Genomic DNA, 54,836 nt, shown 5'->3' with positions numbered 1-54,836 from the left:
CGGCCATGTCAACTATGGTTTGTCGGTGCCTACGCGTGAGATCCTGACGGGACCAGGCATCATCGACAAGGCAAATGTCGACGCCACCATCGCCGGCGTGAAAGCAGGGACGCGATAATCCTCCCCGCCTGGGCCGCCCTCGCTTTTACTGCGGGGCGGCCTCTTTCCTTCTCGGCGTCGGCCGCATCGTGGCAGGTCGGCATGTTCGCGGATTACCCCAATGGCACATCCCGTGACGTCCACATCAATTCCGGCGCCGGACCGAACGCAATCCGGACTGGCCCTCGGCCGGCTGGCGCGTCGGCCGGAGTCGGGCTCGTTTCTCGGCATGGTCGCAGTTCTGCTGTTCTTCGGGCTGTTCGGCGGTAGTGGCTTTTTGTCGGCCGCCGGCACGGCCAGCTGGCTGAACATCGCTTCCGAGATCGGGATAATCGCGCTGCCGATTGGACTGCTGATGATCGCCGGGGAACTGGACATCTCGGTCGGTGCGGTGATCCCTGCTGCATCGCTCACGGCGGCCATCGTCTCCGGCCATTATGGCCTGCCCGATTGGCTCGGCATAGCGGCGGCGCTTGGCCTTGGCCTCGCGGTCGGCTTCATCAACGGCCTGTTCGTGACGAGGACAACCATCCCGTCGCTCATCATTACCATCGGCACCATGTTCGGCACGATGGGTCTGACGCTGGGGCTTACCGTCAAGATCGCCGGCAGCACCGGCGTCTCGCTTGTGCCTGACCCGCTCACCAAGCTAATCCTCGGTGATTATCTCGGCGGCATGTTCCAGGTCACGATCCTGTGGTGGGTGGTGTTCGTCGTCGGTCTGTTCTGGCTGCTGCACGTCTCACCGATCGGCAATTGGATCTATGCGCTGGGCGGCGACAAGGAGAGCGCGCGCAACGTCGGTATCCCGACCAAGCGGCTCACCATCGGCCTGTTCATGCTGTCCGGCTTCAGCGCCGCTTTCGTCGGGGTCAGCGAGGTGATGGTCTATCAGAGCGCGCAGGTTTTGGCGGGCCAGTCCTTCATTTTCAATTCCATCATGTGCGTCGTCATCGGCGGCGTTTTGCTCACGGGCGGTTTCGGCTCGATCGTCGGCATCCTGTTCGGCACGCTTACTTTCTCGATCGTGAACCAGGGCATCTATTTCACGAGCCTCGATCCCAATGTCGGCAGCGTCATCATCGGCGCGCTTCTGCTGATTGCGGTATTGACCAACGACACGTTCCGGCAATTGGCGCTCAGCTATTCGTCGAAGAAGGCGGGGCAGTCATGATGGACGTGGTCAAGTCCTTGCTGCGCCGTCCCGACGCCGGTTCCATTCTCAGTCTCGTCGGCGTGGTGCTGTTCTTCGTTCTGTTCGGCGGCGCCAATCTGGTCACGCTGGTTGGCGCGGCGAGCTGGGTCAACTTCGCGGCCAATCTCGGCATCGTCGCCATTCCGGTCGGCCTGCTGATGATCGCTGGCGAGCTCGATATTTCCATCGGCGCGTTGATCCCGGCGGGTTCGATGACCACTGCGATCCTGACCGGTTACTACGGATTCCCCATAACAGTGGGCATTGCCGGCGCGCTGGCGGTCGGCGTCGCGGTCGGCTTGGTCAACGGCCTGCTGACCATTCGGACTTCGGTGCCGTCGCTGATCATCACCCTGGCAACGCTCGTCGCCATGCAGGGCGTGGTGCTCAGTGCTTCGGTGCTCCTGACCGGCAATGCCAGCGTGGCGCTCACCGCGCCGGACTGGGCAAAATTCCTGTTCGGACAGCTGATCGGCGGCAGTCACCAGGTCATCATCGTCTGGTGGCTCGCGTTCGCCGCCATTATCGGTTTCGTGCTGCACAAGACGCGTTATGGCAATTGGCTCTTTGCAATGGGCGGCGACAAGGTCAGCGCCCGCAACGCCGGCATCCCGACGGACCGCATGACCATTGCCCTGTTCGTGCTGTCCGCGGTCAGCGCCACATTCGTCGGCATCTGCCAAGCGATCCTGTTCAACTCCGCCCAGGTCTCCGGCGGCATGAACTTCATCTTCAATGCCATTGTGTCCGTGGTCGTGGGCGGCGTGCTGCTGACCGGCGGATTCGGCTCGGTCCTGGGCATCTTCGTCGGCACCATCACCTTCGCCATCGTCAGCCAGGGCATCTACTTCACCCAGATCGACCGAAACTGGTCGAACCTGATCCTCGGCGTGATGCTCCTGCTGGCGGTGCTGATGAACCAGTCGTTCCGCGACTTGGCGCTGTACTTCCGGCCGCGGCGCAAACAAGGCCTGCCGCGGGAGCCGGCAAACCCATGAGAAGCGAGTTCAGATCAGGCCCCGCTTCGCCAAGCACCTTAGCGCAGCCGGATGCAGATGAAGAGATGACGCCATGAACGACAAACCTGCCATTCTCGAACTGAGGAACGTCAACAAATCCTTCGGGCCGATCGACGTCTTGCACGATATTTCGCTGAGGGTGCGCGCCGGCGAAGTGCTTTGCCTGCTCGGCGATAACGGCGCCGGCAAGTCGACGCTCATCAAGACGCTGGCCGGGGTCCACAAGCCCACTAGCGGTCAGATCCTGATGGATGGTCAGCCGGTGACCTTCACCGGACCGAGCGACGCGCAGGGACGCGGAATCGCCACGGTGCACCAGTTTGGCGGCACGTTCCCCCTGATGAGCATCGGGCGGTCCTTCTTCGTCGGCGTCGAGCCGACCAAGGGTTGGGGTCCGTTCAAGATCTACGACCGCAAGCGCGCCAACGAGATCGCGGTGAAAGCGGTCCGGGATTTCGGCATCACCCGTATCGATGACGGCGACCGCCTGGTCGGGGGGTTATCGGGTGGCGAGCGCCAGTCGCTCGCTATTGCCCGCGCCGTATATTTTGGAGCGCGCGTGCTGATCCTGGACGAACCGACCGCGGCGCTCGGCGTCAAGCAGGCCTCCCATGTGCTGCGCATCGTGAACGAGGCCAAGCGGCGTGGCCTGGCGGTGGTCTTCATCACCCACCAGGTCATGCACGCCATGGCCGTCGGCGACCATTTCGCGGTGCTGATCCGCGGCGCCATCGCCGCCGATTTCCGTAAAGGCGAGAAATCCCGCGAGGAGATCACGGATCTGATGGCGGGCGGCGAGACCATGTCCGATCTGGAGGTCCAGGTCGAGGGTTACATGGACACCCATGAGGGGCATCCGCCGTCGCTCCAGGTGCTGAAGGGCCCAACCGCGCACTAGGCGTCACGAGGTATTCCCAGGCCGGCGCTGTTCGGCGCGGCCGTTCCGTAATTCCAGGAAGAAGAGCAGGACAGAAATGACAATCCGCATTGCTGTGATCGGCGCCGGCCTGATGGGCGCGGATCATGCCAGGATCGTTGCCGAGGAATTGCCCGGGGCAACTCTCCAATTGGTTTGCGACATGGACGAGCAGCGCGCCCGTAGCGTTGCCGACGCGTGCGGCGCCTTCGACATTGCCACGGACCCCAAGGGCAGCATCGCGCGACAAGACGTCGACGCCGTGATCATCGCCAGCCCCGATTTCACGCATGCGCCGCTTTCGATGGCCTGCATTGCCGCCGACAAACGGGTCCTCTGCGAAAAGCCGCTGTCACAAGCTTCGGCCGACTGCATCGCCGTGATGGAGGCCGAACAGAAGGTGGGGGCGAAATTCGTCCAGCTCGGCTTCATGCGCCGTTACGACCGTTCCTACCAGGAGATGAAGCGGGCACTTGAAGAAGGCCATCTTGGCCGGGCGCTGATGATGCACAATTTCCACCGCAACGTCGAAACGCCGGCTGCCGATTTCACCGGCGCGATGGCCATCACCAATTCCGCTCCGCATGAATTCGACGTGGTGCGCTACGTGCTTGGAACCGAGTATGCGGCAATCTCTGCATTCCAGCCGAGCCGCTCCGATGCGCGCGTCGCACCCGTCGTCATGGTGCTGGAAACGGTAGACGGCCAGCTCGTCAACATCGAGATCAACAACAATGCCGCCTATGGCTACGACGTTCGCGCCGAGCTGGTCGGCGAGCGCGGCACCGTTGCGACCAACAACGTCGCCTATACCCGCACGGAGTCGGCGCTTACCCAAAGCACAAGCTACGACGCCGACTGGCGGACCCGCTACTACGATGCCTATCGCCGCCAGAACCGCGACTTCCTGCGCTTTGCCACGACCGGCGAGTTCCCGGCGATCGCCTCGGATGTCTGGGACGGATACTGCGCGGCCATCGTCGCCGAGGCCGGCGTGAGGGCACTGAGGGAAGCCCGCCGTACAGAAGTTCAGATGATTGCAAAGCCGGAGTTCTACGCGTGAAGCTGGGTTTCGTTTCAGATAGTCTCGGCGGTCTGCCGCTTGAGGCGGTGCTCGATCACGCCCAGCTCATGGGCGTGTCCGGCATCGAGGTGAACACTTGCGGCTGGTCGACGGCGCCGCATTTCCGGCTGTCGTCCATGCTAGGCAACAGGGAGGCTCAAAAGCGGTTCGCTGGAGCGTTCGAGGAACACGGGCTGGAGATCATCAGCCTGAACGCCAACGGCAATCCGTTGCATCCGACCGATCATTCCCAAGGCGAAGGATTGAGAGATACCATCCGCGTCGCCGGCGAGATGGGCATCCGCACCGTCTGCACCATGAGCGGCCTGCCGGCCGGCAGCGCCGGAGACAGCATGCCGAACTGGGTCGTGTCCTCCTGGCCGCCGGAAACACAGACCATCCTCAAATATCAATGGGAAGAAAAGCTGATCCCGTTCTGGACCGAAATCGCTGCCCTGGCGAAAGCAAACGGCGTCGAGCGCATCGCGCTCGAGCTGCACGGCAATCAGTGTGTCTATAACGTGCCCTCGCTTCTGAAACTTCGAGCAGCGGTCGGACCTGTCATTGGCGCCAATCTGGACCCTTCGCATCTGTTCTGGATGGGCGCTGATCCGCTCGCTGCCGCCGAAGCGCTGGGCGCGGCCATTTATCATGTTCATGCCAAGGACACGCTGCTCAACCGACCCGTTCAGGCCACGACCTCGCTGCTTGAGAATGGCAGCCTGATGGACATCCCGGCTCGCTCCTGGAGCTACATCACGCTCGGCTTCGGCCATGGCGAGGAGTGGTGGCGGCAGTTCTGCTATCGGCTCAAGATGGCCGGCTATGACGGCTGGCTTTCCATCGAGCACGAGGACGTGCTTCTGAATTCGGTGGAGGGGCTGGACAAGTCCGTCGCGCTGCTCCAGGGCGTGATGCCGTCGGCCCCCGCGGACTTCAAGCCACAAGATATCTGAGGAGATGCTCAATGCCCTGGGTCGACGCATGCGCCGCCGATGACATCGAAGCCGAGGAAGCCAAACGCTTCGACGATGGCGGCCGAACCTTCGCGATCTTCCGCAACGACGCCGACGAATATTACTGCACGGACGGGCTGTGCACGCACGAGAGGATCCACTTGGCCGACGGCCTGGTCATGGGGAATACGGTGGAATGTCCGAAGCACGCATCGATCTTCAACTTCACGACGGGCGAGGTGGAGACGCCGCCGGCTTGCGAGAATCTGCGGACGTATAAGACGAAGGTCGAGAACGGCCGCGTTATGGTCGAGGTTTGAGCCACTATGGCCCAGCCGTTCCAACTGGCTGCCTGCGCCGAGATGCTTTGGCGCGATCGTCCGATGGCCTGGCGCGTCGCGCGGCTGCATGAAATGGGTTTCGGCGTCGGATTGTGGAATTGGCCGGACCACGACCTCGCGGCGCTCGAGAAGACCGGCGCGAGCTTCACGATCATGAACGGCTATCTCGAAGGGCGGCTTGCCGACGATGAGGGCGCCGACATGCTCTTGAAGTCAGCTTCCGAGACCGCGAAGGTCGGAAAACGCGTCGGCGTTGCCCGGTTGAACCTGCACGGCACCGGGCTTGGAGAGGGCGGTATTCCCATCGTAAAGGCCGAGGTCGAGACCGGCCCCATGTGGCTGAAGGCGCGCGACACGTTGAACCGCATCTGCGACATGGCCGAAGCGGAAGATGTCGTCTTCACGCTCGAAAACCTGAACCTGCTGGATCACCCAGGTTGCCCCTTCGGCTCCACGGCGGCGGTGCTGGCTTTGGTGTCGTCGATCGACAGGCCGCAATTGCGGATCAACCTCGACCTCTATCACACGCAGATCGGCGAAGGCGACATCATGCGCTGGTGCCAGAAGTGCCTGCCCTTCATTGGTGAGGTGCAGGTCGCCGACAATCCGGGCCGCTGCGAGCCAGGAACAGGCGAGATGAACTGGCCCTACATCGCGAGGGCCCTGTTCGACATGGGCTACCGCGGGCCGGTCGGTCTGGAGGCCTTTGCCCGAAACGATGCGGAAGCAGCGCTGGACGCGTTCCGGCGTGCTTTCACGATCTGAGATACGAACCGCGGCGGAGGCTGACCATGGGCATGTATCACAACCGTCCTCATGTCGAGGACATTCGAAAGATGAAGCGGAATGGACAGAAGATATCCATGCTCTTCGTCAGCACGCCCGAGGAAGCCGCCGCCGCAGCGGCGGCGGGCATTCACATGCTGTCGATCGAGGGCCGATATTTCGACCAGGAAATGCGGGATGCGGCCGGCAACTGTTTCGTGCAGGTCGGTCTGCCCTATGGCGGCTGGGGCAGCTTTGCCGGTCGGCCTCTTGCCACGGCGGAAGATTATCTGCGGGCGGCCTTCCATTTCGCCGGCATTGGCGGCGACGCCTTCTACTGCGCGGCCTCCTATGACGTGCAAAGGGCACTCTGCGACAATCACCTCCCTGTCGTCGGCCATATCGGCCTGATCCCTTCCTACATCACCTGGACGGGGTGGCGAGCGGTCGGCAAGACGGCGGACGAAGCGCTCCGCCTCTGGCGACATACGAAGAGGCTCGAGGAGATCGGCGTCTTCGGGGCGGAATTGGAAGTCGTGCCTGACCGGGTGGCGAAATTCCTGACCGAGAACTCGTCATTGGTAATGCTTGGCATGGGCGCCGGCAAACATGCGGATGCGCAATATCTCTTTACCGAAGACGTCTGCGGCTATGGCAAGAACCACAAGCCACGACATGGAAAGGTCTACCGAAATCTTGGTCCTGAGTTGCAGAAGATTCAGGACGAGCGCATCGCGGCGTTCAGAGAATACAGGGCCGATGTCGAATCTGGCCGATACCCAGGCTATGAGCACACCGTTCCGATCGGAGATGCCGAGTTCGACAGCTTCATGCAAGCGGCCAAACGGTGAACCGATGCCTCCGGAGCTACCCACGTCATCACCAGCAGGCGCCAAGCAGCCGGTGGTGCGAAGCATCAAAGCGCCAACTCTCGCTGAGCTCAAAATACTGATTGCAAAGAAGGAAATGATACTTCCGGCGAAACTGGAGACAGCGGCTCGACTGATGTTCTCGAACCCGGACTACGTCGCCTTCGAGAATTCGGTCTCGATCGCACGCCGGTGCAACGTATCAACGACGACCTTATCTCGCCTCGCTCCGCGCCTCGGCTTCAGCTCCTTCAAAGAAATGCAGAACTGCTTTCGCAATGATATCCTTGATCGAAAGGGCAGCGGAAACCGAGCTAACAAAGCAACTGCATCGATCGCCAGACCCTGAACTGCGTTTTATTAGCGGCGACGTCAGGTGGGCTTTCTAACCTGGCTTCCTAGAAGCCGACGGTCCGCTTCCGGCCTCATTGCGGCCATTCTAGAAATTGGGCGGGCTCATACGGGGGGATACGGGAAGCTTCGGAGTTTTGGCCCACAAAAAAACTTGATAAAATCAACGATTTAAGCACGCCCTCCGGGCCCATCATTTCTGCCTTCGGTTGCCCGTTGCTTTTCCATTCAAATTCAGAATTCAGGCGGTGGATTTAGCAATCGTTGACGCATTGTGCCTTTCGTTCTCTGTCCGGTCTTCAAGGCTTAAACCCCAAGATTTGCGTGTTGCTCTGAAGTCTTCCGGCTCCTTGATCCATTCAAATCGGACGTCGCTCTCGGTGAAAATGTATCCCAGTCTGTTGTCCTCAGAGTTCCGAAACCAAGGCGAAAGCTTGTCCGGTAATAGCCGGCACATAGATGACGCGACGATCACATTGCCGATTAGGTCGTGTGTGCTGACTTCTTCATTCGTCACCATATCGGCAACGTCAACGAGCTCTTCAAATGCGTATCGGAGGTTCGCAGCTTTCTCTTCGGCCGCTTCCTTTTCAGTAAGGTAAAGTTCAACGACCTGAAAACTGCTAAAAGTATCTTCCGACAAACGCAAGAATTCCTTTCCGTCGTTCAACACCTGTGGTGCGCCCGGATCAGGATATTTGGGAGTCTCCACAAATGTGATCTTGAGCTTTTCTCCGTCGACAGGTTTTTGCGGCTCCCGCATGTCAAAATCAGCCTTGTAGTAAAAGGTAGCGCTGCCAAAAAAATCGGCGCGTAGCTTTGTGATTGACTGGCAGGTCTTGCGGAGTGATACAAGGAGATTTGCCATCTCGGTATTGCGGTTTGACAAATTGAGCGCGCGTTCGGCAATTTCAGATTGACGCGTTGTGAGATAGATATTGCAAATGCTTACAAAGGAAACAATTATGGCAGAAAAGGCGCTAATTATTCCCGTGTAGGGGTTTAGCCATCCTAAATGCGATCTATCGTTCTTCCGCGGCCGCCGTGCAATCTTTCCCATCAACAATCTGCGAATCCCCGTTAGTCCCAACCTGTAATATTATGCCGCATTCCCTTGCCAAATCCAACCCGACGAGCAAGTGCGATACATGCACCTCGTCCATACGTCGGTGGGGTGTGGGGCGGTGAAACTCGACAAGTCAGGCTATGCTTTGCCTACTGGGCGCCTGATAAAGCGAGCCTGCACAGCGCTCAAATGGACCGCTTTCTTCAGCCGTTGCCGCAACCCCACCGCCCGACAAAGGGAGCCAAGACGGCTGGCGATTTGAAGGAGCAAGGCTTTCCTTACGCCCCCTTGGGCCTCAGCGCCATTTTCGGAGATTGGAGATTCGTCTCAATCCTTGGTTGGTCGCCGAGGTTGGATTCGAAGTGTGTGATGGCAATTTCATGGGGAGCAGGCTCGCTGTGTCCTCTCATTGAGATCACGCGCGCATTTTTGCTCTTGAGTTCATCCAGATAATCGGCCCACCATTGCATCATTTTGACGCGCTCATCCCAGTGCTCAGCGCGCGCATAGGCACGACGAACGTCGTTATTCTCAATGTGGGCAAGTTGCCGCTCTATGGCATCCGGATGCCACTTACCGCATTCGTTTAGCAAAGTTGATGCAGTTGCTCGAAAACCGTGCGCGGTAGCCTCCTCCTTGCTGTAGCCCATGCGGCGAAGGGCGGCGTTAAGCGTGTTGTCGGAAATCGGACGCGAAACCGATCGAACACCAGGAAAAAGCAGCGATCCCCCACCAGAGATTTCTTTAAGCGACGTCAGGACGCTTATGGCCTGCTTTGAAAGGGGTACGCGGTGCGGCCGTCGCATTTTCATGCGTGCTTCAGGAATGATCCACACCGAGCTTTCGAAATCGAACTCTTCCCATTCCGCCGCTCGCAGCTCGCCGGGGCGGGGAAACAGCATTGCCATCAGCTTCAGGGCGGCTCTGGTTGTTGGCTGACCATCAAATGCATCGACCGCCCTCAGCAAGCCGCCCAAGGCCTTAGGATCGGTAATCGCTGCACGCGGCGTGACCGTCGGATTGATGAGCGCGCCCCTCAGAGCGATCGTCGGATCTGCCTCGGCGCGTGCGGTCGCAATTGCGAATCGAAACACGGTGCCGATTATTGAGCGCAGGCGGCTGGCCGACTCGTATCGACCGCGAACTTCCACGCAACGAAGAGCGGTAAGGATGGTGGCTGTATCGATCTCGCGAACTTGGCGCGCATCTGCGAGAGAAATGACAGGATAGCTGCCCAGAGATAGCAGCTTCTGCTTCCCGTCGAACCGATAGGCGAGACGCCATAGCCTTGTTCCCGATGGCTGGACCCATAGCTGCAGCCCGCCACCGTCGGACAGTTTCTGGAGCTTGGACGCGGGCCGGGTGTTGCGGCATTTCACGTCGGAGAGAGCCATTGTGGGACCTCCTGTTTTGGTGCTTCGATACCAACAGGGTCTCAGATACTAACAAAAATACCAACACCTCGCCGCGTTGGACGAAATTTGCGGAACCGCGACGAAATTTGCCGAAGCACGACCTGCGCGCCGAAAAGGTAAACAAGTTCAGGTACTTGTGGACACTGAAGCGTAGAAGATTCGTCGAACGGGAATGCGGGGAAAAGAGGTGATGGTGCCCAGAGGCGGATTCGAACCACCGACACGCGGATTTTCAGTCCGCTGCTCTACCAACTGAGCTATCTGGGCCTGTGCCGGCTAACGGGATGCGCCCGCCGGGTTTCACGAAGGCGCCAGGCGGCGCCCCTTGAAAGCGCGTGGGTTATAGCACGGGAATCTTGCCTGTCCAGCGCCTAGGTGTTGATTTCGTCAGGAAAGAAAAATCGCTGGAAAACAACCGGTCGCCGGCTGCGCTTACGGCTCGTCCTTGGGCGTCGGGCTGTCGTCTTCTTCCTCTTCGCCGTCGCGGCCGGGAATGACATAGGCGCCCTTCAGCCAGCGGTTGAGGTCGATGTCCTTGCAGCGCGCCGAGCAGAACGGATAATGCTCGCGCACCGACGGTTTGCCGCATTCGGGGCAGGGCCGTTTCGGCCTCAGCGGCGTTACCTTGTCGCCCGAGCTCATGTATGGACTATGCTCATGAGCGCGCGGCGTGCCAGTGCTGGTGCGCCTTGAAGCCTTCGCCGGAAAGCAGCGCCACGCTCTCGTAGAGCGGCAGGCCGACCACGTTGGTGTAGGAGCCGACCAGCTTGACGACGAAGGAGCCGGCCAGGCCCTGCACGGCGTAGCCGCCGGCCTTGCCCCGCCACTCGCCCGACGCGACATAGGCGTCGATCTCCTCGCGCGGCAGCCGCTTGAAGCGCACCCTTGTCTCCACCAGCCGCTGGCGCAGCTTGCCGCCGGGCGTGATCAGGCAGATGCCGGAATAGACCCGGTGCGAGCGGCCGGAAAGCAGGCCGAGGCAATTGACGGCGTCGTCGATCGTCTCGGCCTTGGGCAGGATGCGCCGTCCGACCGCCACCACCGTGTCGGCGGCGAGGATGAAGGCTGGCGCATAGTCCTCCTCGCTCTTCAGCGAGGCCAGCGCCTTCTCGGCCTTGTCCTTGCAAAGGCGCTTGGCTAGCGAGCGCGGATGCTCGGCGCGCAGCGGCGTCTCGTCGACATCGGCGGGCAGCACCCGGTCGGGCTCGATGCCGGCCTGCTGCAAGAGTTCGATGCGGCGCGGCGAACCAGAGGCAAGCACCAGCTTCTGCAGGATGCTCATCGCTCTTCGGGCCCGGACTGTTACTTGAAGCGATAGGTGATGCGGCCCTTGGTCAGGTCGTAGGGCGTCATCTCGACCAGGACCTTGTCGCCGGTCAGCACGCGAATGCGGTTCTTTCGCATGCGGCCGGCCGTGTGGGCGATGATTTCGTGTTCGTTTTCGAGCTTCACCCGGAACATCGCATTGGGCAGCAGTTCGGTGACCACACCTGGAAACTCGAGGACTTCTTCCTTCGGCATTCGATACCTTTGCTTGGATGGCGGTTCCGGCGCCTAGAGCATGATGCCGAAAAGTGTCAAGCGGTTTTCGGGCAACATCGTGCTCTAGTTCTTTGATCCGGAGTCGGATGATTTCCGGCCGAACCGACCGGAAATCATCCGACTCCGGCCGGAATTTGCGGCGGAACCTATATGATAATCGCCCGCTTGTGAACATGCTTAATCGGCCGCGTTTTTTGCCTCGGGAAGCTGAAAACGTCGGCTTATGCGCGCTTTCAGCCGCTCGCGCACATCGCGATAGGCGGCCATGATGTGCTCTCGCGTGCCGCCTGTGTCGGTGGGGTCGGGCATCGGCCAGTATTCGACCTCGACGGCCAGCGAGCGCGTCAGCTCGAGCGCCGCATGATGCGCCTCCGGCGCCAGCGTCACGATCAGGTCGAAATAATCGTCCTCCATATCCGCCAGCGTCCTGGGTTGGCGCTCGCCAAGCGACAGGCCTTCTTCGGCGAGCACCGCATCGACGAACGGGTCGCGCTCGCCGGCGCGCACACCGGCCGAAGCGACGAAGGTGGTGGCGGGAAGCATGCGGCGCGCCATTTGCTCCGCGATCGGCGAGCGCACGGCGTTCATGCCGCATAAAAACAGGATCGAATGGGGCAGGGCGGCCACTAGAGCATGATCCCAAAAAGTGGGAACCGGTTTTTGGAAAAAATCATGCTCCAACAAAGAACTGGATCAGGACGGTGTTTCAACGAAACATCATCCTGATCTAGCCCCGCCAGTGCAGCACGCAGACCAGCGTGAACAGCCGGCGCGCCGTATCGAAGTCGATCTCGATCTTGCCGGCTAGCCGGTCCATCAGCGTCTGCGAGCCTTCATTGTGCAGGCCGCGCCGGCCCATGTCGATCGCCTCGATATGGCTCGGCGTCGAGGAGCGGATGGCTTCGTAGTAGCTTTCGCAGATCAGGTAGTAGTCCTTGACGATCCGTCTCAGCGGCGTCAGCGACAGGATGTGGGTGACCACCTCGGCGCCGTTCTCGCGGCTGACGCCGAAGACCAAGCGGGACTCGGCCAGTGAAAGCTTAAGCTTGTAAGGACCCGCGCCGTCATCATTGACCGGCCGAAAACGGTTCTCCTCGATGAGGTCGAAGATCGCCACGGCCCGCTCGTGCTCGACGTCGGGCGTCGAACGTCCGATCGATTCGTCGAGCTCGACGTCGATCAGCCTGTCGCGGGTCTGGTCGCGGCCGGACATCGTTACATGTTCAACCTGATCGCGACGGAGCGGGCATGGGCATCGAGCCCTTCGGCCTTGGCGAGCGCGATCGCGGCGGGCGCCAGCGCCTTGAGCTGCTCCGGGCCGAGCTTCAGGATCGAGCTGCGCTTGACGAAATCGAGCACGGACAGACCCGACGAGAAACGCGCCGACCGCGCCGTCGGCAAGACGTGGTTGGAGCCGCCGACATAATCGCCGATGACTTCCGGCGTATGGCGGCCGATAAACACGGCGCCCGCGTTGCGCATCCTGGAAAGGAATGCCTCGGCGTCGTCGAAGGCGAGCTCGACATGCTCGGCCGCGATCCTGTCGACCAGCGGCAGAGAGGCCTCGAGCGTCGGCACCAGGATCACCGCGCCGAAATCGCGCCAGCTGGCCCCGGCCGTCTCGCCGCGCGGCAGAACTTTCAGCTGGCGTTCGACCGCCTGCTCGACCGCCTTGCCGAATTCTGCGTCGTCGGTGATCAGGATCGACTGGGCCGAAACGTCATGCTCGGCCTGCGCCAAAAGGTCGGCTGCGATCCAGTCCGGATCGTTGTCGGCGTCGGCCACCACCAGCACTTCCGACGGCCCGGCAATCATGTCGATGCCGACCGTGCCGAACACCTGCCGCTTGGCCGCCGCGACATAGGCGTTGCCCGGACCGACGATCTTGGCGACCGGCCTGATCGTCTCGGTGCCGTAGGCAAGCGCTGCAACGGCCTGCGCGCCGCCGACGCGGTAGTTCTCCGAAACGCCGGCAAGGTCGGCTGCCACCAGCACCAGCGGATTGATGACGCCGCCCGAGGCCGGCACGACGATGACGATGCGCTCGACGCCGGCGACCCTGGCCGGCACCGCGTTCATCAGCACCGAGCTTGGATAGCTCGCCGTGCCGCCCGGCACGTAAAGGCCGACGGCTTCGATCGCCGTCCAGCGCGAGCCGAGCTCGACGCCCGCGGCATCCGTATAGCGATCGTCCCTCGGCTTCTGCCGCTCGTGATGTGAGCGGATGCGGTCGCGCGCGAATTTGAGCGCCTCGACGGTCGCCGGATCGGCCGCTTCATAGGCCTTGGCGATGTCGTCCTTCGACACCGCGATGCCGAGCGTGTTGAGATCGGCTTTGTCGAACTTCAGCGTGTAATCGACAAGCGCCTTGTCGCCTTCGGCGCGCACGCGGGCGATGATGTCGCGCACCACGGCCTCGACATCGGCCGACACCTCGCGCTTGGTGGTGAGGAAGGCCGAAAAACGCTGTTCGAAATCGCCGTCCTGCTGTCGGAGCGTTATCGCCATCGCGCTTCAGCCTCTGTGCAGGGGGCGCGAGGTGGCTTCCCAGGAGCCGCCGATATCGGCAAGCCTGGCCTCGATGCATTCGACGTCGAGCATAATGGTGCCGCCGCCCGAAAAGATCAGCTCGACGATGCCGGCCGGCTTGCTGATGGCGATGAAGCTGACCGCCAGCAGCGACAGCACCTCGGCCGGCTTGTCGCGCGGGATGCCGTTGGTCTTGGCGCCGAGCACGCGATCGAAATGCAAGACGCTCTGGCGCCGTTCATTGTGCTGGCGGAACAAGCCGGATTTCGCTTCCCAGACGAAGCGGTTCATGGTCAGCACGAAGCGCTTGGCCGCCGGCAGATATTCGAGGTCGGAGACCTTCATCACGGCGTCCTGGACATGCGCCGAGACGATGCTCAGATCCTGGTCGTCGAGCGCGATGAGCTTGAGAGCTGCCATGCGGAATGCGCACCCTGAACGTTGACAATTCAACGTTCTGTTATGCGGTCTTTCCGCTCGGCGCAACCGCTGGGAAAGAATGCTGCGAAGCGTCAGCCCGAAATGCGCTCGATCACCGCGCCGCAACCGGAGAGCTTCTCTTCCAGCCTCTCGAAGCCGCGATCAAGGTGATAGACGCGGTTGACCGTGGTCTCGCCTTCGGCAGCAAGGCCGGCGATGACCAGCGACACCGAGGCGCGCAGGTCGGTCGCCATCACCGGAGCGCCCTTGAGTCTGGCGACGCCGTCGACGATCGCCGTCTGGCCGGAAAGCGTGATGTGGGCGCCGAGGCGCGCGAGCTCCTGCACATGCATGAAGCGGTTCTCGAAGATCGTCTCGGTGATGCGCGACTTGCCCTTGGCCATCGTCATTAGGCCCATGAACTGCGCCTGCAGGTCGGTCGGGAAGGCGGGGAAGGGAGCGGTGGTCACGTCGACCGGCGCAATGCCTGTGCCGTTGCGCTTGACGCGGATGCCCTCATTGGTCGGCGTGATCTCGGCTCCGGTCTCGACAAGCACGTCGAGCGCGGTCTGCAACAGGTCTGGACGGGCGCCGGCGAGCATCACGTCGCCGCCGGTCATGGCGACGGCCATGGCATAGGTGCCGGTCTCGATGCGGTCGGGGATGACGCGCACGCGCGCCCCCGACAGCGCCTCGACGCCGTGAATGGTGATGGTCGAGGTGCCGGCGCCATGGATCTTGGCGCCCATGGCGATCAGGCATTCGGCGAGATTGACGATTTCCGGCTCGCAGGCGGCGTTCTCCAGCACCGTCTCGCCCTTGGCGAGCGAGGCCGCCATCATCAGCACATGGGTGGCGCCGACCGAGACCTTCGGGAACACGTAGCGATTGCCGATGAGGCGGCCATTCCGGGTCTTGGCGATGACATAGCCATTGTCGACGTCGAGCTCGGCGCCGAGAACCTGCAGGCCCTCGAGGAACAGGTCGACCGGGCGCGTGCCGATGGCGCAGCCGCCGGGCAGCGACACCTTGGCCTCGCCCATGCGGGCAAGCAACGGCCCGATCACCCAGAAGGAAGCGCGCATCTTCGACACCAGCTCGTAAGGCGCGGTGGTGTCGACGATGTTGCGGGCGGAAAAATTGATGGTGCGCGAATAGCCTTCCTGCTGCTTTTCGCGCCGGCCGTTGACGGAATAATCGACGCCGTGATTGCCGAGGATGCGGATCAGTTGTTCGACATCGGCCAGATGCGGCACGTTTTCCAGCGTCAGCGTGTCGTCGGTGAGCAGTGAGGCGATCATCAGCGGCAATGCCGCGTTCTTGGCGCCCGAGATCGGAATGGTGCCGGCAAGCTCGTTGCCGCCGACAATTCTGATGCGATCCATGAGAAAACGTCCCCTCGGCCCGAACAGGCCGCTTCAATCGGTTTGAGTGTGCCCGGCTTAGACTATTGGCCGGCTTGGTTCAAGAAATAGGATTTTCCTAAAACCGGACCGACTGTGGCCGGCCAGTATGGCTGATTTGGTCAGTCCTTGTGCATTTTTCCTGCAGCCGGCAACTCTTCCGGCCGATCGTTGGGATCGGCAGCGCGCTGTTCGTCAGCGTCGCCGGCGCGTTGCTTGTGAACGTCGCCAGTGCGCTGCTTGTCACGGTCGCCAACCCGTCGCGAACGTGCCTGCATCTTGCGCTTCTGCAAATTGGCGCGCAGCGCCTCGGCCAGCCGGTCCTTGCGCTCGCCGCCGCCTTTTTTCGGTGGATTTGCCTTCTCGTCCATCGTCCATTCCTGACCGGCGGTCAGCCGGCCGCGATTCCGCAATGGCTAGCATTTTCGCGCGGCCATGTCATGAAAGCGGGCCGAAAGTCGGGTTCATCCTGTGGATCAGCCGCCCATGCCGCCCCAAACCGCATAATTGCCGGCGGGAATCACATGCGACGCTTTGGGTTTTTCTTGGCCTTGCGCTTACCGGTTCGATATGGCAGAAGCGCCGCCATCGCAGGCTGCGGTAGCTCAGTGGTAGAGCACTCCCTTGGTAAGGGAGAGGTCGAGAGTTCAATCCTCTCTCGCAGCACCAGCCTATCCCGTTGAATTTGCTGAAGCTCTTGAGAGCCAAAAGTCTGCGTCCGTCTTTCGCTCCGATTTCAAGACATGGCTATCGTCAAAGTCCGCGAGCACGGGGTAAGCGATGGCCTCACCCGTCGGGATGTTCATCCGCCGGACGCCGAAAGGTTTCGCTCCGCGACATGGTCGAGCGAGAAAATGCCGGCGCCGCGCGTCAGCACCAGGAGCAGCAACGAGGCCCATAACAGGTGCTCGGCCCAGTTCTCCGGATAGACGAAGATCTGGATGACGGAGACGACGCCGAGCAGCATCAGGGCCGCCAGGCGCGAGAACAGTCCAAAAAAGATCAACACCGAGCCTGTGATTTCGGCCGTTGTCGCCAATGGCGCCGCTATCGAGGGATCGATGAACGGCAGGTTGTATTCGTTTGCGAACAACTGCAGCGTCACTGGCCACGAGGCGAGCTTGCTCTGGGCCGATTGCCAGAAGACATGCGCCACCGCCACGCGCGCAGCGAGTTGGACCAGCGAAAATGGAATATGTTCGGGCAGCTTGATGGCGCGCCTGTAGAGGCCGACAAGGCCGGCCGGCATGGATGAGGAATGTTCTGATGCTGCGCTCATGACTGTCTCCATGTGTTTGAGAGGAAATTCGCGGCGACGCGCACATTGGTGACGAGACCGTCGCCGAACAGACGCATAAGGGCGGAAACCAGATCGAAGGCAGGGTCGAGGGCCAACGCACGGCCGGTGGCATGCTCAAGGCCGAGACCATGCTTCAGCGAATGCCAGAAGGCGAGGCTCGCACGGTCGAGCAGAGCAAGTCGCACGTTATCCCCCGACCGCCACAACGCCACGCGTTCGGGGCGCCTTGTCCAGGCGCTGTTCTGGTCGACGGGCCCTTCCTGCTGATGCGCGGTCCATACCGAAAGGATCGACCAGTGCGAAATGATCAGCCGCAGCGAAGGCTGCAACACGATATCTGGCGACGGGCCGAGCTCGGTGTTGTCGCATTCGGCGAGGCTGCGGGGCTGCGACGAAGGTGCATCGAGCGCCTCGGCTATGGCCCATTCGAGCCGCGCCGTTTCGGCAACGATCGGCATGTCGGACAGCGTGTCGGTTGATTTGAGGAAGCGCGGGAAGCCGGCGCCATAGCGCGCCAGCCGCGATTCCGTTGGCGGATGGCGTCGAATGAACTCGCTCGCCGCGTAGCGGAAGAAACGTTCGTCGACCAGGCGAACCGTGACCGGAAAAACCGCCATCAGCACCGCTGTCAGCGAGCTGCGGGTGTTGTTCTGGTAGATGCGCAGGCGGGCTAGCGGATCGGCCTTTCCCGCGGTCAGCAATCTCGCCGCGATCGTTGGATCCTTGGCCAGCACCGAGCGCGCCATCGTGGTCTGCAGGTGCTCAAGCGGCAGCATGGTATTCCTCCTCGAGCGGAGGCAGCGCCAGGGAGACGGATGGCCTCGCGGTTCTGGCAGCCGCGAACGCCGCAAGGACGGGCATGCTGGTTGTCGTTTCGGCTTCGATCGGCAGGCGGATCGGCATCGCTCGGGCTTCTGCCGTTTGCTCGCGCCGCACCGCCTGCTTGCGGCTGAACATGATCGATGCGGTCAGCATGTCGGCCCACATCGCTTCGCCCAGCAGCACGTCGAGAACGGGAACGTCGGTGTCCCACTCGATCAATGTCGGGCGCGGCCCAAGCCGATCCACGGCATGCTGGTAGAGCGCCCAGACGACCGGCGGCACGCGCGAGCCATGATCGTCGATGAGCACGGTGTCGGTTCCGACCTGGTTGGTCGCATGGCCGGCGAGATGGATCTCGCCGACAGCCTCTTCAGGCAGCGCGTCGATGAATGCCTTGGCGTCATATTGCAGGTTGTGCGCGGAAACCTGGACATTGTTGACGTCGAGCAGCAGGCCGCAGCCGGTCCGCGCCACGAGCGCCGCGAGGAACTCGGCCTCGTTCATCGAGGAGTCCGCGAATGCCAGGTAGGCCGACAGGTTCTCGATCAGCACGCGTCGCTTCAGCGTGTCTTGAACCGTCTCGACGTTGCGGGCAACGATCGCCAGCGCCTCTTCGTCATAGCGCAACGGCAGAAGATCGTTGAGATAGGCCCCGTCGGCGACGCTCCAGGCAAGGTGCTCGGAAACCAGATCGGGCTCAAAGCGCTCGCAGACCTTGCGCAGCCTTTCGAGATGATCGCGATCCAGGCCTCGCGCGCTGCCCAGCGATAGACCGACGCCATGCACGGACAGCGGGTAGGTCTGGCGCAGTCTTTCCAGCGCCTGGACGCCCGCGCCGTCGCCCATGTAGTTCTCGGCGTGGACCTCGAGCCAGCCCGCGGACGGGCGCCGCGTCAGCATCTCCGCGATGTGGGGCGAGCGAAGACCGATGCCCGCCGATGCGGGGATAGCGAGTGGCGAAAACATATTGGACATCGGTCTCCTCCTTCTGGTCTGATTGCTCGAGGTGGAAAGTCGGCTAGGCCTTGGGCTTGTCGCTGCCCCCGGAAATCTTCGCGCAGCTGCCGGCCGGCACGTAGAGCCAGGAGTCGGGCTGGTTGTCGGCGGTGGAAGTGCCGGCGCATGAATGCGTCGCGGTCTGGCAGTCGTTCTGGCCTGCCTTGACGACGCCGTAGCACTTCTCGAAGGCGAAGCCGGGCTTGGCGGCGGGGCCGCTATATGCCGCCGTGGCGGCGAGCGAGGTGGCGGCCGCGAGGGCCGAGCCGATAAGGGTCTTGGTGTTGATCACAGGCTTGTCTCCTGGTTGGCGTTTCGACGGAAAGACCGGCCCTGAGGCCCGTCTGCAGATCAGTTTCCACGATCGCCATGCCGAGCTGAAATGCTGTCTCGGCATGGAATTGATAAGCGGGCCACGATGTGCCGAGGGCGGCGCGAAAAGGCCCTCCGGCCGGGAACCGGAGGGCCTGGCGCCTGCATTCGGGAGTATGCGAAGCAGGCGCGGCTAGGCGGGAGGAAAGCGCCTAGATGTATTGGGTTCTGCAGTCGCTGGGCGGGCGCTCGTCGGTGCTGGAAAGATCAGCGGCAAGCCAGTCTTCGGCACATTGCCGTCCCCTGTCACGAATGTCAGTCAGCTCGCCCCAATCGATCCAGGGCCTCACAAGCAGCGGAGCTCCAGCTCGATAGTGGCTGTCGAAGATGCTGTGAACCGGGGCGCATCCGGTCACGCATTGGGTGGCGCCGGGGCTGCGATCCCGACAGCGCGCCATGAATATCGACGGCTTGCCGCTGACCATCACACGATGGCAGGCTCCGATCGATGCCGCAGGCGGCAATTGCGAGATGTCGCCGTCGCCCCAATAGAGATCGCCATCGATCTCAATGGCCGGCGAAAGGAACGGAACAGCCGCTGCCGCCACGATTGCGTTTATCGACAACTGTTCGTCCGAGAATATTTTCGCCGCATCTGTGCGGGCGTTGACGGCCACGACGCGCAGCCTCACCGGGCAGTCTTCGTCGCGGATAGGCTGAAGGTCGATCGACTGTTCCAGCATCGATCTAAGCAGGCTCGTTCTGTCGATGGCGAACATCGAGGCATGGCTGACGCGCCGCCAGAAATTGGCGAGTGCCGTCCGCGCGCCGCGCCTTCCGCCGACGGTCAGCCCATAAGCAAAGACCGCCGCCTGCATCGCTGCAAAGCCCGACGCGGTAACGCCGCTCACGCTGCAGTTCGGCTCGTCCAGCAGCCGATCGAGCACACCCCAGACGAAAGCGGCATGCGCGTCGTTTGCCAGCACGATGTCGATCGTCCGGCCCTCGACATTAGGATCCGTCACTGACGTGATAAGATCCGTCGCTGACCTGATCGATTGGACTGTGCTCACTGCGGACTGGGCAAGCATGGCCTGGTCTCCATCCCAAGGTCGCCAGCAAGGGCGATTGGAGAGAGACTGCCGCATCTTCTTGTTCAGCCGAAATGCCAAGGTGGCATGAAGTCCATAGGCAGATTGCATTGCTGGCCCCGCGCGCGACAATCTTCATCCCGATCAGGCTGGCGCCGTTGCCGGAGCCGCGCCTGGAAGGGAGATGAATGATGAGAAGACAACTTGCCTGTGTGGCTGTGCTTGCCGTTTGTCTTGGCGTGAGCCCGGCGTCCGCCGACCCGTTCAGCGACCTCGCTGCATTCCCGACCTTCTATGCAGACTCCACGATGAAGACGATGAAACCGATGGCCGGGTTCAGGAAGGCCTGGTTTGCTCTGTCAAAGCATGACCGGGTCAAGATGACGAAGGCGTGCAACGACCCGGCGATGCGCAAACCCCACGCACAATACTGCGCCAACGTGCTTGTTTTGGGCGGAGCCAATTAGCGGCGCACGCCCGGAATGCAGAACCGGCATAAACCCCATTCGCAGATGGCATTGGCGAATTGAGCGCCGGATGAAGCAAGGTCCACCTCGGCAAGCGGGAACAATAGAGTTCCAAAATGCTGCCGGTCATCAACGCAGTCGTCAAAGGGGCGATTGCACAACTCCGGAGAAGGATCCCACCATGAATATCAAAGCCATCTGCATCGGCGCATTTGCACTTTCCATGCTCGGCGGCGCTGCGTTCGCCGGCGCGCTCGACGAGCCGTCCAACATGCAGCCCTTCTTCACCGACGCCAGCATGAAGACGATGAAGCCCAAGGCTGAATTCAAGGCCGCCTGGGACGCGATGTCGAAGGACAAGCAGGGCGCGATGATGAAGGAGTGCCAGGATGCGGCGATGAGCAAGCCGCACGCCGAATTCTGCGCCAACCTCCAGGCGCTCGGCGGCGCCAACTGAGCGCTCGACAACCGTTTCGGGCAACATCGGACGGCGGCACGATGGCGAGCAGCTTGCTCGCCATCATCCTTTTGAGAAAGCGAGGGCATTCGCCGGAAGCTCATCATGACCGATTGCTATCGACTTTATACCCCCCGTGCATTGGCGTGATGGAATGCATTGCGGCAGGGTTCGAGCCTGCAGATGCAGTTGAGGGACGACCCGCATGGACATACATCACATTCGCTATTTCCTGGCCGTCTGCGAGACCCGGAATTTCACGCGCGCAGGCGAGAAGTGCAACGTTAACCAGCCGGCGCTCTCGCGCGCCATCCAGCAGCTCGAGGATGAGGTCGGCGGACTGTTGTTTCGCCGCGAGCGGAATCTGACGCACCTCACCGATTTGGGCGCTTTGCTCCGCCCCAGATTTCAGCAGATCCTCGATGAGGTGACCGGCGTTCGCCAGGAGGCGTCGAGATTCCTTTGCCTGGAGAATGCAAATCTCAAGGTTGGCGTGATGTGCACGATCGGTCCGCGGCGGTTTACCGGGCTGCTGACGGACTTCAACCGGCGCCAGCAGGGCATCCAGCTGCAGCTTGTCGAGGGGGTCCCGACATCCCTGTCGCAGTTGCTGGAAGCGGGTGAGATCGATGTCGCCATCATGGCGTCGAGCAACAGCTTTCCGGAGAGGTTCGATGTCACGCCCCTCTACCGCGAGCGGTTCGTGCTCGCGTTTCCCAACGGGCACCGGCTGGCCCGAAACGACAATGTCGCCATCTCGGAGCTCGACGGCGAGAACTATCTCAGGCGCCTGAACTGCGAGTATCGCGACTATCTTGCGGGCCTTTGCAATGAACGTGGGGTCAAGCTCAGGATCTCCTACGCCAGCGAACGCGAAGACTGGATTCAAAACATGGTCTCCGGCGGGCTGGGTATCTGCTTCATCCCGGAATTCAGCGCCGTCATCCCGGGATTGCAGATCAGGCCCGTCATAGATCCGGAGGTCTGGCGAGAGGTATCGCTTGTCGTCGTAGCCGGGCGCCGGTTCTCGCCGGCCACATCGACTTTCGTCAACAGCGTCAAGGCGCACAGCTGGCCGGAAAGCGGCATCGATCTGGTTAGGAAAACGGCTGCATAGCAAGTCGAAGAAAAGAACCGACGCCATGATCTATGTCGTGGCGCGGATTGCTGCGCCGGTATGATGATCGACGATAGTTTTCAGGTATCGATTTAAGAGCCAGTCAGCATTTCTCTTTCGAGGAGCCTCCGGTCACTCTCCTCGTCATGCCCCGCCTCCCGCGATTGGGCACCGACAAAGGAGAAATACGAGATGGCTACCAAGAAACTCAACCTTGCCTTCGCGCTGGGCATGCTGTCCGCGACCGCTGCATTTTCCGCGGCCCCGGCTTTCGCAGGCGACTGCCCTGCCGGCCAAGCCGCCACCACCGATGTCCAGGAACATCCAAGCAAGCCGGTCGGCGTGATCGACACGGTGCTTTCCGCAATCGATCTGAGCAGCAAGGGCGAAGCCTGGAAAGGCAACATGCTGCGCCTTCGCAAGCTCGTCGTTCAGCCCGGCGGCGTCGTGCCGTGGCATGAGCACAATGTCCGCCCTGCCAACATTATCGTCGTCGAAGGCTCGATCACTGAATACGCCAGCACCTGCAAGGTCGGCATCGAGCATCCGGCCGGCGACGCGACCGCCGAGTTCGGCCAGCTCGCCCACTGGTGGAAGAACAACGGCAAGGTTCCGGCCGTCCTCTATTCCGCCGACGTCCTGCCGCCGGCGATGCATGAAGACCACATGATGTAAGCCGCTCGCCGCGGTGAAGATATCCCGGCATCAGAAACCAAAAACCCGTCCTCGGGCGATTGCCTGAGGACGTGGCAACGGAGCCTGTCATGACGACCAGTGAGCATTCCGAACCGACGCGGCTTCGCATGGCGGCCGCGGATAGCTGGCGCTTCGGCCTGATCGCGCTGATTGCGTTCCTGACACTCGTCGATCTGTTCGCCACCCAAGCCATCCTGCCGTCGCTGGTGGTGAAATTCGGCGTCAGCCGCGCCACCATGGGCTTTGCCGTCAACGCCAGCACCTTCGGCATGGCGGTGGCCGGGATTGCCGTCGCTCTCTTTGGGCGCGGCATCGACCGCCGCAACGGCATCTGGATCAGCCTGGCCATCCTGGCGATCCCGACGACGCTGCTGTCGCAGACGGACAATATTGTGGTCTTCGCGCTGCTGCGCGTGGTGCAAGGCCTTTGCATGTCGACTGCGTTCACGCTCACCATGGCCTACCTGGCGGAGCATTTTTCGGCACGGCAGACGACGAGCGCGCTTGCGGCCTATGTGACGGGGAATGTTGCCAGCAACTTTTTCGGCCGGTTGATGTCGGCGGCTGTCGCCGACACGTTCGGCATCTCCACCAACTTTCTGACCTTCGCCGCGCTTAATCTGCTCGGCGCCGCCCTTGTCTGGTTCACGTTGCAAAAGACCTCGGCAATGATGCCCGCCGACGCCGAGGGTCAGCCCGCCCGCGGCGCCTGGAAAGCCCCGTTGCGGAACGCCGAGCTGCGTGCCTGCTTTGCGATCGGCTTTTTGATCCTGTTCGTCTTTATCGGCACGTTCACCTATGTGAATTTTCAGCTTGTCGCGGTGCCGCTTTCGCTGACCCCCATGGCGCTTGGCGCAGTCCATTTCGTCTTTTTGCCATCAATGCTGACCACTCCGCTCGCCGGGCGCGTGGCCTCAGGCCTTGGCCCGAGAATGGGGGTGGGCGCGACGCTTGGGCTGGCGATCATCGGTTTGCTTCTGCTGCTCGTACCCAGCCTTCCGGTCGTCCTCGCCGGGATGGCGCTGGTCGCCGTCGGCACCTTCCTGGCTCAAGCGATAGCCACAGGACATGTCAGCCGGACCGCGTCGCGCGATCGCGCCGCCGCGAGCGGCATCTATCTCGCGTCCTACTACGCGGGCGGGCTCGCCGGCAGCTTCCTCATCGGACAGATCTACGACCGTGTCGGTTGGACCGCATGCGTGATCGTGCTGGTCGCGGTTCTCGCCAGTGCGATCGCGATCGCGCGCGTGCTGCAAACGCCGAAGGCCTGAGACCTGAAATCGAAACTTAGTTGTCCAACCAAGGAGACCGACATGACCAATCATCTCAAAGCTCTGTTTGCAGGCGCAGCCATGCTGATGTTTGCTGCCCTCCCGGCTGCGGCTTCGGACGGCGTCGTCACCGTCAAGAGCGACTATTCCGTCGCTGAAACCGTCGCCCGCATCAAGAAGGACGTGCTCAAGAAAGGCATCAAGTTCTTCGGCGTCATCGACCAGGCTCAGCTTGGCAAGAATGCGGGCAACGACGTCAGGCCGTCGCGGCTCGTCATGTTCGGCAATCCGGCGCTCGGCACCACCTTCATCACCTCCAATCCCGAAGCCGGGCTCGACTGGCCTGTGAGAGTGTTGGTTTACCAGAGCGCCGACGGCTCGGTGTACGCCGCCTACAGCGATTTCGACTGGATCGCCAAGCGGCACGGCATCACCGACCGCACCGCGCAGTTCAAGATGGCGACGGAAGTCATCCAGTCGGTGACCTCAACCGTCAAGAAGAACTGAATGCGGAAAAGCATTGCCCGGCATGCAAAGCACGCTGCCTTGCCCGGCAACCCTATTCGGCGGCGGACAACGCTTTAGCCCGCTCGCCGAACCATTTCTTCTGCGTGGCCTCTCGCACCAATGCGCCGACCGCGGGCGAATGCCTGCGGCCGCGCACCGTGACGAGATTGACCTCCCGCCAGAATTCCGGCTCCGTGATCGGCAGAGGCACCACGCCAGGATGCTTGGCGGTATGCTCGGGCATGAAGCCGAAGCCGAGCCCGGCGGCGATCATCGCCAATGTCCAGTCGTCACGATCGCTCCAGTATACCGGGCTGACCGTGACGCCTTGTTCGGCAAGGATGGCATCCGCGTAGCCGGCGAACTCGCAATTGTTGCGGTGGATATAGCTTTCGTTGCTCATATCCTTCACCCGCACCGCGCGCTGATTGGCAAGGCGATGGGTCAGGTGAACAGCCATCACCATCTGCTCCTGGAAAAGCGGCAGGGCGTGCACTTCTTCGTCGGGGGCGTCTGAAGGCAACGCATAGATGGCAGCCTCGAGCTCACCCTCGATCAGCCTTCTCCTGAGGCTTACCGCGTCCGCATCGCAAAGATGCAGCTCGACGCCAGGGTGGTGCGCGCGCACGGCCGCGATGAGCTCGATGATCTCGTCCGGAGCGATGGTGCTCATGATGCCGACCTTGAGCGGCATCTTCTTCAGGCTCACATATTGCTCGGCAATCTGCTTTGCCTGGCGAGAGTTCTCGAAGACTCCCTCGAGATAGGTCTCAACCATGCGGCCGAGCTCGGTGAGGTGAGTGAAACGGCGCTCACGGTGGAAAAGCGGCCCGCCGAATTCATCTTCCAGGAGTTTGATGGCGCGCGACAGCGCCGGCTGCGTGACATTGCACTGCTCGGCCGCCCGCGTGAAATTCAGTTCCTTGGCGACGGCCAAGAAGTATCGGACCTGGCTGATCTCCACTGCACGCTCCCTCACTGGACGTGCATACGGCACGGCCCGGGTGCCATGCAATCTTACTAGCTGCCCTGACGTCAAACAACCCGAGCGGTCGATCGACCTCCACAGCCGACGATCTGACCGTCATCTATCGAATCCATGTCTCAACGGCATTTCCGCAGCTTGCGGCGGTTCACCATACTCATCGTCAGATCCAGAGCCGGCCCGCACCCCGTCGCTCATAGCGCAATCGGAAGGACAAGACGATGCTCAAAGGCAAGACAGCGCTCATCACCGGTTCGACCAGCGGCATCGGGCAAGGCATTGCCGAAGCCTTCGCGGCCGAGGGCTGCAACATCGTTCTGAACGGCTTTGGCGACGCCGCCGAGATCGAACGCCTGCGGGCCAAGCTTGCGGCCGATCATCAGGCCGCCGTTCGATACGACAATGCCGACATGAGCAAGGGCGACGCCATCACGGCGATGATGGACAAAGCCATCGCCGAGTTCGGCGCCGTCGACATACTGGTCAACAACGCCGGCATTCAGCATGTCGCGCCGATCGACGACTTCCCGATAAAGAAATGGGAAGCGGTGGTGGCGATCGATCTCATGTCTTCATTCTATACGATCCGGCGCGCCTTGCAGGCGATGAAGGCGCGCAAATGGGGCCGCATCATCAACGTGGCCTCGGCGCACGCGCTCGTCGCGTCGCCCTATAAATCCGCCTATGTCGCTGCCAAGCACGGTGTCGCCGGCCTGACCAAGGCCGTCGCGTTGGAGGTTGCCGAACAGGGCATCACGGTCAACGCCGTTTGCCCCGGCTACGTGCTCACGCCGCTGGTCGAGAAGCAGATACCGGATACGGCCAAGGCGCGCGGCATCACCGAAGAGCAGGTTATCAAGGATGTTCTGCTGGCAGCGCAGCCGACCAAGCAGTTCGTCACGGTCGAGCAGGTTGCCGCGCTTTGCCTGTTCCTGGCTTCGGACGACGCGGCTTCGATCACCGGCGCCGTGATGCCGATCGAAGGCGGCTGGACCGCTCACTAGACCCGCACGAGGAGCGAAGGCGATGAACAAGATCACGCAAAACCTGTCCGCCCCGCAAGCAGGACCGGCGATAGGCCACCAGGGCGAAGTCAAGCGTCAGACCGTTCTTGTCCTTCAAGGCGGCGGCGCGCTCGGCGCCTACCAGGCCGGCGTCTACCAGGCGCTGGTCGAGGGCGGCATCGAACCGGACTGGGTCATCGGCACGTCCATCGGCGCCATCAACGCCGCGCTGATTGCTGGAAACCAGCCCGGCGAGCGTCTCGCCAGGCTGCAGGAATTCTGGGACAGCGTCAGCCGCAGCAGTCCGTTCGACGAGTTTTTCCGGATGATGGTTCCAAGCAACATCTTTGCCAATATGGGCACGGTGATGCGCGGCATCCCGGGGTTCTTCGAGCCGAACCCAAGCGCCATGTTCGGAGTCAACCGCGAGGTCGGTGTCGAGAACGCATCCTATTACACCACGGATCCGCTCAAGAGGACGCTCAGCAATCTGATCGACTTCGACTATCTCAACGGGCGCCACACGCGGCTGACGGTCGGCGCGGTCAACGTCAACACCAGCGAGCTCAAATATTTCGACACGCGCGAGATGATCCTGTCGGCGGCACATGTCATGGCGTCGGGCGCCTTGCCGCCGGCGTTTCCAGCAGTCTGCATCGACGGCGAGCCCTATTGGGACGGCGGCATTTATTCGAACACGCCCATCGAGGTCGTGCTGGATGAGCGCCCTCGGCGCGACGCGCTGATCTTTGCCGTCAACATGTGGCAGCCCCGCGCCAACGAGCCGAAATCGATCTGGCAGGTCATGGGGCGACAGAAGGACCTTCAATATGCCAGCCGCGGCCGGAGCCACGTTGCACGGCAGGAGCAACTGCATCGGTTGCGGCATGTCGTGCGCGAACTGGGAAGGCTCGTGCCGGAGGAGCGTCGCGAGGATCCGATGTTCAAGGAGCTCGCCTCCTATGGCTGCCCGTCGGTCATGCATCTCGTTCGCCTGCTTTCGCCGCGACTGGACGGCGAGGACCACACCAAGGACATCGACTTCACCCGCTCGGGCATACGCACGCGCTGGCAGGCAGGATACGAGCATGGGCAGCGCGTCCTCGCTGACAAGCCCTGGGAATGCGAGGTCGACATGCTGCAAGGCATCGTGATCCACGAATCCCAAGAGTGACGTGCCGCGCCGAGCAAGATACGGAGACCACCGATGCAGATTGTCACCCCCGGCATGCGGTTGATCCCGGAAGCCGTGCTCGCCAACAATGCTGCGCTGTTCCGCACGATCCCGGAGACTCCCTCGCACGCGGACAAGTCATTGCACCGCGTGATCATTGTAGGCGGTGGCGCGGGCGGCCTGGAACTGGCGACGCGCCTCGGCCGCAAGTTCGGCAACCGGCGGCTTTCCGTCACGCTTGTCGACCGAAACCGCACCCATATCTGGAAGCCGCTGTTGCATGAGGTGGCATCCGGCGCCTTGAGCGCATCACACGATGCGGTCGAATACATCGCCCATGCCAGCCGCCACGGCTACCGATACCGCATTGGCGAGGTCGTCGGCATCGATCGTGCCAAACGCCAGGTTTTCGTTGCGCCCAGCTTCGACGATGACGGTCGCCAGATCATCCCGCCGCGCGTTCTGGGCTACGACACGCTGGTCATGGCCGTTGGCAGCGTGACCAATGACTTCGGCACGCCGGGCGCCGCGCGCCATGCCATTTCGCTCGACACCGCGGAACAGGCCGCCCGCTTCAACAAGCGCATGATCGATGCCTGCCTGCGCGCCAATGCGCAGTATGAGCAGCTTTCGCCCGGTCAGCTCCATTGCGTCATTGTCGGTGCCGGCGCCACCGGCGTCGAGCTGGCAGCGGAACTTCACAAGTCGATGCGCGAGATTGCGTCACATAATCTCGACAACATCGATTTCGAAAGGCTGATCCGCATCACCATCGTCGAAGCCGGACCGAGGATCCTGCCTGCGCTGCCTGAGCAGATGGCGCGCGCCACGGCACGCTTGCTGATCAAGTTGGGTGTGCAGATACGCTGCGGGATCAAGGTCACTGAAGTGACCGAAGACGGTATACGGCTCGGCGACAAGCTCTTTGTGCCTGCCGAACTGGTCGTCTGGGCCGCCGGTATCAAGGCGCCGGATTTCCTGAAGGGTCTCGAAGGTCTCGAAACCGATCGCATCAACCGCCTGATCGTCGATGAAACCTTGCGCACGGTCGCAGACGAGAATGTGTTCGCGATTGGCGACTGCGCGAACTGCGTTCTCCCGGGCGAAGAAAACGCCTTGCCGCCGCGCGCCCAGACAGCGCATCAGCAGGCTCACCACATGGCCAAGGTGATTGCGGCGCGTCTCGCGGAGCGGGCCCCACCGGCGTATCGCTACCGCGACTATGGTTCCCTCGTCTCACTCGCCGACTACGGTGCGTTCGGCAGCCTGATCGGGGGACTGAAGATCGAAGGTCTCGTTGCAAGGCTCGTCTATCGCTCGCTGCACAAGATGCATCTCAAGGCGGTGCACGGCCTGGCGCAGACCACGCTGGCTTCGATCGGCGAGATGATCGTCAAGCGCGCCAGACCGCGCATCAAGCTTCATTAGAGCGGCGGAGGCGATGCGATGGAAAAGTATGACGTCGTGATCCTGGGCGGCGGCAATGCTGGAATGGGCGTGACGGTTGCGACACGCGCCGCCGGACTTTCCGTCGTCATGATAGAGGCTCGCGATCTTGGCGGCACCTGTCCCAATCGCGGCTGCACGCCGAAGAAGGTGCTGGTCGCGGCAGCCCACGCGCTCGACGAGATCGCGAGGGCCGGCGATCATGCAATAAGGATCGAACCGCCGCGGCTAGATTGGCGAGGCTTGATCGAGCGGGAAAAGGACATCATCAAGGATATCCCGTCCCGATTGTCCGGTTTGATGGCCAAGCGAGGCGTCGACGTCATCTACGGCGAGGCCGCATTTGTCGCCAGCAACGCCATCCGCGTCGGCAGTCGAGAATTCGAGGCCAGGAACATCGTCATCGCCACCGGCTCGAAGCCGCGCCCTATGCCGATGCCCGGCTCGGAATTCCTGACGACATCCGACGATGTGCTGAGCGATCCGACGCTGCCTCGCGCCGTGGTGTTCATTGGCGGTGGCGTTATCGCTTTCGAGCTGGGTCACGTCTATGCGCGCGCCGGCGTCGAAGTCACCATCCTAGAGGCGCTGCCGCAGCTTCTGGGAAGCTTCGACGTGGATGCCGTTGCTCAGCTCCTTGGCGAGAGCGAGCGCCTGGGTATCAGCATCCATACCAAGGCCTGGGTCAAGAAGATCGAGGAGGTCGACGGGCGACTGCGGGTGAGCTTCGCGAAGGATGGCGCCGAATACCGGGTGGACGCAGATCGGGCCGTCAATTGCGCCGGGCGCGTTGCCAATGTCGAGGGCCTCGATCTCGGCGCTGGCGTCATCGTGCATCGCGAAGGCCGCATCGAGATCGACGATCATCTGAGGTCCCGTTCCAACCCGGACGTCTATGTCTGCGGCGACGCGGTCTGGAATTCTCCGCAGCTTTCGCCGATAGCGACCTACGAGGGCGGCATCGTCGGGCGCAATATCGTCGACGGCCCGAAACATCGGCCCGACTACGGTCACATACCTGCCTCGCTCTACAGCATTCCGGCCGTGGCAACCGTCGGTTTGACCGAGGCCAAGGCGAGGGAACGCGGCTTCATCATCAACGTCCGCTCGAACGACATGCAAGGCTGGCTTTCGGCCAGGACTTACGCCGAGCCGGTAGCGTGGTCGAAGATCATCGTCGAGGAAACGACAGACAGGATCCTTGGGGCTCACCTGGTCGGCCATGCCGGCGAAGAGCTGATCCACATATTTGCGCTCGCGATGAGGCACGGCATCACGGCACGAGAGCTGTCTGAGATGGTCTGTGCTTTCCCGACCTTCACGGCGGATATCAGGAACATGATGTAACGCGTCGCCTCGGGTCAGCGAAGAAGACACAGATCTGGCATGTGTCGATGCAGGTGGGGCATCAAATCCATGCAGGAAAAACATGGCAACTGCCGAGGGGTTACGGTGATAGGCTGTGTGCGAGGTATGAAAGTGCAGACATGGCCGCCGACGACCAGGCAATGACATTCGAGCAGTCCGTGCAGGCAGCCATCGAGCTTGATGCGCCTCTCAATGAACGGCTGGCGGTGGTTGCCGCGGCGGTCCGCCGCCTAAACTCGGAGTTTGCGGACGCTGTAGATCGACTGGTGGAACGCCTGGAGAATCAGGGTGCCGGAGCGGCGGCGCCAAAGCCCGGCGATGTCATGCCGCCATTCCTGCTGCCTGACGACGAAGGCAGGCTGGTTGGCCTGGCCGACATCCTGCTCCAAGGGCCTGCTGTGATCACCTTCCAGCGCGGGCATTGGTGCCCTTACTGCCGTTTGAACGCGATCGGCATCGTCGAAGCGCAGCAGGAGATCGCGGCATTGGCCGGGCAAATCGTGGCGATCATGCCCGAGCGAGGCAAATTCGCCAGGGCGATGAAGGCCGCGGTTGGCGCAAGCTTCCCCTTCCTGACCGATATGGACAATGGCTACGCCCTGTCTCTTAACCTGGCAATATGGATCGGAACCGAAATGGAGCGGTTGATGGGCGTTGCCTATGACCTCCCAAGCTACCAGGGCAACTCCAGCTGGTTCCTGCCGATCCCGGCCACATTCGTCGTCGGAACCGACGGGATCATCACCGACCGCTTCGTCGATCCGGACTACCGCCGTCGCATGGACATCGACGACCTGATCGCGGCGCTCAGGCGGGCTCGCTGACGCCAAAGGATGACCAGTCGGCCGCTCTCAAGAGATTGAGCAGCGTCGTCGCGACAGGTGCGCGCTGCCTGCCGGCGACCGCATAAACCGACACGATCCGCGAGACGTCCAGATCGCGAAGCTTGAGCCGGCGGATGTTCGAGGATCGCGGTGCAGTAAGCGAGACAAAGCCAACTCCGGCATTGGCCTCAAGCAGCGCAAGGAGATCCTGATCGGTCTCGACTTCATGCGCGGTCCGGGGAGTATACCCTTTAGCGGAAAGACAACGCGCTAGTTCCTCGCTCGTCTCCCAATCGATCCGGCTGAGCACAGGTTCGGCGGCGAGCTGAGCCAGCGCGACATCAGCCTCATTTCGCCGGGCGAGCGGGTGATCTGAATTTACCGCGAGTTCGATCCCTTCCTGGAACAGAGGCCATACGTCCAGGCGGTCCCAAGCCTGTCCAAGGGGGCCGGCAATCGCCAACTCTACTTCACCGCCCTTTAGCGCCTCGATCACAGCCGCCGGCGAGCCACGGTGGATTTTGAGATGCACACCGGGATAGGCCCGAAAGAGCTCGGTGAACGGCGAAACCAGCAGCGCAATGTTGATACTGTTCGAAATGGTCACATTGAGCGGCGCAACATCGCTGCTTTGCACAGCCTTGGCCAATGACTTGGCGGAAGTGGCCGCGTCATAGCATTGTTGCAGCAAGGGCAGCATCCGCCGTCCAAGTTCCGTCAGGTGCGAGTGCTGACGCTCTCGCCGGAGGAGCTCGCCACCGAGTTCTTCTTCAAGCGTCTTGATCGCGCGCGTAAGCGCCGGCTGAGTGACGTTGCATTCCTCGGCCGCTCTGGTGAAGTTCAACGTGTTGGACAGGGCCAAGAAATAGCGGACCTGCTGCATCTCCATGAATTTTCGCCCCCTTCAGCGAAATTCGATTTCTTCAGGAACAGCTAATTCGCGGCCATGCTAGCGGAAATCCAAGCAAGGTCGAGGGGTGATTTGCTGGGGTTTGCCCGCAAGACAATTGTCCAGCAGGGTCACCTTGGTCGGTCGTCACAATGCTAGAAAATATAGTGTAAAGTATTGTTTTTATTGAATTAGCGGAAGTTCAATCCTCTCGCAGCACCGGCTTTCCGAAACATCTGGTGGGCGTGTCGGGCGATCGCGCCGGCTCAGTTGGTGACATGCGACAGCCGCAGGCCGGCTTCGTCCGGGATCTCGGCCATGCCTTCCTCCGCGAAGCGGAACATGTCCTCGAAATCCAGCTCCCGCTCGAAAATGACGCCGCCGACTTTGATCGCAAGCACGTCCTTGTCGCCTTTCGGCGCGAAGTAGATCTCGCCGACCGTGCCGCGAATGCGCTCGCCGACGTCCTTGGCGTCCTCTTCGCTCGCGCCCGGCAGGAAGACGCCGAACATCGAGGTTCCGATCCGGCCGATCAGATCGTCCTTGCGCACCGCGGACCGGATAGCCGATGCGATCAGCCGCAAGGCCTCGTCGCCCCATTCGAGACCGAAGCGCAGGTTGATCGATGCCAGATGTTCCGGATGGATGACCAGAAAGGCGCCGGAGCGCGGTCCGGCTGGTTTCGCCGCCCTCCTGTCGACCATCGAGGTGAACACCTTGCCGTTCAGGCAGCCGGTCAGTTGGTCGTAGGTGCCGGATCTGGTGAGTTCCTGCCGGTAGCGGCGGATCTCCACCTGTTGCCAGCCGAGCAGGGCAAACAACGGCAGACCGATGACGATCGGCACGATGATTGCCGTAATTGCCCCGCGGCCGAATGGCGTGAGGCTGTCGCTGAAAAGCAGCAGGTAGTTCAACCCGAGCGAAAGCGCGACGCAGGCAGCGGTGCCAAGCGCGGCCAGCAAGATGAGGTGCCTCCACGTTTGAACCGGCGCGGTCGGTGTTTTCGCAGTCAAGGGCCAATCTCCTGTTCGACGTATGGCATACAGGAGGTCCGTTACGATTTCGGTGTCAGGGAAACGTACAATTTGATGCAAGTCGGCATGTTCTCCATGGCAAGCGCCGGATCCGGCACACCGGCGGCCGCGGTCGGTGGCTGACGACGTGCCAGGTCGTCGGCCCAGTCCAGGTTTTAGAAGTGCTGAACCGCCCTGACCATTCTGCTTTCACGCAAGTGCGCGAGGGGAGCGGCCACCGGCTTTCCCGCGGCAGCACTATTGCGGTGGGCCGAAAATGCCCATCCGGGCGGTTCTCGCCACCACCTCCGCCTTGCCGTAAATGCCGGTGGGAGCGGCCATCGCCCAGCCGTTCGAAACCAGCCAGGCGCCGACATCCTGCGTGCCGAGCGCGCAGGGCGCGGCGATGGCAAAACGGTCGACGTCCGGCGGCAGGAAGCATTTCAGCGCCCGCCCGCGCAGCCAGGCGTTGAAGGCGGCCCGCGCCCGCTGGCCGCAGGGCCAGGCGGTGTCGTCGAACATGCAGGTCCTGTCGGGGCTTATGTCGACCGTCCCGCTGATGGCGACGGTGCGTCCCATGGCTTCGACGACCGCCGAGGAGGTCGCGACGGGACGGAAAAGCAGCGTCTCGCGCCAATCCTGCGGCATAGGCGTCTGCGGCCGCGGCGCAAGTCCGAGCTCGCTAAGCGGAGGACGCGGTTCGATGCGCTCGATCCCGGATCGGTCGAGCGGCGGCGGCGCAATGAGGTCCTCGGCGATCTTGCGCGCCGGCCGGCCTGGCCGCGCGTCATGGATCGGACCATGGAAGGCCGGCTTCAGGTCGCCGGCGTCCTGAGCCGGTGCGATCGAAGTGGGCGGCAGCAGGCGGCCGCCCTCGACGATCAGCATCATGCCTGCGAGCAAACCGAGACCGCCGAGCGCTGACGCCAGCAGCGGGCGGCCGGACGCGCTCACCTGGTTCACGCGTGGACCCTCGCGGGATCGTGCCGATAGCCGGCGGTGCGGCCCGAGCGCGACCCGTTAGCTCCTGTCGACATGGCGCCACCCCCGACCGCTGAATCGGACCATACATTAGATGTGAGCGACATTCCTTGAAAAGCAAGGCGTTGCGTTAAGTCTCGCGCAACCAATGCGGCCTAGAATCGGCCATCGGATGTCGAGGGATGACATGATGCGCAAGCCGATACTGCTTTTTGCCTTTCCGGCCTTGGTGCTCATTCTGCTGGCGGCCGAGCGAGCGGCGGCGCTGCTTCTCGGCTTCTATCCGGCGAGCCCCGCTGCGTGGCACGCCTGGCTCGAGCTGCGCCCATTCTCGACCATGTTCTGGCAGCAGGTGCACGTCTATCTCGGCGGATCGATGGCGCTCGATGCGGCCGTTATCGTCCTGGCGGCAGGCGCCTGCTGGATGATTTGCCAGGCAAAAAGGTCCGCCGGCTTCTTCCTCGCCAATCACGCCGCGCTGATCTTCGCAGGCAAGATGATGGCGCTGAGCAGCAGTGCGGAAACGGCAAGCACCATTGCCGCCTTCACCATACCGAACGGCCTGCACTTCTCGCTCATGCTCGACTTCAGCTTGAAGAACAGCCTAGTGCTGTGCCTTGGTCTCGCGGCATGCGCCTACTGCCATGTCGCGTTTCTGCGCGAGGCAAAGTTGCGTGCCGAAGCCCGCGCTGTCCGCATGCTTGCGCTGCAGCGCGATCTGTAACCTGCCGGTCTAGGCGAAGACCGCCTGCTCAGTTGATCTTCTTGTAATAGACCTTGCCGTCGGGCTGCTGGATGCGCTGGTAGGACGGGTTGGGCCCCGGAGGCGCGGCCTTGCGCTTGAACGCGGTCTGCCCGTCTCCGGCGCCAGCGTCTTCGTCGGCCGCGGACGCATCCGCCACCGTGGTGTTGTCGAGCAGGGCAGGCTCGGCCGCGCCGGGCGCCGGCTCGCTGGCGGCGACGGGCTGGCCTTGCTCAAGCTTGGCGATATTGCCGTTGATCCGGCCGAAATTCGCCTGCAGCTGGCGGTCCAGCGTCTCGAACCGGCTCTGGAAACCGTTGTTGACGGTGTCGATGCGCGCGCCGATCCGCTGCTCGAACTGGCCGAGCTGTTCCAGCCGCGCCTCCATCGTCTTCAAGTCACTGACGCCGCGATAGAGATAGACCGCGGCCGTCACATTGACGACGGTGACGAGCAACGCACCCACCGCGACGACGCCGATCAGCCTGGCCCGGCTGGGCTTCCCCGGAGCGGCTTCCCTATGACCGAGTTCGATTGCCGGAACGTCCGGCTCGCTGATCATCGTCATTCAACCACCACCTTTGCGCCCACCGCGACGCGTTTGAAGAGATCGATCACATCGGTGTTCGTCAGCCGGAAGCATCCGGACGTGCCGTCGAAACCGACACCCTTGGGATCGTTGGTGCCATGGATGCGATAGAGCGTGTCGCGCCCGTCGCGCGACAGATAAAGCGCCCTGGCGCCGAGCGGATTGTAGGGACCGGCCGGCACCATCGCCGGCAGCTCCGGCCGGCGCGCGCGCATTTCCCTGGGCGGGCGCCATTCCGGCCATTCGGTCTTGGAAGCGATTTTGACAGTTCCGGTCCAGCCGAAGCCGTCGCGGCCAACGCTGATCTGGTAGCGCAGCGCATGCCCCGCTGCGGTCACCAGATAGAGCGCCTTCTCGTTTTTGCGGATGACGATCGTGCCGGGCTGCTCACGGGTCTCAAAGGCGACCGCCTTGCGCAGGCTCGGCCCCATGGCCGGCAGCGGCGGCAAGGCCGATCCGGCCTTCGCAGCATCGCAGCCCAGCGCCACCACGACGCCGATCAACAAGGCACCGACCAGGCCGGGGTTGCCGCCGCGCGCTTTTCCTGCCCTGGAGCTAGCGCTGGGCATTGTCCAGCCGCTCCTTGAACATGCGTTTCAGGTCCTTGTTGAAGCGCGCGCGTCCGTCCACCTCGGAAGGCAGGATGGCGCGGTTCAGCGCGTCGGCCAGGAGTGCGTTGTCCAGCGCCAGCGACTTGATGTGCGGCGCCTTGAAGATCTTCTCCAGCTCGCTGCGCGAGAAGTGGTTGCCGAACCATTTGCGCTTATGCTTGTTGGCGACCAGCGTGATGCTGACCTTGTTGCCGCGCAATTCGCGGATCTTCTTGTAGAGCCGCTTGCCTTGCCTGAGCGAAGCGACGTTGAGCTCGAAGACGATGAATATCTCGTCGCTCGTGCGCAGCACCGAATCGTGCCACGGCGTCTCGATGTTGGGCAGGTCGATGACGATGTCGTCGAAGCGGTAGGCGACGAGATCGAGCAGCCGGAAGACGAAGTCGGAACCGCGCGGCTCGAACGGCAGTTGCGGCCGCTCGAAGGAATAGAGCGTCAGGCCGGAAGGCCGCGACAACTTGATGACATCCATCAGCTCGACGTCGAGCCGGTCCGGCTGGCCGATGATGCCGGAGAGGTCGAACTGGTTGAACTGGTTGAGATAGGCGCCGCAATTGGCGCTCTGGAAGTCGAGGTCGACGAGGCAGGTCGAGGCCGCCCGCTCGGCCGATTTCGAGGCGAGATACTCGGCCGCCGAGATCGCCAGCGTGGTGGCGCCGGCGCCGCCGCTGGCGGCAATGAAGGTGACGATGCGGCTCTTGGTGCCCTGGCTGCCGGTGTCGTGGAAGGTGACGGCGTTGAGCAGCTCCTTGGCGTCGAGCGGCTTGTGCAGCCAGTCGGACGCGTTCATGCGCACAAGAACGCGCGTCTGCTCGGAGGTGAGCTCGTCGGAGATCGCGATCAGCGGCACCGAGGTCCAGGCCGCGCGCGCCTCGACGATTGCCGGATTGCCGAGCAGCTCGCCATTGGCCAGATCGAGGATGATGATGCCGGGCCGGCTGTCGACAGGCGGTCCTTTGAGGAACTCCGCCGCATCCGAGACCTTGACGTCATAGATCGCCAGCGCATCGAGCCGCGTGGTGACATCGCGCTTGAAATTCGCATCGCCGGAAAACAGCGCCACCTGCTTGCGCTTGGTCGGGAGGACTCTCGTGTCGATGGCATTCATGGCCATGTGCTCTTCATGTCTTCGCCCGTGACCGTGCTCAGCATGGAGGGCATGGTGATGTTGTTGAACCCGAGCAATGCGCCCAGGAAGAAAAACTGGAATTGATGATTGACGATGCTGACGGTGATTGTCGGAACAGGCCCGCCGGGGCGCGTCCAATAACCGAGACCGGAAGCGGTGTATTCGATTCTGACTTGGGATTTTTCTAGGGTAGGGAGGAAATCATGCATGCCAGCACGACTGCTGCTGCCATCATAAATGAAATCAAAGAGTGTCTGATCGGCACATGTGTTGCCCGATTGGCAGTTGGTACCCGTGCACGATGCCGCTCCCGCGGAACTTGCGGTGCAAACGTAATCATAAGTGCCGGCCGGCACGGCAACGCCAACGAGAGCTACATTGGTTTGCGTTGTAGTCTCTGACGACAAGGCGGTGGCAATCGGCGTGGAAATTTGTGCTAGCCTGGCGCCAGCCTGCACCGCCTTGCTTGCCGCATTCCATTGATAGAAGGCGTACCCAAGATCGACAAAGCCAAGCAGAAGGGTCAACAGAAGCGGCATAACGATGGTCGCTTCGACCATTGTTGCTCCGGACCGGTCTGTCCAAAATTTGCTGCGCGGCATCACCATCCGAAGACACGCTCCTGGTGCATCACCGTGATGTTCAGGTTGTCGAAGCCGAGATAAGTCCACAGGCCGAGATCGTGGTCTGGGGAGTACGGATAGGACATACTGACCGCCACCACATCGACCGTGCTCTTGCTGCTAAGATAGAGTTCGGTGTTGGGAGTGGTGGTCGTATCGACCGCAGCCGTCGAAGTCTTGGTGATTCCGACTTGCGTCGGGATCCATCCGCTCAGCCGAGGGTTACCGCCACTGACCACGCCATTGGCTGCAAGATTTTGAGCGCGCCCCTTGCAAGTATCCCAATCGCTGCTGCAGCGCGCCATGTAGCGGGCCGCATCCTCAACACCTGCTTCGAGAAGCAGGCGTTTGTTAAGGACATTGGAGAATTCAAACACGCCGGCCGATAGCAGCAGAACGAAAGGCGTGACGATCGCCATTTCGACCAGCGCCGTGCCGTTCTCGTCACCTCCGAACCGCGCAATGAACTGACGAAGCTTGGTCATGGGATCACCGGTAGAGCTGGGCTTCGTTCCGGAGAGCCTTGTCGAGGGTGCCGTTTCCCTGCGGACCATCGACATCGACGATTTCGAGGCTAATTGGCATCTCGGCACCCGTGCCGTCGGGGTCGTCGTTTGGATTGACCTTTGAAATTGGAGCGTTCAGGAAAACGCTCGCATAGCCGTCAGGCTTGAGTTGCGTGTGGCCATTGATCTTGGCGGCATTGGCGAGGCAATCGACGATGGCCAGATTAATCAGCCTGCGGTCAGGATCTAACGTCGGGTTGTCGCCCTTGAAGCACGACGGGGTTCCCCTCTCATTCGTCGGGCCCTTCGATTTGTCGCCGACAAGGCCGTTGGCGATCTCATACTTGTAGACATCGTATCGAGATGCTGGCTGGGTCAGAGATGTCGGATGGCTTGTGCTTGGTACATTCGGGACGGACGCGCCCTTGTGGTTGACGCTCCAATACTGAGAATAAAAAGTCGAAGCATTGGTAATCTTGTCAGAATACCCGTTCGTGGAGTTGTAATTGGCTCCAGGAGGGAGCGGCAGTGCGGATCCATCAGTTACTGGATCGTACTTGTTGCACGTATTGCTCTTTTGCCCTTTGCGAACGTTGGTCGCGGGTCGGAAATTCCAATCTTTGTTGTATTTGTTGAGCGAGCCGCTGTAGAGGTCGAAACGCGTGTTGAGACCGGCACTGACCTGACCCAAGGTGACGCCGGTTTTGGTCGTGAGCGCATTGCGATTGTAGCAAGTGCCTGCAGTGCCCATCGCGATGGCATCGCGCAGCGATTGCAGATTATTGTCAAGTAGGCCGAAATTGCCTGGACCGGGATTACTATCGACCTTGAGTATCCGGAACTCTCGACTGTAGGTATTCCCAGATGCGAAGGCTTGCTGGATTGTTTGGCTGGTAGCCGGTGTTGTCGTCTCGAATGGATTGCACATGAAGACCGGCACGGTCTCGCAGATCGACTGTTCGAAGCCCGCCACAGCCGTCGCACTAACATTGAAGGAGTCGCTGCTTGCGCTGCTGATATACGAAACCGGAAAGATGGCATCGAAGCCGACTGGCGTTACGGTTACTTGAACGAAAATGGCGTTCTTGGCGTCGGTAACCTCATCGGTAATCACGTCCGCAGCTCTGATCGCCGTGTCATCGGAGGGCGGGATAGATCTTAAATAACGACGGTTGACGCCGGCTCTAGCCAACACGACTGGCACAGCGTCCCCTTGCGCAAATTGATACTTGTTGGAAACGAGATTTGCCAAGGCTCGATCAGCGCGCGTGATGCTATCAGCCCGTCCGTCCAGTTCGCCGGCTGCCGCCAGAGCCATCGCGTCGGCGCCCTTCTGCAGATCATTGTGCAGACCGTTGGCGCGGCTCATGTCGATGGCCAGCAATGCAAAGCCGACCAGAACCGGCAGCATGATGGCAACAAGGATCATCGCTATACCGCGCTGATCGTCCCAGAATTCACGAATGGTCCTCAACATGATCTTACTCTCTGTTCCATTCGTGCCAGGCGTCCTCGCTCGCCTGACGAACCGCATCCTTCTACTTCGCTGCGCTGGTCTCGCTCGACGGGCCGACATTGACCGTCATGTTGGTTGCCGGCGCGGAACCGCCTGGCGGAAGCTTGTATTTCTGCACGACAGCGACGGACCGCGCGCCGCTGCCCTCGATCCTGGTATTGTTCGAAGCCGGGTTGTACGGGTCGACCGTCTGCAGCAGCTGATTGGCCTTCTGCGAGTCGCCGGAAGCCAGCGTCATCGTGTCGTAATTGTGCAGATAATCGGCCGCGCAGCCCGCGAGCAGGCCGGTGCAGAGAAGCGCGAGCAGGAGCTTACTTCTTGACATAGACCAGCTTGTCCTTCGATTTCACATCCAGCATGTGGCCGTAGGGCCCGGTGACGCCTTCGCCATGCTCGTACATGCGGATCATGTCCTTGTTGACTTCGAGCTGGCCGAGCAGCATCAGCTCCGGGTCGTTGGCGGGCCTCGTCTTGTCGAAAGGCGTCGCCAGTTGCTCGCCGGGCCTCACCGGCCGCACCAGATGCGGCGTCACGATGACAACGAGCTCCGTTTCTTCCTTCTGCGTGCTCGAATTGTGGAACAGCGCACCGACGATCGGCACCTGGCCGAGCCAAGGCACCTGATCTTGCTGAATGGTATTCTTGCTGGAGAGCAGGCCGCCGACCGCGAAGCTCTGGCCGTCGCGCAGGTCGACGACTGTCGACAGCTTGCGATTGGTGAAGATCGGATCGCCGGCAGCGGTGAAGCCGGTCAGGTCGCTGACTTCCGGCGCAAGCTTGATGTGGATCTTGCCGTCGTCCAGCACCACCGGCGTGAAGTTCAAATTGACGCCGAACTGCTTGAACACGATCTCGACTTCGCCTTGCGCATTGACGCTGCGCACCGGCACTTCGCCGCCAGCATTGAAACTGGCGGTTTCGCCGGAAACCGTGGTGAGGTTGGGCTCGGCCAGCGTGCGGACCACTCCCTTCGCCTCGAGCGCCTCGATGATCAGGTCGACTTTGATGTTGCTGTCGATGATGCGTGTGATCAGTGCCGCGAACGGGTTGGTATTGGACAGAAGGCCCGAGACCAGGTCGCCCGCGCCCAGTTCGGCTCCGTCCTTATCTACCGTGCCAATGCCCGTCCCGACCCGCGTAGTGCCCCTGCTATTCCTACTTCTGAAGGACACGCCGAGATCGCGGCCGGCGTTGCGCTTGGCCTCCAGGATGCGCACCGACAGATTGACCTGTTCGCTGTCATCGATGGTAACGGCATTTATGATGGAGTCGGGGCCATATTGCTGCGTGACCTCTACGATGGATGCCAGGGTCGCGGCGTCCTTGACGTGACCGCTCAGGCGAACCTTGCCGTTGATCGAGCCGATCTCGATGCGAGCCTTCGGCGCCACCTGGCGAATGGCTACTGCCATATCGCTGACATCCTGGCCGACCTCGATCTGAATGGCGCCCAATGAGCGCTTGTCCTCGGAAAACAGATTGACGGTGGTGGTGCCGACGCTCTTGCCAATGATGTAGAGCGTCTTGTCGGTCATCGGCTGCGCATCGGCGATCTTTTCGTCGCCGACGACGATATCGCCCAGCGTGGCGTTCACCTGGATCGTGGCGGATTGGGAAACCGGCACGAACACACGATGCAGCGACGGGCTCGACACGTCGATGAAACGATCGGCCGCCGCAGCCGGATGGCCGAAGATCGCCGATACGCCCAACACAGATAGCGCGGCCGCCGCTATCCTGACCCAAAACCCCTTCATTCCCCGTCTCCCCGCTTGCTGCCCAGGGGCAGCCTCCGCCGCGCCGACCCTCGTCAGTCTTGTCGCGGCACTTCGTAGGTTTCCAGCTTGACGCCCCGGAACACCCCAACCGTAGCTTGCTTCGGCGGTTCCGGCTGGACGTATTTGATCACTTCCTTCACCGGCTGTTGAGGCGCGGCGGCAACGACCGTGACCGGCTTTGCCTTGTTCATCTGATCGATCTGGCTGCCGACCCGTTCCACCGCCTTTGCGAGTCCGTCGATCTTCTCGTCGGCCTGCTTGCGCGCTGCCTCCTCGGCGGCCTGCCTATCAAGCTCGGCCTGGCGCTTGGCGACATCCTCCGGTGTGTCGCCCGTCAGGTCCGCCAGCGTCACCCTCTCGTTCATCTCGCCCTTGCTGCCGGCGGCCTGGCGAAGCGCTAGTGACAACTGACCGGCGCCGGCGGCCAGGGTGAGTTTCTGCGCATCTTTCGTGCTCACTTCCACAGTCACGGCTTTGACCACGGTCGGATTGTCCTTGGTCGCATCCGCAACCTGATCGACGGCAAGCACCTTGACGCTCTGCAACAGGACATCAACGAAACTCTTATCGGCGCCGTCATTGTCGCGGACCGTACGGCTCAGCAGGACATCGACGCGGTCACCGGGGAAGACGAAACCGGCGACGCCGAGCACATCATTGACCCTGATGGAAACGGCTTTCATGCCCTCGTCTAGAACCGCCGAAAGCGTGGCTCGCTGACCCGGACCAGTGATCTTCGCAGTGAGAACAGGTTCGTTGGCGCTGATGGACTGCAGCGCCTGGCGCGCCCCGTTGCCGGCCATCGCTTCTTTGACCGTCTTGAAGGCGCCTGTCGGCACCGCTCCCGCCGGCCATGCAATTTCGCGTAATTTGTCGGCGCTCAGCGCGTCCCCGAATTTCAAAGGCACCGCCGCGACCACGACCGTGCTGGCCTGCACGCCGTTGGCCATAGCGTTGCGTTGCCCCGCTAGCCAGATGTTGACAAGCACGACCGCCAGAACGCCGAATATACCGGCAAGCACAACCATGATGAGTGTATTGGCGCGCATTTCCCAAACCCCTTGGACCCGCCTTGGCGCTTGCAAACTCGGGCTAAGCCCGAGTTTGCAATGTCAGTTTGGCCAGGCCTCAGGGTCGTCCCCGGGCTTGGCCATTTCCAGTTAGCAGGTCATGCCTACGCCGTTGTTCGGGTCGGTCGCCAGATTGGTGCACAGTGTGCTCCATGCATTGGTGACATAGACGCCGACGGCGATGATGAACGTGATCACCGCTGCGGTGATGATACCGATCAGAATCGAATATTCGACCATGGCAGCGCCGTTATCGTCGTCGCGGAACTGCCGGGCCATCGTCATGAGCTTCTTCACGCCAATTTCTCCCTTTGAGAGGTTTGAACCCGACGAGACAGAGCCAAGGATGAACCCCATACCCAAGCATCCCCCGTCACGTTCAATCCTAGGTCCCGTAAAAAAGCCAAGTCAAACGGATTAACAGTCCATTAACCTTTCAATACTCGTCCAAGCGCTTTCTGAATTTTGACAACAGCTTGATTCGCCTCATTTTTCAAGTGATCTTAACCATTCGTTCACAATTCCGCCGCAGCCATACCTCTCGGCTGCCACATTAGAAATAATGCATATCTCAGTATATCTAGTGGCTTATCGACCAATGTCGGCTGTGTGCCGCCAAAGGTCGTAGGACTTTAGTCGGTGCACGGAACGCAGGAGAAAATAAAACGATTTTCCGAAATCCATCTCTTAACTATGTCGCAAGTATTATACGTTGTGTAGCCTGCAGGCCGCTTGTGCCGCTCGTGGTTAACGCTTAGTTTCCATTTGGGGAAAATATAAGGGGGTAAGCGGCATGTTGGGTCGCTTCATTAAAGGGCCGAGCGAACAGAAGATACTGGCGCCGGTCGTCGTTGCGCCGAATGGAACGGCCGCTGCTCCCGCGGTAGAAGCCGAGCCACAGGGCGACGATTTCCTGACCCTCAAGGTCGAGCTCCATCGTCATCTCATTGACCGTTTCAACTTGACGGCGTTGGAAAGCGCGTCAAAGGACGAGATCCTGAATGAGATTCGGCCGATCGTGCGCGAATTCGTGCGGGGCCGGAACGTGCCTTTGAATGCCCGCGAGCTGGATCAGCTGACCGGCGACACCGCCGACGAGATGCTGGGGCTCGGTCCGATCGAGCCTCTGCTCAAGGACGACTCGATCACCGATATCATGATCAACACCCATGAGCGCGTGTTCATAGAGCGTCGCGGCATGATCGAGCAAACCGCGATCCGCTTTCGCGATGAGGCGCATCTGCTGCGGATCATCAACAAGATCGTCTCCAATATCGGCCGTCGGGTCGATGAATCCTCGCCGATGGCGGACGCGCGCCTCGACGACGGCTCGCGCGTCAACATCGCCGTGCGGCCCGTTTCGATCGACGGCCCGCTGGTCTCGATCCGCAAATTCTCGAAGAATCCTTATTCGCTCGAACGCCTGATGGCATTCAACTCGATCCGCCAGCCCATGATCGATATTCTGCGGATCGCGGTGCAGGCGCGAAAGTCGATCCTGGTTTCAGGCGGCACCGGTAGCGGCAAGACGACGCTGCTCAACGCGCTGTCGAGCTACATCCCATCGAAGGAGCGTCTGGTCACTATCGAGGACGCGGCGGAACTGCAACTGCAGCAGCCGCATGTCGGACGGCTGGAAACGCGTCCTCCCAATGTCGAGGGCAAGGGGGAGATCCGTCAGCGCGAGCTGGTGAAGAATGCGCTGCGCATGCGCCCCGACCGAATCATCGTCGGCGAAGTGCGGGGCGAAGAGGCCTTCGACATGCTGCAGGCCATGAACACCGGCCACGAAGGCTCGATGACTACCATCCACGCCAACACGCCGCGCGATGCCATATCGCGCCTGGAGCAGATGGTCGGCATGGCGGGAATGCCGATGTCGCACGACTCCATCCGCGCGCAGATCGCATCTGCCCTCGACATCATCGTGCAGACGCAGCGTCTTTCCGATGGCGGCCGGCGTGTGATCTCGATCTCGGAGATCACGGGCATGGAAGGAAATGTCGTCCAGTTACAGGAAATCTATCATTTTATCAGGCGCGACGTTGCCGCCGATGGCACGATCGTTGGTGAGTTCCGCGCCACCGGTGTTCGCCCGCGCTTCGCCACTGAGGCAGCTACGCTTGGCCTTCATTTCGCCAAGGATGCCTTCAATCCGCAGGTGGCGATGTGATGCTGACGGGACAGACGCTTCTCTATTTCATCTATGTGGTCGCGGCCGCCTCCGTCATCCTAGCCGGCGAGGCTTTCTACCTCTCTCTCACACGCCGGCGCTCACAGAGAGTGGCCGTCAATCACCGGCTTCGCCGCCTCGCCGACGAGGCACCCGCGGAGCAGACCCTGCAAACCCTGCTGCGCGAGCGCGGCCTGACTGGTTCGGGAGACTTCGCGTCCAGCTTTATCTGGTTGAACCGGCTGTACACCCGGTCCGGCATAACCGGAAACCCAATGACTTTCGCGGTGTCGTTCCTTCTCGCCGGTTTAGTGCTGGCGCTGCTTGTCTGGTTTCTGTTTGGTGTCTCGGCGCCGGCAGCTTTCCTCATCTTCTTGGGGGTGGGGTTCGCATTGCCGCTGCTTTTCCTGCGGCGAGCCTGCAAAAAGCGGATCCTGAAGTTCGCCGGGCAATTGCCCGATGCGCTTGACATGATCGTCCGTTCGCTCCGCGCCGGCCACCCCGCTTCGGTCGCAATCGGTCTCGTCGCACGCGAAATGCCCGATCCGCTTGGGACGGAATTCGGCATCGTCGCCGACGAAATCACCTTCGGACTTAGCATGGAGCAGGCGGTGCGGAAACTATCGGAGCGAGTCGGCTTCGAGGGTTTGCACCTGCTGTCGGTGTCGCTTTCGATTCAGGCCAAGACGGGCGGTAATCTCACCGAGATCCTCGCGAACCTGTCATCCGTCCTGCGCGAAAGGCGGAAACTTGGATTGAAGATCAGAGCGCTCTCGGCCGAGGGGAGGGTATCGGCATGGATCATCTCGCTGTTTCCTCCCTTTATGTTCCTGATTCTGATGCTCGTGGCGCCGTCCTATTATGGCAAGATCTGGGGTAACCCGATGATCCTGCCGGTATTCTTGTCATTCGGGAGCTGGGCGCTGCTTGGCACGTACATCATGTATCGCATGGTCACTTTCGATTTCTAGGAACGGCCATGAACCTGCTTTCGAACACGAATGACCTAACCTTTCTGGTGTCGCTCGCCGTCTTCGTGGCGGCGGTGACCTTGTTCCTGTTTGCCGCGCTGGTTTTCCTGCCCGCGATGCAGACGCGCAGGCTGGTGACGGACAGTCTCGTCGGTGATGGGTCCGTGGATCGCCGCTCGATCCTGGGACAGGACCATCTCGTCCGGGCCGCGGCGCAAAAACCGGTCGAAGCCTACTTCAGATCCATGGAGAAGGAGCGCAATGAGCCCGATGCTCTCGAAGCCAAGCTTTTTCGCGCCGGTTTTTATGGCGCGAGCGCACCGCTTATCTACACGCTTTGCCGGCTGGGGGCGGTCGCCATAGGTTTTCTGCTTATGTATGCCCTTCTGTCGAAGGTACTTCCGGCGCGTTTGCCCGGCATCTTCGCCTTTGCGGGCGCGGGTCTGATCGGCCTCGGATGCATCGTCATCCCGAGCATCATGCTCGATCGCTTCGAGAGAAAGCAGAAGCAAATCTATCGCCGCGCCTTTCCCGATTTTATGGATATGATGATCACCTGTGCCGATGCCGGCATGAGCCTGGAGGCCGCGGTCGAACGGGTGAGCCAGGAACTGGCGGGCACGCACAAATGGCTGGGCATCCAGCTTACGATCATGAACCTGCAATTGCGGGCGGGTAAGCCGTTGCGCGAAGCATTGCGTGAGCTAGCCGATCGCATCGGGCTGGATGAGGCCAAGGCCTTGGCGGTGCTGTTCCGGCAATCGGAAGAACTGGGCACCAGTCTCACCGCAGCCCTGCGCGTTTACAGCGCCGAGATGCGCGATCAGCGGATCCTGCAAGCGGAAGAACGTGCCAACTCCTTGCCCGTCAAGATGACGATCCCGCTTGGCCTCTGCATCTTCCCCGTGGTGCTGATGATCATTATGCTGCCGGTTATCATTCGCATGAAGGGCATTTTCTTCTAGTGCGTCATATGATTAGATTCTAAAACAGAGTCGGGGACTCGTGGGACACTCAATGACAAAGCGCCTCGCAGTCGCGACCAGCCTGCTGCTGATCTTCCTGGCCGGATGCCAGACGCAGGACACCACCGGCGGGGTGGTCCGCACCAACGAGCCGGCCAAAGGCGACTACACCGCCTTCGGCGATACCTTCGACGGGCTGAAGACGATAAGCGATGTTGACTACTACGCCTCCGACCAGGCGGTCACCGAGGCCAAGACCCAGTTCCGTTCCGAGAACTACGGCAATGCCGGCGCTCTGTTCTACAAGGCAACCAGGCTGGCCCCCAACGATGGCGTCGCCTGGCTTGGCCTCGCCGCCTCCTGCGATCGCATCCGCCGTTTCGACCTGGCCGACATGGCCTATGGACGAGCCTACCGGCTGCTCGGCGCGACGCCGGAATATTACAACAATCTCGGCTATTCCTATCTGCTGCGCGGCAAGCTGCAGGACGCGCGCAGCAACTTCCTCAAGGCCTATGAGCTGGCGCCCAACGATCCGACCGTGACCAACAATCTCAAGCTGCTGTCCTCCAGCGTCAGGAACATAGAGCGGTCATGACCGTTTTGCTGACCGCTTCGCTCGTGTTCAAGGGCTTGGCCATCCTGCTGCTCGGTAGAATCGCCTGGACCGACTTCAGCACACAGAAGATATCCAACCGTGACGTGCTGCTGTTGCTCTGCCTTGGCCTTGGCGTGCTGCAGTTCCAAGCATTGCAAACTCACTCATGGTTGGAAATGGGAATCAGTGCGTTCGGTGGCGCCGCGCTGTTTCTTGCGCTTTTTCCGTTCTGGCTTTTGCGCAAGATTGGAGCTGGCGACGTCAAGCTGATGAGCGTAACTCCGTTTTTGGTGGGCGGGAGCAATCTCGCGGTGTTTTCCGTGTTCCTGCTGGTGTTCGCGGTCGCCACGGCTGCTTTGGTCAAGAATCCTTTCCTATTGCCGGCGGGGATGTTTCGCCACTACGTGCAGCATATGGACCGCAAGGGCGTCGTGCCGTTTGGCGTGCCAATTTCGATGGCGGCGATCTGTGCGATGGTTTTGCAGATGTATCACGCTGTGGTGGTTGCAACCAGTTCCGGAATACTTGAGCAACTCAACTGACAAGGCTGAGGCGTCGCGGTGCGCAGTAGCGAGTTCAGACTGGCTGCAACGATAGCAACTGTTACGCTGGCCTTCTTTGTTGTGGACTTTTTCTTTTTCCGACGCTCCAGCGTCATTCTCGATTCGGACAATTGGTTCGAATTGGCCAATGTTATGATGGTGCTCGCGGCAATCATTGTCGCGATGATGCTCGTGGAATGGCGAATTGATAAAGACAGGTCGCGGACGGGGCGATTAATCGCGGCCAGTGCCATTGCCGTCCGCTCGCTTGCCAAAAATGGCTGCCTTTTCGTCCCAATGAGCTTTGCGTCGGTCTGGTTCATGTATCTAGCTTCCGCTACTGACAGGCCGCTGATGGACCAAACATTGGCAGCGCTAGATGCAGCGATAGGGTTCGACTGGCGCGCCTTTCTCGATCTCACGAACAAGCAGCCGTTGGTGGCAGCAATGCTTGTTTTCGCTTACCACGCGCTCGCGCGGCAGTTACCGCTTCTGTTCCTTTTGCTGGCCTTTGCAAAGCGTCTTCGTCTTACCGAGTTCATCGCCCTGCTGGCGGTTTCATCGGCGGTAACCGCTATCTTGATGTCGCTTGTGCCGGCGGCCGGAGCCTATGCGTATTTCCAACCGAGACCAATCGACTTCAGCAATTTCACGGTACGAGCGGGAATGTGGCACTTCACCGAGCTAATGAGACTACGATCGGGAGAGCCATTTAATCTACTCGTGACGAGGTCCGAAGGTCTCGTCACTTTCCCGTCTTATCACACCGCACTCGGCATCATGATCGTCTACGCGCTTCGAGACTACCGCTGGTTGTTCTGGTCTGCAGGGTGCCTGAATGCCGTAATGATTGTCAGCACACTTCCGGAAGGCGGACATCACCTAATCGATGTGATTGCCGGTGCAGTGGTTGCCGTTGCTTCCATTGTTGTCGTCAGGACGATCGCCTCTTATGATCGTGGGGAGGCCCTTGCCGCTCCGGCAGTTTTTCCACTAACCAAAGGTTGACGATCTGCGCTCCTGCGGCGGAAAGGCAAAAAGCTTCGACGGCTGACTGCCGGCTCATTTGGCAGCTATGTCAGGTGCCGGTTCCATTGCCGCACCGGCTTCTTCTTGATGACAGGCACAGACGACGGCTCGTCGGACACGGCCGGTCTTGGCGCCTCAAATATCAGCTGTTCGATGAGCGCGACGGCACCCGCTGCCACGGCGCCAGCGACGGCTAGGATAAGAAGCTTTCTAAGAAGATCCAACGGCCCTCACTCAGTGAAATTCAAAACCCCGACGTCGACTTCTCCACCAGCTTCAGCTTGCCCTTCTCCACCTTGAAGAACGGCATCGACCTTTGGCTCGAGCCGTCGGCGCGGAAGCGGAACAGGCCGGTCGAGCCGCGGAAGCCGCGGGTGTTTTCCAGCACCTGCTTGCTGAAGCCGTCCGGGCCGGCGGAGCTCGCGATGCCCGCGCTCAGCGCCACCACGTCGTAGGCATAGGCCACGTTGACGTCCGGCTGATAGTTGTAGGTGGCCTTGAAGCGGTCGGCGATCGGGCCGGTCTCGCTCTGGTCGAGCGTCGCGATATAGGCGCCTTCGTAGAGCGGATCCATCGGGCGCTCGAGCCAGCGGTCGGTGCCGATCAGCGTCACCGCCTTGCCCGGAATGCCTTTGGCCTTCAGCGCCGCGAGCACGGCGACAGGGCTGCCGTCGCCGCAGGCGACGACCACGGCATCGGGCGCCTCGACCAGCGAGCCCATGTCGGACACCACCTTGGCGCCGCCATCGCTCGCCGAATAGGGCAGGGTCACCGCAAGCGTGGCGCCGTAGATGCTGAGCGCGTTGGCCACCCGGGATTCAATCGGGCCCGAGTCCGCGCCCGATGGCACCAGCAGCACGAATTTCCTGGCGCCCTTGGCGGCGACCGCCGCCGCGCCCGCCGCAGCGCTATCGGCTTCGCCGAGCCGCACGGAATAGACGCCGGGGCCGCCGGCGAAATTGTCGGCCAGCGCCAGCACCGGCGGCCGCTTGGAGCCGGAGAGCTTGGCAAGGTGCTGAACGGCCGCAAGCTCGGACGGCCCGATGACCGCCTTCGCCGTGCCCGAGGTGATCGCCTTCACCGCGAGGTCCTTCGCGTAGCCGCTGTCGCCGCGCGTATCCTCGATCGTCAGCGTCAGAAGCTTGTCGCCGAGGTCGGCCATTGCGAGGCGCGCGCCGTCATACATTTTCCGGCCGGTCTCGCCGGTGCTTCCGGGCGCCGAAAGCGGCAGCAGCATGGCCACCTTGGTCGGCCCCGTGCCGAGCGTCAGCTGGGCCTTGGCGGCGGCGGCCGAGGCCGGGCCGGCCGAAGTCACGCTGGCCAAGGCCGCACTGCCCAAGGCCTGGCCGCTTGCCTGCTGGGCGGGCGCCGCGGGCGCGCCCGCCTGGCCGGCGGGTGCCGCTATCGCCGACGGATCGAGCACGTCCGACGCGCCGCTCTTGGACTGGCATGCGCACAGCGTCGCGACGAGCCCGAGAGCGAGAGCCCCCAATGCATGTCGCCCAAAAGTGGTCCCGGTTTTGGGGAGACGACATGCATCTGACAAAGACCTGAAGCGCGCCGCAACGATTCGTTTCGGCGCGGCGCGCTTCAGGTCCGGATCGTGCCGCTCACATGTCATCTGATGCTTCCATCCCATCTGCCGCCGGTATTCGCCCCGTTCTGCCTTCACTTCTCTTAACGTTTGCCTGCCCGGCCGTCGCGTGATTCTTGCATCATGGCTTCAGCCGTCGAACAGCCGCGCTCTCAGCGCCTGTATCGCCTTCGCCTGCGCCGGGCTGCGATAGTCGGCGCATTTCATGTAGCGCGGCCCCGGCACGAACGATCGTCGCACGCAGACGCGTTTCTCCTCGCCGGCGGCGGGCAAGCCGACAATCGAGATGTCGGAGAAGCCGATCGTCGAGACGTCGGAGAATCCGATCGTCGCCACCGGCAGCGGCCCGGTCGCGTCGAGGCCTTCCCGTGCCAGGATCGCGCGTGCGCGCCGGCAGTAGTCGACCGAGCGGACAGAGAAGCGGGTCTCGCCGTGCCCGGCGCGGTATTTCATCACGGTGGTGCAAAGATCGCCCACGGCGAGCCTGTTTGCCTGCGCCAGATATCTGACGCCGAGCGCGATGTTGACGGCCGGCTCGCCAAGCTCGTCGAGCGAGCCGCGAAAACCGAGCATCCGCGCGGTTGCCGGCATGACCTGCATCAGCCCGACCTCGCCGTCGGCGCCGCGCACGCCGGGATCGAAGCCGCTTTCGATCTCCATCACCGCATGCGCCAGCACCGGCTCGAGGCCGTAGAGCCACGCCTGGCAGGTGGCGAATGCCTTGAACGTCGCGCGCGTCCGCTCGGGCGCCGCGTCGCAGCGCACGGGCTGCGTCCCCGACGGTTGCGGTCGTTCCAGCCAGTTGGCGTGGACAGGTGTTTGCCCCAGGCCGAGCAAGGCGACTGCCAGGGCAACTCCAAGAACACTGCGCAGCGGTTTTCCGCTCGCACTTGCGTCAAGACAAAGAGATGGACCGTTTCGCCGTTTCGGTGAAACGGCGGACCGGTCCAGCGCGATCGCCTTCGCCGGTTCTCCGTCGGCCACCATCGCAGCCGGCCAGCGTCCGCTTGCCCGTCAGCTCAGTGCATGTACTCGACCATGCGGTCGTGGAAGCACTCGCATTTGTTGAGCGTGTCTTCGTCCTTGTAGTTCGTCTTGAGGTAGCCATAGGCCATGCCGCAGGCGACCTTGGCTTCCGAGGCCCAGACGAAGGCGGGACGCGACGAGTTGATCCATTCCGGGCTGTTGGCGACGGCGACCGATTCGTCCATCAGCTTCACCACATGGTCCTTGAGCTCGACCATGTTGTCGGTCAGCACCAGGTCCGAGGTGCCCACAGTGCGGCAATAATTCACCGCCGGCTCGCCGATGATGTCAGCGGCGAACCCCGTCGACCCGGCCAAGAACAGCGCCGCGGCCGAAGCCAGCAATCTTGCGGAATGTTTCATGTAAGCCCCTCTCCGAATTGCGAATTCATGCTTTGCTGATGTTTAGCATGGAAGCGTGGTAGCGCATAAGTGCTAAATGGTGGCCGTATGCTGCTGATGGTTCGAGTCGTCGTAGAGAATGTTGATCGTGCCGGCAGCCGGCGCATTCTGCACAACAGCGACATCCACGAAGTTGGCCGAGTTGCCAGAGCCGTTGGTGTCGACGCTCACCGCGCCAGTCGCGCTGTTGTAGTGCACATAGTCGGCAATGTTTCCGGCCGGCGCCTTGTCGAACAGTGCGGTCAGGTCGATTTTGTCCCCTTCTGCACTATGATAGTCAGTGATCAGATCTTTGATATTCAGATTGTCGATCTTGAACGTGTCGGCGCCCGAAGTGCCGGCAAGGGTCGAAGTACCGGAGGCAACACCGTCATAATTGCCGAAGCCGATGTCGCCCACCGCGCCTGTCTGGCCGTCGGCGGTTGTGAACGTGGCCTCACCGAAGGTCACGACCGAGCCGTCTGCCGAAACTGACTGCTGGTGGTTGCTTTCGAGGCCGATCTCGACGATTCCCAGGGCGGCAAGGCTCTTGAACTCGCCTGGGTCCGACACGCCGTTTCCGTTGGCATCTTGCCAGACACCAAACTGCGCGAAGTCGTGATCAGCGGCGGTCAGCTTGCCGTCATGGTTGGTATCGTAGAGCTGCTCTAGCGCTGCAAGGTCGGTCGCAGCACCCGGGGCATGCTGGGTGAACACAATTTCCGAACCGTTGTTCACCTTTCCATCGCCGTTGAGATCGATCGCCAGGATACCGTCATGCGTGTCGACCCAGGCCGTCTTCGAAGCGACGCCGTCGCCGTTGTAGTCGAACGAAACAGTCGAATGCGTAAGATCGGTGGTGTGGATTCCGTCATGGTTGAGATCGAGTACGACCGGAGTGGCAACGGCAAGAGGCGTCAGTCCGTCGGCTACGTGCACAGTAAAATTCGCGGTCCCTGTCTGATCCCCGTCTCCGTCCGTGAGCTGCAGCGTCACCGGAATTGTATGGTCGACCGTGGTCGATGTTACTCCGATATCCGTTAGGTTGAGCTTGGTCTTGCCCGACGACTCGTACACATCGATCCATGCGATCTGCAGGCCCGAAGGCGAGTTGATCGTTAGCGATGTGAGGCCATTTGCAGGCGTGAAGGCTGCGGTCGATCCGTCGGTGTAATGGGCTACGAATTCGACCTTGTTGCTCGCGCTCACTGCATCGAACGTGAATGTGGCGTACGAGACATTTGCCAAGGAAATGTTAGGCGGCGTGTAGCCACCAGCGCCATCGTAGTCGTTCGGTGTGCCGAAATCGAAACGCATGAATTCGCCGGCATCGAAGTTGTTGTTGGCAAGACCCCAACCCGCAGTCGAGCCATTGACGTTATTCGTTTGGCTCAACGACGGACTGCCGCCGGCCAGCCAGGCCGCCTCGTGCGCTGCGGTAAAGGCACCGCCGGCATCCGTAGGCGCCCATCCCGTCACCATGACGTAATTTATGGTGTGGGTGCTGTTTTGAACGAGGATGCTTGAACTCGGTCCGCTGCCAAATGAACCGCTTGAGGCAATGGAAACATTGCTTGTCGTCCCGTCGAGCTTGGCCAGCAGATCGAAGGTGTACTGCCCCGAGGTACCAGCCGCAGTGTTCACGGTAATCGTGAAAACCGCCGTGTCTCCTGCATCGTGAATGCCGTTGTTGTTGTTGTCGGCATAGGCGGTCAACACATTGCCTGACTGCTCGGTGACCAGGTTATGTCCATTAGAGGTCAGGCCGGCTGTATTGGCCGTGATCGTCATGGCTGTCCCGACGCCGTCGGCGCCTGGGACGAGGTTGATGGCCCCGACGGCGGGCGTCTGCGCGGGGTCGTTGCTGGCCTGCTGGCTCTGCACGCTGTTGAGCGTCGGCACATCGTCGACGATATTGGCCGAGAGCGTGCCGGTGGCGTTCTGGCCGTCCTGGTCGGTGAGCGAGACGGTGAAGTTCTCGAACAGGCTGTTGGTGCCGAGGCCGGCGGCATGCGCCTCATTGTCGTTGAGCGTGTAGGTGTAGCTGACCACGCCGGTGGCGGCATCGTAGCCGGTCACGGTGAGGGTGTTGCCGAGTGCTGTGGTGAAGGAGCCGGCGGTGAAGACGCCGTTGGTGATGAAGGCATGGCCCTCGATGCTGAGCGAGGCGATGCCGTCGGGCGAGCTGATGTTGAAGCTGCCGCCCTGGGTGGTGCTCTCCTTGGAGGTGTCGGAGCCGGCCGATTCACCGGGGCCGCGGCTGGCCAGCAGGTCGTCCTCGTTGACGATGACGTCGCCGCCCTGAGCCGCCGGCGTCAGGTTGGT

61 protein-coding genes and 2 tRNA genes (1 of these 63 running past the window's edge) are annotated in these 54,836 nt (G+C 61.6%); 28 read left to right on the top strand and 35 right to left on the bottom strand.

The window, feature by feature from the left end; all coding sequences use genetic code 11:
* The 9 genes from LB535_RS14680 to LB535_RS14640 form a co-directional block, all read left to right on the top strand.
* Positions 1-118, top strand: the final stretch of a protein-coding gene (locus tag LB535_RS14680; protein ID WP_140542665.1) for a sugar ABC transporter substrate-binding protein. The gene continues 848 nt to the left of window position 1, outside the view; the window shows 118 of its 966 coding nt (coding positions 849-966); its start codon lies beyond the left edge, outside the window; its stop codon occupies positions 116-118.
* A gap of 102 nt (positions 119-220) precedes the next feature.
* On the top strand, positions 221-1,273 hold the full coding sequence (locus tag LB535_RS14675) for an ABC transporter permease (protein ID WP_140630329.1): 1,053 nt from the start codon (positions 221-223) through the stop codon (positions 1,271-1,273).
* Positions 1,273-2,292, top strand: a complete 1,020-nt coding sequence (locus LB535_RS14670; RefSeq protein WP_224632890.1) for an ABC transporter permease — start codon at positions 1,273-1,275, stop codon at positions 2,290-2,292. Before LB535_RS14675 ends, LB535_RS14670 begins: the two co-directional genes overlap by 1 nt.
* A gap of 73 nt (positions 2,293-2,365) precedes the next feature.
* Positions 2,366-3,211 (top strand): ATP-binding cassette domain-containing protein, encoded by an 846-nt coding sequence (locus LB535_RS14665; protein WP_224632712.1) that lies wholly within the window; start codon positions 2,366-2,368, stop codon positions 3,209-3,211.
* A gap of 76 nt (positions 3,212-3,287) precedes the next feature.
* A complete protein-coding gene (locus LB535_RS14660) occupies positions 3,288-4,292 on the top strand; it encodes a Gfo/Idh/MocA family oxidoreductase (RefSeq protein WP_224632711.1) in 1,005 nt (334 codons plus the stop codon).
* Positions 4,289-5,248 (top strand): sugar phosphate isomerase/epimerase family protein, encoded by a 960-nt coding sequence (locus tag LB535_RS14655; protein WP_224606160.1) that lies wholly within the window; start codon positions 4,289-4,291, stop codon positions 5,246-5,248. Before LB535_RS14660 ends, LB535_RS14655 begins: the two co-directional genes overlap by 4 nt.
* Before the next feature lie 11 nt (positions 5,249-5,259).
* Positions 5,260-5,568 (top strand): MocE family 2Fe-2S type ferredoxin, encoded by a 309-nt coding sequence (locus LB535_RS14650; RefSeq protein ID WP_224606156.1) that lies wholly within the window; start codon positions 5,260-5,262, stop codon positions 5,566-5,568.
* Positions 5,569-5,574: 6 nt separating this feature from the next.
* Positions 5,575-6,354: a TIM barrel protein gene (locus tag LB535_RS14645; protein WP_224632710.1), complete on the top strand. Its 780-nt coding sequence runs from the start codon at positions 5,575-5,577 to the stop codon at positions 6,352-6,354.
* A 32-nt stretch (positions 6,355-6,386) separates the two neighbouring features.
* Positions 6,387-7,205, top strand: a complete 819-nt coding sequence (locus tag LB535_RS14640; protein ID WP_411969574.1) for a 3-methyl-2-oxobutanoate hydroxymethyltransferase — start codon at positions 6,387-6,389, stop codon at positions 7,203-7,205.
* 610 nt (positions 7,206-7,815) lie between these two features.
* Here the strand turns inward: LB535_RS14640 and LB535_RS14635 are convergent.
* From LB535_RS14635 to LB535_RS14580, 12 genes are all read right to left on the bottom strand, one after another.
* A complete protein-coding gene (locus LB535_RS14635) occupies positions 7,816-8,634 on the bottom strand; it encodes a hypothetical protein (RefSeq protein WP_224632708.1) in 819 nt (272 codons plus the stop codon).
* A 284-nt stretch (positions 8,635-8,918) separates the two neighbouring features.
* Positions 8,919-10,034 carry a tyrosine-type recombinase/integrase gene (locus tag LB535_RS14630; RefSeq protein WP_224632707.1) on the bottom strand — a complete coding sequence of 372 codons (1,116 nt, stop codon included), beginning with the start codon at positions 10,032-10,034 and terminating at the stop codon, positions 8,919-8,921.
* A 212-nt stretch (positions 10,035-10,246) separates the two neighbouring features.
* A tRNA-Phe gene (locus LB535_RS14625) sits at positions 10,247-10,322 on the bottom strand.
* 165 nt (positions 10,323-10,487) lie between these two features.
* Positions 10,488-10,697: a DNA gyrase inhibitor YacG gene (gene yacG, locus LB535_RS14620; RefSeq protein ID WP_140847161.1), complete on the bottom strand. Its 210-nt coding sequence runs from the start codon at positions 10,695-10,697 to the stop codon at positions 10,488-10,490.
* A gap of 13 nt (positions 10,698-10,710) precedes the next feature.
* Positions 10,711-11,337 (bottom strand): Maf-like protein, encoded by a 627-nt coding sequence (locus LB535_RS14615; RefSeq protein ID WP_095765708.1) that lies wholly within the window; start codon positions 11,335-11,337, stop codon positions 10,711-10,713.
* Between the two features lie 20 nt (positions 11,338-11,357).
* Positions 11,358-11,576: a translation initiation factor IF-1 gene (gene infA / locus LB535_RS14610; RefSeq protein WP_006200926.1), complete on the bottom strand. Its 219-nt coding sequence runs from the start codon at positions 11,574-11,576 to the stop codon at positions 11,358-11,360.
* Positions 11,577-11,774: 198 nt separating this feature from the next.
* Entirely contained in the window at positions 11,775-12,224 is a 450-nt protein-coding gene (locus tag LB535_RS14605; protein WP_224632706.1) for a low molecular weight phosphatase family protein, read from the bottom strand.
* Positions 12,225-12,324: 100 nt separating this feature from the next.
* On the bottom strand, positions 12,325-12,810 hold the full coding sequence (locus LB535_RS14600) for a UPF0262 family protein (RefSeq protein WP_095765706.1): 486 nt from the start codon (positions 12,808-12,810) through the stop codon (positions 12,325-12,327).
* Positions 12,811-12,812: 2 nt separating this feature from the next.
* Positions 12,813-14,105 carry a histidinol dehydrogenase gene (gene hisD / locus LB535_RS14595; RefSeq protein ID WP_224632705.1) on the bottom strand — a complete coding sequence of 431 codons (1,293 nt, stop codon included), beginning with the start codon at positions 14,103-14,105 and terminating at the stop codon, positions 12,813-12,815.
* Positions 14,106-14,111: 6 nt separating this feature from the next.
* Positions 14,112-14,546 (bottom strand): DUF2948 family protein, encoded by a 435-nt coding sequence (locus LB535_RS14590; RefSeq protein ID WP_224632704.1) that lies wholly within the window; start codon positions 14,544-14,546, stop codon positions 14,112-14,114.
* A 92-nt stretch (positions 14,547-14,638) separates the two neighbouring features.
* Complete coding sequence (gene murA, locus LB535_RS14585; protein ID WP_224632703.1) at positions 14,639-15,931, bottom strand: UDP-N-acetylglucosamine 1-carboxyvinyltransferase; 1,293 nt, start codon at positions 15,929-15,931, stop codon at positions 14,639-14,641.
* Between the two features lie 140 nt (positions 15,932-16,071).
* Positions 16,072-16,320 (bottom strand): hypothetical protein, encoded by a 249-nt coding sequence (locus LB535_RS14580; RefSeq protein ID WP_224632702.1) that lies wholly within the window; start codon positions 16,318-16,320, stop codon positions 16,072-16,074.
* A 223-nt stretch (positions 16,321-16,543) separates the two neighbouring features.
* Between LB535_RS14580 and LB535_RS14575 the strand changes: the two genes are divergently transcribed.
* Positions 16,544-16,618, top strand: a tRNA-Thr gene (locus LB535_RS14575).
* A 133-nt stretch (positions 16,619-16,751) separates the two neighbouring features.
* On the opposite strand, the gene LB535_RS14570 is transcribed toward LB535_RS14575, so the two are convergent.
* From LB535_RS14570 to LB535_RS14550, 5 genes are all read right to left on the bottom strand, one after another.
* Positions 16,752-17,228 carry a DoxX family protein gene (locus LB535_RS14570; protein WP_411969571.1) on the bottom strand — a complete coding sequence of 159 codons (477 nt, stop codon included), beginning with the start codon at positions 17,226-17,228 and terminating at the stop codon, positions 16,752-16,754.
* On the bottom strand, positions 17,225-18,025 hold the full coding sequence (locus LB535_RS14565) for a DNA-binding domain-containing protein (protein ID WP_224632701.1): 801 nt from the start codon (positions 18,023-18,025) through the stop codon (positions 17,225-17,227). The genes LB535_RS14570 and LB535_RS14565 overlap by 4 nt, the downstream gene beginning before the upstream one ends.
* A complete protein-coding gene (locus LB535_RS14560) occupies positions 18,012-19,046 on the bottom strand; it encodes a DUF692 domain-containing protein (RefSeq protein WP_224632700.1) in 1,035 nt (344 codons plus the stop codon). The genes LB535_RS14565 and LB535_RS14560 overlap by 14 nt, the downstream gene beginning before the upstream one ends.
* 43 nt (positions 19,047-19,089) lie before the next feature.
* Positions 19,090-19,359, bottom strand: coding sequence for a DUF2282 domain-containing protein (locus tag LB535_RS14555; RefSeq protein WP_140700495.1), 270 nt, complete (start codon positions 19,357-19,359; stop codon positions 19,090-19,092).
* A gap of 232 nt (positions 19,360-19,591) precedes the next feature.
* Entirely contained in the window at positions 19,592-20,602 is a 1,011-nt protein-coding gene (locus LB535_RS14550; RefSeq protein WP_224632699.1) for a patatin-like phospholipase family protein, read from the bottom strand.
* Positions 20,603-20,658: 56 nt separating this feature from the next.
* Here LB535_RS14550 and LB535_RS14545 point away from each other — a divergent pair, with 56 nt between their 5' ends.
* The 6 genes from LB535_RS14545 to LB535_RS14520 all read left to right on the top strand — a co-directional run bounded on the left by LB535_RS14545 (position 20,659) and on the right by LB535_RS14520 (position 24,985).
* The gene (locus LB535_RS14545) at positions 20,659-20,937 is read left to right on the top strand and encodes a hypothetical protein (RefSeq protein ID WP_224549146.1); all 279 of its coding nucleotides are present in this window, start codon (positions 20,659-20,661) and stop codon (positions 20,935-20,937) included.
* Between the two features lie 181 nt (positions 20,938-21,118).
* Positions 21,119-21,394 carry a hypothetical protein gene (locus LB535_RS14540; protein ID WP_224523767.1) on the top strand — a complete coding sequence of 92 codons (276 nt, stop codon included), beginning with the start codon at positions 21,119-21,121 and terminating at the stop codon, positions 21,392-21,394.
* Between the two features lie 205 nt (positions 21,395-21,599).
* Positions 21,600-22,511 carry a LysR family transcriptional regulator gene (locus LB535_RS14535; protein ID WP_224632698.1) on the top strand — a complete coding sequence of 304 codons (912 nt, stop codon included), beginning with the start codon at positions 21,600-21,602 and terminating at the stop codon, positions 22,509-22,511.
* A gap of 192 nt (positions 22,512-22,703) precedes the next feature.
* Positions 22,704-23,186: a cupin gene (locus LB535_RS14530; protein ID WP_224632697.1), complete on the top strand. Its 483-nt coding sequence runs from the start codon at positions 22,704-22,706 to the stop codon at positions 23,184-23,186.
* A gap of 89 nt (positions 23,187-23,275) precedes the next feature.
* On the top strand, positions 23,276-24,478 hold the full coding sequence (locus LB535_RS14525) for an MFS transporter (RefSeq protein WP_224632696.1): 1,203 nt from the start codon (positions 23,276-23,278) through the stop codon (positions 24,476-24,478).
* Between the two features lie 42 nt (positions 24,479-24,520).
* On the top strand, positions 24,521-24,985 hold the full coding sequence (locus tag LB535_RS14520) for a DUF302 domain-containing protein (protein ID WP_411966504.1): 465 nt from the start codon (positions 24,521-24,523) through the stop codon (positions 24,983-24,985).
* Positions 24,986-25,037: 52 nt separating this feature from the next.
* Here LB535_RS14520 and LB535_RS14515 read toward each other — a convergent pair whose 3' ends face one another.
* Positions 25,038-25,949 carry a LysR family transcriptional regulator gene (locus LB535_RS14515; protein ID WP_224632695.1) on the bottom strand — a complete coding sequence of 304 codons (912 nt, stop codon included), beginning with the start codon at positions 25,947-25,949 and terminating at the stop codon, positions 25,038-25,040.
* 242 nt (positions 25,950-26,191) lie between these two features.
* On the opposite strand from LB535_RS14515, the gene LB535_RS14510 reads away from it, so the two are divergent.
* The 5 genes from LB535_RS14510 (at position 26,192) to LB535_RS14490 (ending at position 31,786) form a co-directional block, all read left to right on the top strand.
* Entirely contained in the window at positions 26,192-26,974 is a 783-nt protein-coding gene (locus LB535_RS14510) for a 3-hydroxybutyrate dehydrogenase (protein ID WP_224632694.1), read from the top strand.
* Between the two features lie 22 nt (positions 26,975-26,996).
* Positions 26,997-28,148: a patatin-like phospholipase family protein gene (locus tag LB535_RS14505; RefSeq protein ID WP_224632693.1), complete on the top strand. Its 1,152-nt coding sequence runs from the start codon at positions 26,997-26,999 to the stop codon at positions 28,146-28,148.
* A gap of 33 nt (positions 28,149-28,181) precedes the next feature.
* Complete coding sequence (locus LB535_RS14500; RefSeq protein ID WP_224632692.1) at positions 28,182-29,576, top strand: NAD(P)/FAD-dependent oxidoreductase; 1,395 nt, start codon at positions 28,182-28,184, stop codon at positions 29,574-29,576.
* Positions 29,577-29,594: 18 nt separating this feature from the next.
* The gene (locus tag LB535_RS14495; RefSeq protein ID WP_224632691.1) at positions 29,595-30,941 is read left to right on the top strand and encodes a dihydrolipoyl dehydrogenase family protein; all 1,347 of its coding nucleotides are present in this window, start codon (positions 29,595-29,597) and stop codon (positions 30,939-30,941) included.
* Positions 30,942-31,081: 140 nt separating this feature from the next.
* Positions 31,082-31,786 carry a peroxiredoxin-like family protein gene (locus LB535_RS14490; RefSeq protein WP_224632690.1) on the top strand — a complete coding sequence of 235 codons (705 nt, stop codon included), beginning with the start codon at positions 31,082-31,084 and terminating at the stop codon, positions 31,784-31,786.
* On the opposite strand, the gene LB535_RS14485 is transcribed toward LB535_RS14490, so the two are convergent.
* The 3 genes from LB535_RS14485 to LB535_RS14475 all read right to left on the bottom strand — a co-directional run bounded on the left by LB535_RS14485 (position 31,770) and on the right by LB535_RS14475 (position 34,651).
* Positions 31,770-32,675: a LysR family transcriptional regulator gene (locus LB535_RS14485; RefSeq protein ID WP_140847209.1), complete on the bottom strand. Its 906-nt coding sequence runs from the start codon at positions 32,673-32,675 to the stop codon at positions 31,770-31,772. The genes LB535_RS14490 and LB535_RS14485 overlap by 17 nt on opposite strands.
* Before the next feature lie 266 nt (positions 32,676-32,941).
* Positions 32,942-33,637: a GGDEF domain-containing protein gene (locus LB535_RS14480; protein WP_224632689.1), complete on the bottom strand. Its 696-nt coding sequence runs from the start codon at positions 33,635-33,637 to the stop codon at positions 32,942-32,944.
* A 309-nt stretch (positions 33,638-33,946) separates the two neighbouring features.
* On the bottom strand, positions 33,947-34,651 hold the full coding sequence (locus LB535_RS14475) for a thermonuclease family protein (RefSeq protein ID WP_224632688.1): 705 nt from the start codon (positions 34,649-34,651) through the stop codon (positions 33,947-33,949).
* Positions 34,652-34,856: 205 nt separating this feature from the next.
* Here LB535_RS14475 and LB535_RS14470 point away from each other — a divergent pair, with 205 nt between their 5' ends.
* Positions 34,857-35,393 carry a hypothetical protein gene (locus LB535_RS14470; RefSeq protein ID WP_224632687.1) on the top strand — a complete coding sequence of 179 codons (537 nt, stop codon included), beginning with the start codon at positions 34,857-34,859 and terminating at the stop codon, positions 35,391-35,393.
* A gap of 28 nt (positions 35,394-35,421) precedes the next feature.
* On the opposite strand, the gene LB535_RS14465 is transcribed toward LB535_RS14470, so the two are convergent.
* From LB535_RS14465 to LB535_RS14420, 10 genes are all read right to left on the bottom strand, one after another.
* Positions 35,422-35,979 (bottom strand): hypothetical protein, encoded by a 558-nt coding sequence (locus LB535_RS14465; protein WP_224632686.1) that lies wholly within the window; start codon positions 35,977-35,979, stop codon positions 35,422-35,424.
* Positions 35,976-36,569, bottom strand: coding sequence for a L,D-transpeptidase (locus tag LB535_RS14460; protein ID WP_224632685.1), 594 nt, complete (start codon positions 36,567-36,569; stop codon positions 35,976-35,978). Before LB535_RS14460 ends, LB535_RS14465 begins: the two co-directional genes overlap by 4 nt.
* On the bottom strand, positions 36,556-37,725 hold the full coding sequence (locus tag LB535_RS14455; protein ID WP_224632684.1) for a CpaE family protein: 1,170 nt from the start codon (positions 37,723-37,725) through the stop codon (positions 36,556-36,558). The genes LB535_RS14460 and LB535_RS14455 overlap by 14 nt, the downstream gene beginning before the upstream one ends.
* A complete protein-coding gene (locus LB535_RS14450; protein WP_224632683.1) occupies positions 37,716-38,300 on the bottom strand; it encodes a TadE/TadG family type IV pilus assembly protein in 585 nt (194 codons plus the stop codon). The genes LB535_RS14455 and LB535_RS14450 overlap by 10 nt, the downstream gene beginning before the upstream one ends.
* 41 nt (positions 38,301-38,341) lie before the next feature.
* On the bottom strand, positions 38,342-38,848 hold the full coding sequence (locus LB535_RS14445; RefSeq protein ID WP_224632682.1) for a TadE/TadG family type IV pilus assembly protein: 507 nt from the start codon (positions 38,846-38,848) through the stop codon (positions 38,342-38,344).
* A 4-nt stretch (positions 38,849-38,852) separates the two neighbouring features.
* Entirely contained in the window at positions 38,853-40,346 is a 1,494-nt protein-coding gene (locus tag LB535_RS14440) for a pilus assembly protein TadG-related protein (protein WP_224632681.1), read from the bottom strand.
* 61 nt (positions 40,347-40,407) lie between these two features.
* The gene (locus LB535_RS14435) at positions 40,408-40,710 is read right to left on the bottom strand and encodes a hypothetical protein (RefSeq protein WP_224632680.1); all 303 of its coding nucleotides are present in this window, start codon (positions 40,708-40,710) and stop codon (positions 40,408-40,410) included.
* Positions 40,697-42,142 (bottom strand): type II and III secretion system protein family protein, encoded by a 1,446-nt coding sequence (locus LB535_RS14430; protein WP_224609040.1) that lies wholly within the window; start codon positions 42,140-42,142, stop codon positions 40,697-40,699. The genes LB535_RS14435 and LB535_RS14430 overlap by 14 nt, the downstream gene beginning before the upstream one ends.
* Positions 42,143-42,195: 53 nt before the next feature.
* Positions 42,196-43,212, bottom strand: coding sequence for a Flp pilus assembly protein CpaB (gene cpaB / locus LB535_RS14425; protein ID WP_224609077.1), 1,017 nt, complete (start codon positions 43,210-43,212; stop codon positions 42,196-42,198).
* Between the two features lie 111 nt (positions 43,213-43,323).
* Positions 43,324-43,530 (bottom strand): Flp family type IVb pilin, encoded by a 207-nt coding sequence (locus LB535_RS14420; RefSeq protein WP_224609043.1) that lies wholly within the window; start codon positions 43,528-43,530, stop codon positions 43,324-43,326.
* Positions 43,531-44,026: 496 nt separating this feature from the next.
* Here LB535_RS14420 and LB535_RS14415 point away from each other — a divergent pair, with 496 nt between their 5' ends.
* From LB535_RS14415 to LB535_RS14390, 6 genes are read left to right on the top strand one after another with little or no spacing between them, the layout of a single operon-like run.
* On the top strand, positions 44,027-45,406 hold the full coding sequence (locus LB535_RS14415) for a CpaF family protein (protein ID WP_224609046.1): 1,380 nt from the start codon (positions 44,027-44,029) through the stop codon (positions 45,404-45,406).
* Entirely contained in the window at positions 45,406-46,377 is a 972-nt protein-coding gene (locus LB535_RS14410; protein ID WP_224609049.1) for a type II secretion system F family protein, read from the top strand. Before LB535_RS14415 ends, LB535_RS14410 begins: the two co-directional genes overlap by 1 nt.
* A gap of 8 nt (positions 46,378-46,385) precedes the next feature.
* Positions 46,386-47,342, top strand: a complete 957-nt coding sequence (locus LB535_RS14405) for a type II secretion system F family protein (protein WP_224632678.1) — start codon at positions 46,386-46,388, stop codon at positions 47,340-47,342.
* 52 nt (positions 47,343-47,394) lie between these two features.
* Positions 47,395-47,940 (top strand): tetratricopeptide repeat protein, encoded by a 546-nt coding sequence (locus tag LB535_RS14400; RefSeq protein ID WP_224609055.1) that lies wholly within the window; start codon positions 47,395-47,397, stop codon positions 47,938-47,940.
* Complete coding sequence (locus LB535_RS14395) at positions 47,937-48,482, top strand: prepilin peptidase (RefSeq protein WP_224609059.1); 546 nt, start codon at positions 47,937-47,939, stop codon at positions 48,480-48,482. Before LB535_RS14400 ends, LB535_RS14395 begins: the two co-directional genes overlap by 4 nt.
* 18 nt (positions 48,483-48,500) lie before the next feature.
* Positions 48,501-49,490: a phosphatase PAP2 family protein gene (locus tag LB535_RS14390; protein WP_224632677.1), complete on the top strand. Its 990-nt coding sequence runs from the start codon at positions 48,501-48,503 to the stop codon at positions 49,488-49,490.
* Between the two features lie 265 nt (positions 49,491-49,755).
* On the opposite strand, the gene LB535_RS14385 is transcribed toward LB535_RS14390, so the two are convergent.
* The 4 genes from LB535_RS14385 to LB535_RS14370 form a co-directional block, all read right to left on the bottom strand.
* Positions 49,756-51,003 carry an ABC transporter substrate-binding protein gene (locus LB535_RS14385; protein ID WP_224632676.1) on the bottom strand — a complete coding sequence of 416 codons (1,248 nt, stop codon included), beginning with the start codon at positions 51,001-51,003 and terminating at the stop codon, positions 49,756-49,758.
* 231 nt (positions 51,004-51,234) lie between these two features.
* On the bottom strand, positions 51,235-51,870 hold the full coding sequence (locus LB535_RS14380) for a lytic transglycosylase domain-containing protein (protein ID WP_318012299.1): 636 nt from the start codon (positions 51,868-51,870) through the stop codon (positions 51,235-51,237).
* A 254-nt stretch (positions 51,871-52,124) separates the two neighbouring features.
* The gene (locus LB535_RS14375; RefSeq protein WP_224632675.1) at positions 52,125-52,493 is read right to left on the bottom strand and encodes a hypothetical protein; all 369 of its coding nucleotides are present in this window, start codon (positions 52,491-52,493) and stop codon (positions 52,125-52,127) included.
* A 72-nt stretch (positions 52,494-52,565) separates the two neighbouring features.
* Positions 52,566-54,836 (bottom strand): beta strand repeat-containing protein (locus tag LB535_RS14370; protein ID WP_224632674.1); only part of this gene is annotated, 2,271 nt, incomplete at its 5' end.

The sequence above is a fragment of the Mesorhizobium sp. CA10 genome, from assembly GCF_020165285.1.
Classification (GTDB): domain Bacteria; phylum Pseudomonadota; class Alphaproteobacteria; order Rhizobiales; family Rhizobiaceae; genus Mesorhizobium.
This window is presented reverse-complemented; position numbering and strand designations above follow the sequence as displayed.

Excerpts from the sequence above, each read along its gene's own strand:
- LB535_RS14490 (WP_224632690.1), top strand. The coding sequence starts at position 31,082 with ATGGCCGCCGACGACCAGGCAATGACATTCGAGCAGTCCGTGCAGGCA.
- LB535_RS14565 (WP_224632701.1), bottom strand. The coding sequence starts at position 18,025 with ATGCTGCCGCTTGAGCACCTGCAGACCACGATGGCGCGCTCGGTGCTG.
- murA (WP_224632703.1), bottom strand. The coding sequence starts at position 15,931 with ATGGATCGCATCAGAATTGTCGGCGGCAACGAGCTTGCCGGCACCATT.
- LB535_RS14405 (WP_224632678.1), top strand. The coding sequence starts at position 46,386 with ATGAACCTGCTTTCGAACACGAATGACCTAACCTTTCTGGTGTCGCTC.
- LB535_RS14470 (WP_224632687.1), top strand. The coding sequence starts at position 34,857 with ATGATGCGCAAGCCGATACTGCTTTTTGCCTTTCCGGCCTTGGTGCTC.
- LB535_RS14635 (WP_224632708.1), bottom strand. The coding sequence starts at position 8,634 with ATGGGAAAGATTGCACGGCGGCCGCGGAAGAACGATAGATCGCATTTA.
- hisD (WP_224632705.1), bottom strand. The coding sequence starts at position 14,105 with ATGGCGATAACGCTCCGACAGCAGGACGGCGATTTCGAACAGCGTTTT.
- LB535_RS14500 (WP_224632692.1), top strand. The coding sequence starts at position 28,182 with ATGCAGATTGTCACCCCCGGCATGCGGTTGATCCCGGAAGCCGTGCTC.
- LB535_RS14455 (WP_224632684.1), bottom strand. The coding sequence starts at position 37,725 with ATGGCCATGAATGCCATCGACACGAGAGTCCTCCCGACCAAGCGCAAG.
- LB535_RS14530 (WP_224632697.1), top strand. The coding sequence starts at position 22,704 with ATGGCTACCAAGAAACTCAACCTTGCCTTCGCGCTGGGCATGCTGTCC.
- LB535_RS14410 (WP_224609049.1), top strand. The coding sequence starts at position 45,406 with ATGCTGACGGGACAGACGCTTCTCTATTTCATCTATGTGGTCGCGGCC.
- LB535_RS14670 (WP_224632890.1), top strand. The coding sequence starts at position 1,273 with ATGGACGTGGTCAAGTCCTTGCTGCGCCGTCCCGACGCCGGTTCCATT.
- LB535_RS14435 (WP_224632680.1), bottom strand. The coding sequence starts at position 40,710 with ATGTCAAGAAGTAAGCTCCTGCTCGCGCTTCTCTGCACCGGCCTGCTC.
- LB535_RS14430 (WP_224609040.1), bottom strand. The coding sequence starts at position 42,142 with ATGAAGGGGTTTTGGGTCAGGATAGCGGCGGCCGCGCTATCTGTGTTG.
- LB535_RS14590 (WP_224632704.1), bottom strand. The coding sequence starts at position 14,546 with ATGGCAGCTCTCAAGCTCATCGCGCTCGACGACCAGGATCTGAGCATC.
- LB535_RS14535 (WP_224632698.1), top strand. The coding sequence starts at position 21,600 with ATGGACATACATCACATTCGCTATTTCCTGGCCGTCTGCGAGACCCGG.
- LB535_RS14665 (WP_224632712.1), top strand. The coding sequence starts at position 2,366 with ATGAACGACAAACCTGCCATTCTCGAACTGAGGAACGTCAACAAATCC.
- LB535_RS14645 (WP_224632710.1), top strand. The coding sequence starts at position 5,575 with ATGGCCCAGCCGTTCCAACTGGCTGCCTGCGCCGAGATGCTTTGGCGC.
- LB535_RS14675 (WP_140630329.1), top strand. The coding sequence starts at position 221 with ATGGCACATCCCGTGACGTCCACATCAATTCCGGCGCCGGACCGAACG.
- LB535_RS14495 (WP_224632691.1), top strand. The coding sequence starts at position 29,595 with ATGGAAAAGTATGACGTCGTGATCCTGGGCGGCGGCAATGCTGGAATG.
- LB535_RS14440 (WP_224632681.1), bottom strand. The coding sequence starts at position 40,346 with ATGTTGAGGACCATTCGTGAATTCTGGGACGATCAGCGCGGTATAGCG.
- LB535_RS14525 (WP_224632696.1), top strand. The coding sequence starts at position 23,276 with ATGACGACCAGTGAGCATTCCGAACCGACGCGGCTTCGCATGGCGGCC.
- LB535_RS14650 (WP_224606156.1), top strand. The coding sequence starts at position 5,260 with ATGCCCTGGGTCGACGCATGCGCCGCCGATGACATCGAAGCCGAGGAA.
- LB535_RS14505 (WP_224632693.1), top strand. The coding sequence starts at position 26,997 with ATGAACAAGATCACGCAAAACCTGTCCGCCCCGCAAGCAGGACCGGCG.
- LB535_RS14570 (WP_411969571.1), bottom strand. The coding sequence starts at position 17,228 with ATGAGCGCAGCATCAGAACATTCCTCATCCATGCCGGCCGGCCTTGTC.
- LB535_RS14580 (WP_224632702.1), bottom strand. The coding sequence starts at position 16,320 with ATGGACGAGAAGGCAAATCCACCGAAAAAAGGCGGCGGCGAGCGCAAG.
- LB535_RS14400 (WP_224609055.1), top strand. The coding sequence starts at position 47,395 with ATGACAAAGCGCCTCGCAGTCGCGACCAGCCTGCTGCTGATCTTCCTG.
- LB535_RS14545 (WP_224549146.1), top strand. The coding sequence starts at position 20,659 with ATGATGAGAAGACAACTTGCCTGTGTGGCTGTGCTTGCCGTTTGTCTT.
- LB535_RS14445 (WP_224632682.1), bottom strand. The coding sequence starts at position 38,848 with ATGACCAAGCTTCGTCAGTTCATTGCGCGGTTCGGAGGTGACGAGAAC.
- LB535_RS14640 (WP_411969574.1), top strand. The coding sequence starts at position 6,387 with ATGTATCACAACCGTCCTCATGTCGAGGACATTCGAAAGATGAAGCGG.
- LB535_RS14460 (WP_224632685.1), bottom strand. The coding sequence starts at position 36,569 with ATGCCCAGCGCTAGCTCCAGGGCAGGAAAAGCGCGCGGCGGCAACCCC.
- LB535_RS14510 (WP_224632694.1), top strand. The coding sequence starts at position 26,192 with ATGCTCAAAGGCAAGACAGCGCTCATCACCGGTTCGACCAGCGGCATC.
- infA (WP_006200926.1), bottom strand. The coding sequence starts at position 11,576 with ATGCCGAAGGAAGAAGTCCTCGAGTTTCCAGGTGTGGTCACCGAACTG.
- cpaB (WP_224609077.1), bottom strand. The coding sequence starts at position 43,212 with ATGCGCGCCAATACACTCATCATGGTTGTGCTTGCCGGTATATTCGGC.
- LB535_RS14660 (WP_224632711.1), top strand. The coding sequence starts at position 3,288 with ATGACAATCCGCATTGCTGTGATCGGCGCCGGCCTGATGGGCGCGGAT.
- LB535_RS14465 (WP_224632686.1), bottom strand. The coding sequence starts at position 35,979 with ATGACGATGATCAGCGAGCCGGACGTTCCGGCAATCGAACTCGGTCAT.
- LB535_RS14415 (WP_224609046.1), top strand. The coding sequence starts at position 44,027 with ATGTTGGGTCGCTTCATTAAAGGGCCGAGCGAACAGAAGATACTGGCG.
- LB535_RS14600 (WP_095765706.1), bottom strand. The coding sequence starts at position 12,810 with ATGTCCGGCCGCGACCAGACCCGCGACAGGCTGATCGACGTCGAGCTC.
- LB535_RS14395 (WP_224609059.1), top strand. The coding sequence starts at position 47,937 with ATGACCGTTTTGCTGACCGCTTCGCTCGTGTTCAAGGGCTTGGCCATC.
- LB535_RS14520 (WP_411966504.1), top strand. The coding sequence starts at position 24,521 with ATGACCAATCATCTCAAAGCTCTGTTTGCAGGCGCAGCCATGCTGATG.
- LB535_RS14560 (WP_224632700.1), bottom strand. The coding sequence starts at position 19,046 with ATGTCCAATATGTTTTCGCCACTCGCTATCCCCGCATCGGCGGGCATC.
- LB535_RS14485 (WP_140847209.1), bottom strand. The coding sequence starts at position 32,675 with ATGGAGATGCAGCAGGTCCGCTATTTCTTGGCCCTGTCCAACACGTTG.
- LB535_RS14615 (WP_095765708.1), bottom strand. The coding sequence starts at position 11,337 with ATGAGCATCCTGCAGAAGCTGGTGCTTGCCTCTGGTTCGCCGCGCCGC.
- yacG (WP_140847161.1), bottom strand. The coding sequence starts at position 10,697 with ATGAGCTCGGGCGACAAGGTAACGCCGCTGAGGCCGAAACGGCCCTGC.
- LB535_RS14630 (WP_224632707.1), bottom strand. The coding sequence starts at position 10,034 with ATGGCTCTCTCCGACGTGAAATGCCGCAACACCCGGCCCGCGTCCAAG.
- LB535_RS14540 (WP_224523767.1), top strand. The coding sequence starts at position 21,119 with ATGAATATCAAAGCCATCTGCATCGGCGCATTTGCACTTTCCATGCTC.
- LB535_RS14375 (WP_224632675.1), bottom strand. The coding sequence starts at position 52,493 with ATGAAACATTCCGCAAGATTGCTGGCTTCGGCCGCGGCGCTGTTCTTG.
- LB535_RS14450 (WP_224632683.1), bottom strand. The coding sequence starts at position 38,300 with ATGGTCGAAGCGACCATCGTTATGCCGCTTCTGTTGACCCTTCTGCTT.